The following is a 57671-nucleotide window of genomic DNA, read 5'->3' on the forward strand; positions in this document are numbered from 1 at the left end:
GAGCAAGATGCCGACATTGTTCTGTTCGTTTATCGTGAAGAATATTATCTCAAAAATGAAGAACCCAAAGAAAGCACTGCTGAGTATAACAAATGGCAAGAGGCAATGGAGCAAGCCAAGGGTAAAGCCGAGGTTATTATAGCAAAGCAACGCCATGGTCCGACAGGAATCGTTCCCCTTGCCTTTCAATCCGACTTTACATGCTTTAGTGATTTGGAAAAATAGGAGCAGAAAAATGCGTTAAAGAGAGCTTTAAATACCCTTTGAAAAGCATTTGAAGACCCTTTGAGAACCCCTTAAAAACTCTTTGAGAAAAAATAAATTGGTACAAAACCTAGTGTCAAAATATACAAAACCTGCTGGCAAGCTACACAAGCTACACACAAGCTACAATACAAAAACCACTGGCAAGCTACACACAATAAAAAAGCAATGGTAGCGGAGGAGGGATTTGAACCCCCGACACAAGGATTATGATTCCTCTGCTCTAACCTACTGAGCTACTCCGCCAAAATAAGCAATCATAATTGTCAATAATTACATCTTTTGCGGATATAAGGGGTAGAATAGTAAGATGTCAAGCGTCGTTTTTAAGCTTTTCTCTTGTCATTCTATTTTATCCTCGATATGTAAAAGTGTAATTTTCATATGATAAAGTAAGGTAAGGCATGAAAATGGTGCCACGTGTAGCGGTTTTAGGATGCGGTCATTGGGGTGAAAATCATATACGGACACTCCACTCTCTCGGGGCTTTAGCAGCAGTTTCTGATATTGATAATGATCGTGCTGCTAGTTTTGCAACACTGTATGGTGTAGAGGTTGTTACACCAGATGATCTTTTTACTCATCGAGATATTGATGCGCTGGTATTAGCGTTGCCGCCACAATTGCATACGCAAAATGTGCTCCGTGCTGTTAAAAATGGTAAAGATGTTTTGGTGGAAAAACCAATAGCCTTGAATGTTTCTGATGCTAAACGCCAAGTTCAGGAGGCTGAGGCCTATGAGCGAGTTTTTATGGTGGGCCATATTTTGCGTTTTCATCCAGCTTTTGAAAAAATGTGTGAATTGGTGAAAAACGGAGATGTGGGAGATGTGCGATATATTTATTCTCATAGATTAGGCTTTGGAAAATTTCACACACACAGTGATGCTTTATGGGATCTTGCCCCTCATGATCTTTCAATGATTTTGGCGTTGACAGGATGTGAACCTTCCGAAATTCGCGGTGAGGGGGCTGCTGTCGTTGATCAGATTTCTGATTTTTCTCATATTCATATGATTTTTCCAAATGGTGTGCGTAGTCATCTTTTTACTTCACGCTTGAGTTCTTATCGTGAGAGGCGTTTAACTGTTGTTGGAACAAAGGCTATACTCGTTTTTGATGATATGGAACCGTGGAGTCGTAAATTGGCAATGCACCATTTTGCCGTTTGGAAAGAAAATCAAGAGTGGGCTTTTAGCATGGATGAGCTGAATTATATTGATGTTTGTGAAGATTTGCCGCTTACTTGCGAATTACGGCATTTCCTTCATTGTATTGAAACGCGTCAATCACCTCGTACAAATGGTGATGATGCTATTGCGGTTTTACGGATTTTAACAGCTGCTGATGTCAATTATGATAGATAAAAGAGATAGGTAGCGTTTTTGCATTCTTGTGATGATCAATGGAGTTAATATGCAATTCATCGACCTTGGGGCGCAGCGTGCGCGTATTGAAGATAAAATTAATTCTGCAATTGCGCATGTAGTCGCTAGTGGTAAGTATATTTTGGGACCAAAAGTAACAGAATTTGAAGAGAAATTGGCAGAATATCTTGGCGTTAAACATGTGATTGCATGTGCTAATGGAACAGATGCTTTGAAGATGCCTCTTATGGCTAAAAATATTGGTCTAGGGGATGCTGTTTTTTGTCCTAGTTTTACATTTTCAGCAACGGCTGAAGTGGTTGCTTTGGTGGGGGCTGAACCTGTTTTTGTCGATGTTTTACCTGATACATTCAATATTGATGTTGAAAAACTTTCTCACGCTATCGAAATGGTAAAAAAAGAGGGACGTCTAAAGCCAAAGGCTATTATTGCCGTTGATTTATTTGGGCTTTCTGCTGACTATGTGCAAATTGCTCAAGTGGCTGCAAAGGAAAATCTTTTTGTAATTGAAGATGCTGCTCAATCTATGGGGGGGAGAAGCGATAATACTATGTGTGGTGCTTTTGGTGATGTGGCTGCTACAAGTTTTTATCCTGCAAAACCATTAGGATGTTATGGTGATGGAGGCGCTATGATGACCAATGATGATCATTTTGCAGAACTTTTACGCTCTATTTTGTTTCATGGTAAAGGTGAAACGCAATATGACAATGTACGTATTGGTATGAATTCGCGCCTAGATAGCATTCAGGCTGCAATTTTACTAGAAAAGTTTGCGATTTTTGAAGATGAAATGGAAAAGCGTGTAGAAATTGCTCAACGCTATTCCAATGGCTTAAGAGATATTGTTACAGTTCCAGAAATAGGAGAAAATATTCGTTCTGCTTATGCACAATATACGATTAAGGTAAAAGAACGGGATAAATTAAAAGATTTTTTACAAAAAAATTCTATCCCTACAATGATTTATTATAAAACTCCTTTACATCAACAGCCAGCTTATAAACACTTCCCTTATGTAAAAGATTCCCTTTCTGTTTCAGAGTCTTTAGGAGAGTGTGTTTTAAGTTTACCAATGCATCCTTACTTGACACAAACGGATCAGGATATGATTATCAAAAAAATAAGAGATTTTTATCACTCTTGAGAGCGTGTTTTTATCCTTAAAATTATGGTCAAAGCTCTATTGGTGATCCATCTTAGAAGGTATTTTTTGTTAGAGTGTGTGGCCAATATTTTGGTATTATTTCCTTTCTAGGACCTATGAAATGTTGTCCTTTAGAGCGGTGATATGATTAGAAAGTGAAGCTTCTAGACAAGAAGATATTTTTTAACAGAACGGTATGGGCTAAGAAACTTTGTCCTTTAGCTTAGCAAAAAAGTCACGTTTAGTAAAAAGGATTTGGGTTATGAAAGTTACAATGAACCTTTGTTGATTTTACTCTTCATTTAAGGTGTTTTAAAAGATAACTTATTTAACAGGGCTTTTGGAGAGAAAAGTTATTTTTTGGCGAATACGTGATGCTAGGTCATTTTTGCTTTTGGATTTTTGAATCAATGTGTTGATGGGTGATGTATTCCCCTCTTGTAGCGCTATTTGAGCTGCCAATGTTGCTGCAAGTTCTTTTGTTTCTTCTCGGAGTTCTTCTAGCAATTGGTGGTTAGCGGTCGTGTCCAGCTCATGAGTTTGGATTTTTTGTAAGCGTTGCTGATAGTGTGCGACTTTTTCACGCATCATTTGTCTTTCCTTTGGAAGTGTGTAGTGTGGCGATATTTTGTTTGATTGCTATCGCTTCTTTGGTGAGAGTATCTTTTGTGGGGAGGTATAGCCGATAAAATTGTTCTGTTACTTGGCTCAGTTGTATTTTTTGTTGGACATATTTTTTTTGCAAAAATTCGTACTTTTGTTGGTTGTTTGCTAATTCTACAGCATGTTGTGCACGAAGAAAATCGTGATTTGCTTCTATTTCCGCGAGTGATAATGGCATTTTCGCACAAACATCTTTATACGCAAAATGAACGGCTTTACGCCAAATAAAAGGAGATAAAAGCACCAGTAACCAAGAAGTGAAAGCAACTCCAAGTATAAAAAAAAGAAATGATTGAATAAGCATAATACCCCTTTTCAAATAAGAAACCGTTTAAAACGGATTCCATGTCGGTCTATGTGTTAATTTTAAATAGCCTATATTGATACCAAGGCGTGCGCCAACTCCTGTACGTATTGGGATTAACAAGGTATTATGGTATTTTAGGACATGAAAACCAACACCTGCAATTAAATAGGCCGAACCTGAAATACCACCATAGCGTCTCCATAAATTATTTATGCCATTAAGATTGTAAACTAAGATCATTAAACGGGAGCCTTGACCGCCAAAATCCCATCCTACTGAGGGACCTTGCCAAAAAACTTTATGTTGACCATAGCTTTTGGTAAAAACCATTCCTTCGCCATAGGTTAATCCAGCAAAAAAGGCACCAGAAGCTTCTTCTCCTAAAATATAGGCATTGGGATAACCGTATTTTGAAAAAATATTTTGAATTGCAACAGCCAGACCACTGGCTGTTTTTCCAAAAAAAATATGACCAGAATCAATAATTTCTTGGAGTGAATAATGAGGTTCGTTTTGCTCTATTGGTTTTAGTCGAGCTTGTGTAGTGTTTATGGTGATGAATAAAAGGAAGATTAAAGATATAATATTTTTGTACCAGTATTTGAGCAGAGAGAGAGCCATGGAGTTTTCTCCTTTTATTAGTGATAAACAAAAAGATAATATTAGAAATTTCATTCTATTCAAATAAAAAATAAGATATAAGGTTATTTAAATTCTTGAATTTATTTCTGAATTTTTTAGCATGATTGTTAATGTTTCCTATTATGCATCAGATGTTAAGAGTTTTTCTTTAAAATAAAGTTTGTTTTTTTGAATCTAGGAGTTTTCAATCATTATGACGTTAGATATTTCTTTGAAACCTATGGATCTTGCTGCTTTGCTTTGTAGTCGTATTTGCCATGATTTGATTTCACCTGTGGGGGCTATTCAAAATGCAATGGAGCTTTATGATGAAGGAGGAGCTGAAGAAGATGCTTTACAATTGGTGCGTTTATCTGTTGCGAGTGCTGCTGCACGTCTACAATTTGCGCGATTGGCTTTTGGTTTTGCTGGTGCAAGTGGAGGACAAATAGATACACGGACTGCAGAGCAGGTTGCTCAACAATATATGAAAGAAGAAAAAGCAACTTTAAAATGGCAAGCTTCTTCTTTATTGTTAGAAAAAGATGAAGTTAAACTTTTGCTTAATTTATTATTGATTGCAAACGCAACAGTTTCTCGTGGTGGTGAAATTGTTGTTATGATTTTGCAAGAAGAAAATAAACGTTCTTTTCGATTTGAGGTTTTCGGTAGAACTCTCCGTATACCTCCTCATTTTCTTGCGTTATTTCGTGGAGAAGTTCAAGAAGAGCTTATTGATGCACATGTCATCCAATTTTATTACACAATGTTACTTGCTCAGATGACAGAGATGAAAATAAATATTGATAAAAGTGATGGTTGTATTGTTTTAGAAAGTGTAAAAAAGCTTTGAATAAGAGAGAAGCGCTTAAGCTGTGTTGGGAAAAGTGGCTTCGATTGAACTTATGAGCGATAAGGTTATATGTGTAAATTGGGTGTGGTTACTTCTTAAGCTTTAAGCGCTTTCTATATGAGATTTTTAGTGTGCGAGTTCTCTACTTTTAACAGAGAAAAGATCTCGGGAAAAAATCTCGGCCCGCTACGCTCCGAGATTTTACAATGTGCATGTTCACTGCTTAAGCGGTTTTTCGTACGTTCTCTTCAACTGGATCACGTAATACATAACCACGTCCCCAAACTGTATCAATGTAATTTACACTGGAAGAGACTGCTTCCAATTTTTTCCGCAATTTACAAATAAAAACATCGATAATCTTTAGTTCTGGTTCATCCATTCCACCATAGAGATGATTGAGAAACATTTCCTTGGTAAGGGTGGTACCTTTGCGTAAAGAGAGAAGCTCTAACATTTGGTATTCTTTACCGGTTAAGTGAACAGGGCGCCCTGCAACTTCGACAGTTTTTGTGTCAAGGTTAACGGTGAGATCTCCGGTAACAATAACCGATTGTGCATGTCCTTTTGAACGACGAACAACTGCATGGATACGTGCAATGAGCTCATCCTTATGAAAAGGCTTCGTCATATAGTCGTCTGCTCCAAAGCCAAAACCACGAACCTTGTCTTCAATGGCATTCATACCAGAAAGGATTAGGACAGGAGTTTTTATTTTTGCCAACCTTAGAGTCCGCAAGACATCATACCCTGACATGTCAGGCAAATTCAGATCAAGCAAAATGATATCATAATCATAGAGTTTTCCTAAATCGATACCTTCTTCACCCAGATCAGTGATATAAACATTAAAGTTAGCCGACTTTAACATCAACTCAATGCTTTGAGTAACTGCTCTATCATCTTCAATTAATAATACGCGCATTTTAGATCCCTCACTTTGCTCCTTCACGAATCATAAGGAGCATTTCTATTTTATATCAGTTAGCAAAACCACTGTTATAAAAACAATTCATTAAATCAAACACTTATAACAAAGCGTTTATGAACATTTCAGTAGTACGCGTAACAATCACTACTAAATTCCCCACTATCCATGATAGTGGTTAACAAAATATTTTTATTTTTGAAAGAGGCTACAAAATTATTTTAGAAAAATCCTATATTTTTTAACATAATAAAAAAGGAGGGCTTTTTCTATAAACTTTAACTTAAAAAAATTTGTAAAAGAGCTTTATAAATTACTTTTTTACAATTTCAGTGTTTATTTACTGAGCTTTAAACCTCTTCAGTTTATAATGGGGGAAAAGTTAAAGAAATAGTTATTGCTCTTTAAAGCAGATTGTATTTTCAGATGCTTTAATGCAAGGCAAAAATTATTATAATTTCAAGTTAATAGACTGTTTTTGTCGGATAGATATATAACTAAGAGATATTTATTGGGTGTGAATGCGAGTTTTGAGTTGGCGCAATCAAGGAGTAGTGAGTATGAAGCCACGAGAAAATATGGTGCGATTGAGGATGTTTCAAGTGCGTGGAAAGCGCCGTGAAATTGCACAGCTTGAGATGATGATCGCAGAATTTGAACGAATGGTGTTAGAGTTGGAAGCACAGATTACTCATGAAGAACGTAAATCTGGAAACAATGATGTTCACCATTTTGCTTATTCTGCTTTTGCGCGTGCAGCGCGGCAAAGACGTGATAATCTGATCAATTCAATTCGTGATTTAGAACTTCAAAAAACAAATGCTGAAATTGCTCTCCATGAAGCTAATACAGAGCTGCAACGTGCACAGCTTTTGGAAGCACGAGAAAAGAAGATTGCTGCGGATGATAAGGATATTTTGATTCAATCTAATTCAATGGTTGGCTAATTTAATGGCTGGATGATAAAAGCAATTATTGAAAAATCCATTCTTTCAGGTTTATCTTTTGGATATAGTATAAAACAGCCAAACTTTTATCAAGTTTGGCTGTTTTATAGATTGCTTTATGTTATTAATCAATGGCAACTTAATGCCTGTAGTGTTGAATCTTGGTCGTTCGTAATCCCGCTAAACCGTGTTCATCGATTAAACTTTGCCATGAAAGAAATTCTTCTACAGTCAAAGTATAACGGTGGCACGCTTCGTCAAGACTTAACAATCCACCTCTGACAGCCGCAACAACTTCAGCTTTGCGACGAATCACCCAGCGCCGTGTTGTTTGCGGCGGTAGGTCGGCAATTGTAAGCGGACTTCCATCTGGCCCAATAACATATTTCATTTGTGTTTTTATCAAGTTGCTCATTCGTATCCTCTACCTTTAGTCAAGGACTTGATTCGTTTATAGAGCATGAAATTTAAAAAAGAGCTAAAAGCGCTGAAAGAAAAAATTAATAAAGTGATTGGGTATGTAAAAAGAAGCTCAAGTTGAAGTGTGTAGAAGAGATTCTTGCAATATTTTACCGGATTTTTCAAAAGAGAAAAAAGGTTTTCTCCTAAACGATTACCATTATGCCTTATTTCCATCATTCTTTTTTTGTTTGCAGCAGCTTTTAAGAAAGTAATGCCTATGGTTGTGGAAAGGATAAAAAAATAATATAAAGACAATTAATCGTGTAAAAGTGCTAAAGAGCGTGCATCAGAATGTCAACATATGGCTAGCCATTAAACAGAGCATTAAATAGAGAATGAATACATGTTTTTAAACAGTCTTGATTTACCAGGACAACCTGAGGATTCTCGCATTGTTGTTGCAATGTCGGGGGGGGTTGATTCATCGGTTGTTGCAGGTCTTTTGAAAAAGGAAGGGTATAATGTTATTGGCATTACGTTGCAGCTTTATGATCATGGGGAAGCAACGCATCGGGTGGGGGCGTGTTGCGCAGGACAAGATATTGAGGATGCACGCCGCGTTGCAGAAACATTAGGAATACCGCATTATGTTCTTGATTATGAAAAGCGCTTTCGCGAAGCTGTTATTGATCCTTTTGCAGAAAGTTATGCTCATGGAGAGACCCCAGTACCATGTATTGCATGTAATCAAACGGTTAAGTTTGCTGATTTATTAGCAACGGCACGCGAATTGGGGGCGGATGCTTTGGCTACGGGACATTATATTCGTTCGCGTTCCAACGGAGCGCATCGAGCACTCTTTCGTCCTCTCGATAATGATCGTGATCAGAGTTATTTTCTCTTTGCAACGACACAAGAACAGATTGATTATTTGCGTTTTCCACTTGGTGACCTTCCAAAAGCCCGCGTTCGTGAAATGGCAGCAGAAATGGGCTTTGTGGTTGCCAATAAGCATGATAGTCAGGATATTTGTTTTGTTCCACAAGGAAAATATTCAGATGTTATCGCAAAACTGCGTCCAGAAGCAGCTAATCCTGGCGTTATTGTCCATATTGATGGAAAGATTTTAGGTAAACATTCGGGAATTGTTAATTATACGGTTGGTCAACGTCGTGGTATTGGGGTGTCAACGGGTGAAGCGCTTTATGTGGTTTATCTCGATGTGGAAAATGCACGTGTTATTGTTGGACCGCGTGAAATGTTAGAAACGCATAAGCTTTTTTTACGTGATGTGAATTGGCTTGGTGATGAGTCGTTAGATAATTTCCCTTCTCAAGGTATTGAGGTGGCTGTAAAGGTACGTTCAACGCGTCCTCCTCACCTTGCGCGCTTACATTATAAAGAAGGTATTTTTTCCGTTGATTTATTGGAATGTGAAAATGGTGTGGCACCAGGGCAAGCTTGCGTTCTTTATGATGGAAATGGTCATGAGGCGCGTATTCTTGGGGGAGGATTTGTAACACATTCAGAACGTGCAGCTGATACTGAAATGATGTTGAAGCGCGTTTTATGCAATCTCGAAACAAAAGATCCTGTTTCCTCAGAACTAAAAACAACAGCTTTATAAAGCATAGTAAATTGATTTATAATGATATTTTTTAATCTTAAACTTGAATGAGAGACTTCCGGAAGATTTTCTCATTGAAAGTTTGTTTTATGATTGAATCCATCAAAATTATATCTTCTGCACGTCATAAGCGGGGTTAGGGTGTGGAAAGTGATGATAAAGAAAATGTAAAAATGTTTTTTATCAATGCTTTCAAAGGCTAGGGAACGGCAATATTATTGGAGACTGGTAGATAACATACAACATTGGGTATGTTCTATAACTTGAAGTGTTATCATCTTTAGTGGTCAAAGTTGGTAAAATGAGCAAGTGCAATACCTGAGGCTGTGGCAACATTAAGGCTGTCAAAACCGTCAGTCATGGGAATACGTAAGGTGTTTGATTGTTGTAGTATGTGGAGTGGTAAGCCATCGCCTTCTGTTCCAAAAATAAGTGCTATTCTTTTGCTTTTGTTGGCTTGTTTGAGAGTGTGTGAGGCAGAAGGGGAGAGTGCATAAAGATGAAAGTTTTCATCGTTTAGAGCAGCTATAATGTCATCTATATCAGCGTTTTGCGTATAGGGTACTTTTAAAGCAGCGCCGGCAGACACTCTTATTGATTTGCGATAAAGTGGGTCGCATGAGGTTTTGTCGACAATAATGCCATTACTGGCAAAGGCTGCTGCATTACGAAAAATTGATCCCATATTATCGTGATTCGAGATACCACATAAAATAAGAATCAAAGCTTTTTCTGGAAGATGTTGTAAAAAACTTTGTAAAGATGGCAGTATTTTGCGTTTACCAATACCCAGAACACCACGATGAACATGGAAGCCGGTGATATTATCCATAACTTTTTGTGGAACGCAATAAATGGGACATAGGGGCTGTGTTTTTTCTAAAAGCGGGAGAAGTCCAGAGAGACGGTTTGCTACGATGAGCAGTGAGATGGCAGAAAACTCTTTTGAGTGTAGTAATGCGGACAATGTTACTTTGCCTTCAGCAATAAATTGATGTTGCCGTCCAACAAGATCTTTTTCACGGATATTATGATAGGCTTTTAGGCGTGAATCATCTGTTTCATTGATTGTTATGATATTCAAATGCATGCGAGATTTTTAGTGCTTTTCTCTTATGATTTCCAGATGTTAGAATTTGTTTTATTTAAAAAGAAGAGATAAAAAAATATTTTTTAAAACTTATGGTAGAATTTATGTTGACAATATACAACCATAGGTATAATGTAAAAATACTGATACGGAATCATATATTTTTCTTGTATCGGGTGCAGTGTCTTGGGTCCCCGCTATTTCCCAAGTTCTGTATGCCCTTAATTTCTAAGGGAAAAGAATCTGGGTCCCCAATGCCCAGATTCTTTTTTTTGAGGGTAATCATTGTTCTTCTTTTTATATCTAAATTTTTAGTAAATCATATTTTAAAATCCTATTGACCTGTAAGATTACCGTAGAGCGCTAAGATATTTTTTCTAAGGTGCAAAGATGGCTTATAGATGGGTTATAATGCACATCATAAGACTGAAAAATAATGCATGATCATGATAGATTTGAGCAAAAACAAGTTTTTCGTTTATGAGAAGTGAGATGGCTTTAAGTTATTCAGAAAACGATTAATAATGAAGGTTATGTGTTTGATTGCTCTTGGGAAAACTCTTCTTTCTATTATTTTCTCTCTTCTTTATTTATTGGTGCTGTTCGTGTAACTGAGCAGTTTTTACGATAATAATGGTGAGCTGAGGCGTTTATTGTATGATGAAGCTTCTGTAATATTGAGGAAAGATCGTCGTTATGCCAAAAGTATAATGATATGGTTGAAAATATTAATTCCCTATTTCGTGAAGAAAAGGATGAGGTTCATGGATGTAAAAATCAATATACAAAGCTTAACTTTATACTCTATTTTTATTGCGTGTATTGTTTTTGCTTTGAAATATTGGGCATATCACATCACAGGTTCGGTTGCACTTTATTCTGATGCATTGGAATCAATCGTTAATATTCTTGCGTCATTAGCAGCATGGTGGGCTGTTAAAGTGAGTATGAAGCCAGCAGATCATGATCATCCCTTTGGGCATCATAAAGCGGAATATTTTTCCGCAATTCTTGAAGGGGTACTCATTATTATTGCGGCAATTGTTATTTTAAGAGAAGCATGGATAGCTCTTTCTACCGTTAAATTGTTGCAGAAGCCTGGAATATGGCTTGCTATTCATCTTATTGCAACTGTCATAAACTGTATGTGGGGAATGGTTCTTATTGGGCAGGGAAAACTCCATCGCTCACCGGCTCTTAAAGCTGATGGAGTACATTTTATAACTGATGTTTTTACGTCGCTTGCAATTTTAATTGGTTTGATTGCTGGTTTTGTCGGAGGATGGGGAGCTTTAGATCCAATTTTAGCGATAATCGTTGCCGTTAATATTCTCTTACAGGGCTGGAAGGTGATTAGAAGTGCTGTTCAGGGATTAATGGATGTTGGCGTTGAATTGAATGAAAGCATGCGGATTCGGGAGCTGATTTCTGCAAATGCATCGGGTGCGCTTGAGGTCCATGATTTGCGGACGCGTGTTGCTGGGAGGGTTACTTTTATAGAGTTTCATTTGGTTGTGCCTGCTATAATGCAGGTAGGAGAAGCACATAAAATTTGTGATAAAATCGAAGCTGTTCTTCAAAAAGAATTTGATAATGTGCGTATTTCTATTCATGTCGAGCCTGAAGATGAGGCAAAATTGCCTCCTGGTACAACGGTGATCCCTTTTATATAAAAAGATTTTTTCGAATTGTTTGTTATGTTATAAGGGCTGTTTTTTATGATGGAGCGATTCATACCTCTCGAAAATACGATGATGCTCTTTTGTTGATTTTATTTTTGCATCAATCAAGTATACAAGGTTAAACAGAGTATTTAAGGCAAGATTTATTCTATTTCGTTAAAACACTGTCATTTAAGGTGTGGTGAGATAAGGCATATAAAATTTGATCTATTAAGTGTTTTTAGAGTATGAAGTAAATATTCAAAATAGGACTTACCGCTGTATTCTTTTGTAAGTGAATCTCATGAAATGATTAGCAGCTTAAATCCATTTAAGAAAACGGATTGTTTACAGACTGTTGGGAGTAGATGTTTCGTCTCTTAGGGCGAAGAGGAGTGAAGCCTTCGTAATAAGTTTAATGAGATTTAATTATAAATTTTATATAAAAGTTATGAATAGGGTTTTAAATTTTGTGATCATAGATTAATCATCATTATTGTTGCTAATAAATGTATTGTTTTATCGATACAATGGATTCTGTTTAGAGTGTTCTTTATTGCATGAAGGATGGGGACTCATTAAAGAATGAAAAAAAATAATGCTCATGTCTCTACTCTTTGAAGGATATTATTGTCGTTGCTGTAGAAAATCGCAAAGCTGAACTAAAGAATGATGCTAAAGATAGAAACTGGTTTTAATTGATGCTTTCATATTTTCATTCCAATCTGGCATCAAAATTTTACAAGGACTCGTACAGTATTGGTGCATCCTAATCATAAATATGCTTCTACATTAAAGCTATTTTAATTGATAGACAATAACAAAAAGCAAAGACTTTATAAGGAAAACAATGCTATAAAGTCAAAAATTTATATGCAATAAATTAGAGAGAGGTAGATTGAATTTTTATAAAATACTTTATGAAACAACACCAAACATATCTGGCTTTACTTTTACTTATTTTTACAAACGTTCGTTTGTGTTTTTTGCGTTATATTCGTAAAGATCAGATTAGCGGTAATCTAAAGATAACTCTTGGTTGAGAATATGAAAGGAAAGCGTGATACTATAATAGAGTCTTTTCTGTCTTTAATCTTTCAACCAGTAAAAGTGATTACAAATCCGTGATTTCTCCAAAAATGATTTTGTCATACCTATAAACAAAGTTAGATCAAAACGACTTTTTTCTCTTAAAACTGTAAACAAATATATTATATCCGTATAGCTTGAACGAAGTTAGATGTTTACCTGAATAACGACAGTATATATTTTAAGAATAGAGAAGATATTTCATATCGCTATGATGTTATTCAAGAGCTCTTAAAACAATGATTCCTGGTGTTTTTTCAACATAATTCATAAAAGGAGAATCAACGACTTTTTCGTTTTCTTTTCGTGAAGAAGCATTTCTTAACATTGGCCCTTTATCTGTCATGATAAAGAAGCCCACATGTGTTACATCCAATCCAGCAAGTTTCGTATAAATACCAATGAAATCACCAGACTGTAAACGACCTATAACCTCCTCATTAATAAAGTTACTTGGAATATACGTTATCGTGCGTTTCACAACTGGCAACCCTGGTAGATAGCTTTCACCATCAGCTTTTTTGTTGAGATATTTTTCTATTTTTATCGCATGGGGACTTATTTCAGCGGTAATATCAGTGGCGAGTTTATATTCTCTATAAGCCCAATCTGTAAAAAAATGTTTCCGATTTAAAAAATGAACATTACCGTTAATATAACGTGTTTTTATGACGTTATTTATGAATTCTGTTTGGGATGTTGATTTGCGCAATGCTTCAACATAATCCAGATAAGTGAAGCAATCTAAGCCTCTAAAGTCAATAATCAGTTTTTCTGGTGTATTTTCTGAGCCATGTAACATATTTGCTTGGTAAGGTGTCCCTAAAAAAGCTTCAGAAAGAAAGTCAATTAGTGCCCCTTTTTCCTGATAATTTGTTTCTGAACGTTTTTTGAGAAGAGTATTTAATTTATTTAGAGTATAGGGATCTAGGTTTACGTTGGTTGTTTGTTGTGTTTTTATTTTATTTTCTAAAATACTCTCTTGTGAATCAGAATCCTGAACATCACATCCTGTTACCAACATTAATATGAGAATTAATAGGGATATTTTTCGCATTTTATACACCATTTTTGAATTAAAAATTCATGACGAACTATTTCTAAAAGTGCTATTTTTTTAAATGCTTATCATGTTCATCTTTAGATTTAATGCTAGCATATAATCATTAAGAGTATCAATGAATATAAAGATAAAATAAGGTTCCACAAATTGCAAACGATATGAATCTTTTCTAAGATTATAGAATTAAAGGATTTTTCTCTATAATATACTTATTTTTTAATCAAAATTATTGTCAAATAAATATTTTTAAAAATATGATGAGCTTTTTACGTTGTTAAGCTATTCTGGTGTTGCTGCTTTAACTTTATAGCATATTCTGAGGGTAAGAAAATTTTTTAAGAGCTTATCTTTTAAAAGGTTTCAATTACTATAGTATATCTAACGTATCCAATGGAATTGAGATTCCTGAAAACGGTGGTATGAGAGGGGAAAATGATGTCTGATAAAATTCATCGTAATGTCTCTAAAACTATTGGAAATACTCTGTGTTTCATGAAATTTTGTTCATGAGTTTGTCGCACAAATATTTTGTTCGTATAATGCAAAAAAATTTTTATTCTTTGACAATGAGATAGCAACTAAAGATACACCAATTAAAACGTAATTTTATAGTTTTATCTTGACTCTTACTTAAATTTTTACTTTGTTATTATTTTGTATGTGAAAAGTATACAGTATAGAATACTTTTAAAAGGAAAAGGGAGTTAAAAGAGAGCGGGGGAGTCATTGTATGCGTAAAATAGTGTGTATGTTATGCAAGACCAAATGCTCAATCCGAAATTTGCTCAGCGTGGGCTCATTTTAGTGTTCATCACTTTATTGTTAGATATTCTTTGTATTGCGATCATTTGTCCTGTTTTGCCTGAGTATTTTTCTCAATTAACTGGAAAAGAGGTCAGTACATCTTTTGTAGAAAGAGGAAAATTACTTGCAGCTTATTCAGTGATGCAGTTTTTGTTTGCTCCTGTTATTGGCAATCTCTCTGATCGTTATGGTCGTCGTCCTATTTTGCTTCTCTCTATTATCTGCTTTGCTCTTGATAATCTCATATGTGCTATAGCATGGAGCTATTCTATGTTATTTATCGGACGTCTTTTGTCAGGGATAAGTGGCGCTAGTTTTGCAACTTGTACAGCTTATCTTGCGGATATATCCGATGATAAAACCCGTACACGCAATTTTGGTCTGTTAGGCATTGCATCCGCATTGGGGTTTATTTTAGGATCGTTTATTGGTGGTTTTTTAGGTCAGTTTGGTCCGCGTATTCCGTTTTATTTTGCTGTTGGTTTTTCACTCATTAATTTTATTTTTTCTTGGGTTATGCTTCCAGAAACCCTTTCTTTATGGAATAGGCGCTTTTTTGATATTAAGCGGGCAAATCCCTTAGGTGCTTTTTGGCATCTGAAACAATACCCGATGGTTCTTTGGGTGTTATTGGTCTTTTTTCTTTATTGGTTTGCGGAATCTGTATGGTTAAGCATTTGGGCTTTCATTGCAAAAGAACGCTATGATTGGAGTTCTTTTTCTATTGGACTCTCCTATAGTGTTTTTGGGATAGGCCAATTTATTGTAGTCGCTCTCATTTTGCCTTATTTTTCTAAACGATGGAGTGATTGGCATATTGTTATAGTGGGGCTTTTGTTTGCCTCCGTTGCTATGCTGGGCTATACATTCGCGACGCAGGGGTGGATGGTTTATATGGTTTGTGCGTGTACAATGCTTGAATATCTTGTTCATGCACCTATACGTGCGATTGCTTCAGCGCAGGTACCGACAAATGTCCAAGGAGAACTGCAAGGAGCGATGACATCTGTTATTTCGTTGAGTTTAACATTTGGTTCTGTTTTTTATGTGTTTCTTTTTGAATGTTTTACAGATAAAAATGCACTGTTTTATTTTTCTGGTGCTCCTTTTGTTGGAGGCTTTTTTCTTCTTGTCGTTGCGACAGTTATTTTTGCCTTGCGGGTACGTTAATTTGTTGAGAGGGGCTGGTACGTACTATTTTGCTAAAGAATGCACAAGATAAACAAAATGTATCATTTTATAGGCAGAAAGTTTTTGTGATATTTGTTTCACAAAGTGTTGTATAAAATATCGATATATCCTTCTCATTTAGTAAAAATAATTTTTTTATTTTGTGATATTGTTTGTAGAGGGGGAGTCCGTATTTTTTCTATTGCTTGCAAATTAATATCCAGTGCTAATGCAGCAACATATTGAAAACAAAGATTAAAACGTATCTGAGTTAGATGTATCAGTATTGTATGAACAATTCCAAATTTTATATGGCAAATTGGAAGTAAAATATTGCTTATATTTGTTGGCATCACTTCTGGAATCGAAAGAAAACCTCATTTTGGAAGAATATAAAGTTGTAAAATTGAAAAGATGTTTTCTGTTTTGCTATTACTTTTTTATTCGGCTTTACAGTTTTCAAAACCATCTACGGCAATATCTTTTAAAAAGTAGAGATTTGTTGCATTGTCTCACACTTTAATTTTTTTTTTATTCTTTAGGAGGAGTTATGCTTCTCATGCACAATAGAATTCTTAAAATTGTATTGTGAATCAAATGCTTATTTGAAGTTTAGACACTTTACTCTTTTTAAAAATAGTTTTTATCGATACACTTACCTTGCTTGGGGGGAGAAGCCAATGATTTTGATGGATACGACCTTAAGAGAAGAGGAGGGAGAAAAATTTAAGTTATTCAGTGCGCTCTTTTTAGTTTTAGAATGATCAATAAGAATATTTATTCAATAAGTTGTAGGTATAAAAATAATATAATTGTGCGTAGGAAGATGATATAATTTAAAGGAGAGAAGTTAAAAGGTGAGGCTTTTTATTTTAAGATATTTTTTTATAATTCATAATGAGATCACTAAAATGCTGAAAGAGGTAGTGGCTATCTTGTGGTCCAGGAGAAGCTTCGGGGTGATATTGAACAGAAAAAACAGGTTTTCCAATGATTCGAATACCACAGTTTGAACCATCAAAGAGAGAAATATGTGTTTCTTGAACATGTTGTGGTAAAGAGGAAGAATCTACGGCAAAACCGTGATTCATCGATACAATCTCAACTTTTCCAGTGTTAAGGTCTTTAACTGGGTGGTTGGCACCATGATGTCCTTGGTGCATTTTCACGGTCTTTGCACCAACCGTAAGAGCGAGAAGTTGATGACCAAGACATATTCCAAAAATTGGTAAATTATGATCAATTAATGTTTTGATTGTTGGAATGGCATATTGAGCCGTAGCTGCGGGGTCTCCTGGTCCATTAGAAAGAAAAACGCCATCAGGGTTCATTGCCAGAATTTCTTTTACAGTTGTGTGAGCAGGCACAACAGTAATGCGTGCTTTTTGTGTTGCCATAAGGCGAAGAATATTACGTTTAATACCGTAGTCAATTGCAATGATATGAAGATTGTGCACATTGTTTGTACCGTATCCTTTATTCCAACTCCATGGTTTTTCATTCCATTGCATTGATGATTGAGATGTCACGTCTTTCGTAAGGTCAAGATTGACGAGACCTTGCCATTTTTGCGCACGTTTCTTTAAAGAAGGAATATCAAAGTTTCCATTAGCATCGTGTGCAATGACAGCATTTTGTGCACCTTTTTCACGAATAAGAATTGTGAGTGCACGTGTATCAATACCACAAAGTGCAATAATTTTACGCGTTTTAAGCCATTGATGAAGATTTTCATTGGATCGATAATTTGAGGGATGTGTAATGTCTGCTTTGAAAATAGCGCCAACAGCACCATGACAATTGAGAGGAGAGAGATCTTCAATATCTTCGCTATTTGCCCCTACATTTCCTATATGAGGAAAAGTAAAATTAACGATTTGTTGTGTGTATGACGGGTCTGTGAGGATTTCTTCATAGCCTGTGATGGCGGTGTTAAAACACACTTCAGCTTCAGCGATACCTGTAGCACCTGCTCCTTTGCCTTCAATAACGGTTCCATCTGCTAAGACTAAGAGGGCTGTCGGTTTTTTGATACTCCAAGGGTGGCTGGGTGAAGTCGCTTGTATCATAGTATGTATCCACAATTTATTCTCTGAAAGGTATAATGATCAACTTTACACAAAAATCATACCTTTAGCAGATGCTGTGTATATTATTCTGGTAACGTTTCGCTTGAAATAGGCAGTATAAGTACATTCCATGAAGAGGTAAAGTCTTGTTTTAGCTTTTCGAAGATCGAGTCCTTAATTATTTTTTTATTCTCCATTGCAAGATGGATAAAGATTGGTTAAAAGGCATCTTCTTCTTGAACAAAAATTGGATAAATTTATGTTGCGTAACCAGATTGATGGGGCTCTTAGGGCTGCTTTGAAAGCGCAAGATAGTGCGCGTCTTGCTACACTTCGTTTAATGAATGCTGCAGTTAGGGATCGTGATATTCTTTATTATGATGAAGGGAAGCTAGAAGTGGATGATCAGCAGATACAGTCTGTTTTCACTAAAATGCTTCAACAGCGTGAAGAATTGATGCGAGCCTATAAAGAGTCTGGTTGCTTGGAATTGGCAGAGAGAGGACAAGCAGAAATAGAAGTTATTCGTGAATTTCTTCCCTATCAACTTAAGGAGATGGAAGTAGAACAGGTTCTTTGTGAAGCTTTGGCACAAACAAAGGCAGAAAAATTACGCGATATCGGTAAGGTGATGGCATGGCTTAAGGAACGGTATGCGGGGCAAATGAATTTTTCTAAAGTGTGCAATAGTCTTCGTAAGAAATTGCAATAGATCTTGTTAATTCAAGGGGGGTGGAAAATGTTTTTTATTGTGCGTCGCCTTTGTAAATCAGTAGGATGTTGATAAATGTCATTTATCTTGTACATACATACTATTATCAAAAAAATAACTTTTTGATATCAACTAAACTTTTTGGGCTCTCATAGAGCAATGAAATATCTTTTATGTATTATATTTTTCTGTTCTTCAAAGCTGTTAGACCATTAAAAAACAAAAAGATTATAGAGTTTTTACTTTTTTAAAAAGATCTATTGTCAGCACTGTTAAAAATTTTAAAACAGAATGATTAAGTTAATTGATACAGATTTCCAATTTTGGGGAGTGTATTATTGTCTTTTTTGCTGTTTCAAAGCATTTGTTTGATAAAGAGTTACCGTATTTTAGAGTAGTGATTATTCAGCAAGAAATTTAAATATAGATGGTTTTATCAATATGGTGTGTATCTTTTTAATTCAAGTGCTGGTTTTAATGATAAGAAAATCAGAATTTTAGAACGTTTTTTCTAGGGAAGAGATTTTTTAAGCTGAGTTGATGAAATAAAAGGATATTTTGAAAAGAAATCTTTGTTTTTAATGTGTTCTTGAGATAATTTTGAAATTCTTTTCTCTGATTAAATCCCTTATAAGCTATATGAAATCTATAAGTTATGCAGAATAAAATGAGTAACCTCTATTTGTGGGGATACAGTGGTGAATCTGTTAAAAATAGTTCAGTTAGCAACAATGGCTTACCCGTTAACCGCAAACGGGAACGGCGTGCCCATAGCGCACCTTGTTGACCAATATGAATGTAATCGCGGGTTAATTTGTCATTGTTAAATAAATAATGTCCTAGAGGTACAGTTCCCAAATGCATCAAGGCTTGATTGTGTAGGAGGGTTTCTTGTGGAATTACAGTGCGTCCAAGGAGCCAAGGTTTATTATCTCCCATTAATATGACTTCGCGTAGCCAATAACGCGCATTTTCGGGGAGATGCTCTGCTTCTTCTGTTAATTTATCTCGCGTAATAAAACATTCGCGTTGTGGTTGAACTTGGAGGCAGGTACAATATTTCTTTAATCGAAGCGTCATTGAGCCCGATTCCATGAGCCAATCGCGAACATTTTCTGGTATTGGAGGATTTTGATCAGAGAACCACTTTAGAGGTGGTAAGATGGAATCTTCAAGATCAGACATCGCTTTACTCCACAGCTAAAGTCTTATTCCATATGTTATGTTGGGTTAAATAGATAGCTCTATTGTAATACAAGGAGTATAAAAGCAGCAAGATTTTAACAGGAAGATATCAAAGGGAAAATCGAAAGCAAAGGTCTTTAAAAGAAGATATGCAGGAAGTATATATTATAGGATTTTTTCATTTAAAAAAGCAAAATAAAGTATTATGTTTTGTTCAAAGCGCTTTCACAATGCATTACGGAAATTTCTTTATCGCATGAGAGCAATGGGAAAAATGTTTCGTGCTTTAAAATTCGTTTGTAACGCATATAAAGAAGAGCTAAAAATTCATCTATGCAAGATGATATAAAGAGGAAATTTTAAGAGGAACAAAACTTTATTTTATACTTTAGAAAGAGAAGAGATATTCAAATCTTTTGAATTGAGATGTAAAGGAGATCGTATTCTTTATAATAAATAAGTTTATAGTAATGCATATATTTTTGAAAACTTTAAAATACATTATATTGTTAAAATTGTTAAAAATTACTTCACATAACATAATTTGTAGTAATTCTATAATAAAGTTACATTAATATTATTTCATATTTATTTTATATACTATTTTCTTTCATAGATTAGAAAAAATTCTTTATCATTTTGTTCTTACCGTCTCTCTTTATTTATTAAGATGCAAAAAAGCTCTTCGAGTTTTCTTGGTAAAAGGGTATTGTTGATAGAGTGTAAGCTATTAAGCATTATACGGTAGAATTTTTAATCATCGTTAGTGATTTTTGTAACCTTATGGGTTGTTATTACAGTGAGATAAGCTGGATTTGCGCACGTGGTACAAAAATAATTCGTATTTCGTTAAAATAACGCAACATATCTCTCCTGATATGCGTAAGTTTATATAGGTATGAAATGGTGCGTTATAAAGTTCTTTACTGCATTTGGTTTTATAATACGATGATGGTGTATGCCTAAAATCGCAGCTTAAGCATCTCACCATCATATCAAAATTGGTAACAACAAGTTACAGGGGAATATTTTAAACTCTGCTCGTTGTTTCCTAGTTTTGTATTGAATCCCAAAAGGTGTAAAAAATAAATACTCTATGATCGAATTTTTTGTCCTATCCATATAAGAATACAGGCTCCTATAAAACCTGAAATAAGATAGCCAAGCCAACCAGCAAAACTTACACCTAAAAGACTAAAAAGAAAGCTTGCTAGCGCAGCGCCAATAATCCCTAAGATAATATTTAACAATATTCCTGTTTGGCTTTTCATAATATACTGTGCAGCCCAACCTGCAATCCCGCCGATAATAATAGCTGCAATCCAACCTATGTTTGCATTTTCCATGATACCCTCCTTTGCCTGAATTTAAATTGTAACTAGAGTAAACTTTGTAAAAATCAAGGTTTATTCCTTTTTTACCCAGTGGAAAGGATATTGCTTTTAGAGATTTTACTTATTACTTTCCTTTATATTAAAATAATAGTCACATTTGTATCATAATAATACTTAATAAGTATAAATATATAATACATTTTAATTTATAAACAAATTAATTAATTTAGAAATACGAATAAAATAAGAAAATATTAGTGAAAATGTTTTAAGAACTCATAAAGTGTATTTATAAGCTTTTTAAAGCTCTCTCTTAAATTGAAAAAAACAACTGTGATTAAAGCAATAAGTAAAATGGATATTTAAAAGTTTTGAGCTTGCCAATTGATATCAATGATGTTTGAAATTAAAACTGCTTTGTTGACACGTTATAGCGTGGCTGTATAGGTTTAACCTCTACAGATCTTGATATAAATATTGCATTTTTGTGGGGTTTTGTATTCCTTATAGAGTATTTCTGTTTTGCTGCTACTGTGAAGCGGTTCCCTTTTTACAAGGCGGGTTTAGGTTGGAACTATCATACTCTTGACCTACTCTTTATGTGTTTAACAGTCTTGGCTTTGAGATGGTTAGGCATTTTTACGTCTTTCTTCAAGAGTTCTATTCTACATGCTGCTTTGTTTGTAATGTGCAAGCAGATGACTTTGAGCAATTCATCATGTATAGATTTTAAATGAAAGAAACTTACGATGCAGAAAGCTCATTTAAATTGTCGAATAATAAGATATTTTGATTAAATCAATATCTTGACCATATTCAAAATTGAATAATCGATGTGATGTGTGTTTTATTCAAGTTATTTGAAAGGTTTAAGTTTTTTCTGTTTGTTCTTCAGCAGGGTTGCGTAGACGAGAACTTTGAAGAAGTCCCTGTTCTTCTAAAATGGGGTAGATCATTGAGGTCAAAAGAGAGTTGATTTGTTTAAGGTCGCGCACAGTGTCGAGATGAAGACTGGATGATTCTACATTTTTGAGATCCCCTTCACGCAGACGTTTAAAATGTTTTAAACTCATCTCTTTTTCTAAGTTTCGTAGCTGATCTTTTTTTTGTACCAATAGGTGTGCAGTGTGTGTATCACGTGAGACGAGAACGTTAAATGCTATATGCGCGTTGGCTAGTACAATGGCGTGGAAACGAAGGAGGTCACTCCAGCCCTCGCTGCTGAACTGTAAACCTTTTTGTTGTTTCTTTTTAACCAGCATCAACATATTATGAATAATGATATCGCCTGCTTGGTCTAATTTTATACAGGCGCCTAGAAGTTCTTGCGTTTGAAGAGCTTCTTCGTCAGATAATTTTTGTCCCGCTAATCGGGCAAGATAAAGTTTGATGGCGATATGTTTTTTGTCCAATATGGTGTTGAGTTGGTTGAGTTCACGAATAATATTGGGATCAGGCTTTTCATAAAGTCCCATAATTTTTTCTAGCATGATGTCTACAAGATCACAAATATGAATGACTTCACGCATGACATTCGAGAGGGCGAGAGTTGGGCGATCAAGAACACTGTCATCAAGAGCTGTTTGATCGGATAAATTGAGCGTTTTGTCGGCTTGCATTTTTTTTGCACTTATATTCACGATCTGAGTGGTTAATTTTAAAACCCATTTTGAAAGTGGTATTCCAGCAAGGAGAATGAAAACATTAAAAATGATATGGGCGTTGATCACTTGAGTAGGGGCGTTATTGCCAAGCCATGTGATGGGAGGGTGAAAGGAGAGAAATAAGATAAGTATAAGGATTGACCCTGCCCCACGCATGAGTAAATTTCCTAAGGGAACGAGGCGGGTATTAGGAGAGGCGTTGCGCGTTAAAAGTGGTGCTATAAGAGAAGAGCCAAAGTTGACACCAAGAACCATGACAACACAGAGTTGCGTATGGATAAGATCGTAGTTGGCAAAATTGACCAGCAAAATGATTCCTGCAATGGATGAATGTAAGAGGTAGGTTAAGCCAGCAGCCAACAAAAAAGTGGAAATAGGATCGGTTGAAAGATAACGAATGATGCTAGGTAAAATTTCGCTTTCACGTAAAGGTTCTGTCGCGGTACTTATCATCTCTAAAGATAAAATCAAAAGACCAATACCGATGACAATACGTCCTATTTGACGCCATTCACGTTTTTCTGTTGTCATGAAGATACAAGTGCCAATTAAAAGACACAAGGGTACAACAAGAGTGAGGTCATAGGTGAGAATTTTTACAACGATTGCTGATCCTAATTCTCCTCCACGTACAGCCATAAGTCCTGCTACTCCAGAGACAAAACCAGATTCAACGAAAGAGCCAACGAGGAGTGTTATTGCTGTAGAGCTTTGTAAAATCATTGCTGTAAAAAGTCCAAAACTTACGGCAAACAATGGTTTTGAAACGACGTGGCACATTTTATATTTAAGTCTGTCACCATAGGCGCGTTCAACTCCTGTGCGCACCATGCGTGTGGCCCAGAGAAGTAAAGAAATAGCGCCGGCAAGATGAAGGAGTACCAATGAACCATTCATGATACTTTATTCTTTCTTTGTTGTTGTGAATGTGGTTGCCTCAAATTAATAAATTGAAGTTTATTGTTTTTATTTCACTTTTGCTTTTAATACTTGATTAAAATCATAACCGCTTGGATTTTGAAAAACCTTTAGACCGAAACAGGGCAGAATGGAATAAAGGTGATCAAAGATATCGCCTTGAATTTGTTCATAGTCGATCCAAACGGTGGTGTTCGTAAAGCAATAGATTTCTAAGGGTAAACCATTTTCTGTAGGAGGTAATTGTCGTGCCATATAGGTCATATTAGGGTTGATGTTTAGATGCTGTTGTAGATAAGCAAAAACATAAGCACGAAAAGTTCCAATGTTGGTTAAACGGCGCGTATTGGCTAAGACATCATGATTTTTATCTAATTGAGCATTCCATTGATCAATTTCTGCTACTTTTTGTGTGAAATAATTTTCTAATAAATTAAATCGGGAAAGATATTTTTGTTCTTCTTTTGTGAGAAAATGGATACTTGATTGATCAATAAAAAGAGAGCGTTTGATGCGTCTGCCACCCGATTCTTGCATTCCACGCCAATTTTTAAAAGGGTCGGTCACAAGTTTACGGATAGGAACTGAGGTGATGGTGTTGTCGAAATTTTGAACTTTAACAGTATGCAAGGCAATTTCAATAACATCACCATCGGCACCGAGATTGGGGATTTCAATCCAATCCCCAACACGAACCATATCAGTGGATGAAATTTGAATACCGGCAACGAGAGAAAGAAGCGTATCTTGAAAAATTAACATGAGAACCGCGGCCATTGCACCAAGACCGGAGAAGAGAATAAGAGGGGAGCGGTCAATCAATGTCGCGACCATTAAAATTGTTGCAACAGCAAAAAGTGCAATTTTAGCAATTTGAATATAACCTTTTATTGGTTTTAGTCGTGCTGTTGGTCGTTGTTCGTAAAGGATGTTAATGACATTGAGACAGGAAGAAATTGTCAGGACGACAAAGAAGATAATGAAGGCGTTGGCAACATTACTGATGACAGTGCTAAATGCATCGGGCAATGTTGAGATAAAATTAACACCAATTGAAAGAATAAAAGCTGAAATGATATCCGCTATGTATTGAATAGCATTATTAATATCGATCGTTGTATTTTGGGGGAGAAAAGAAGAGAGTTTTTTTGCTCCGTGAATAAGTAATTTTCGTCCTAGAAAGTTCACTAAAAGGGCAGCTATAGTAAGAATAACAAGCCAAGAAATAGCCTCTAACCACGGATATTGAGCAATAAATTCGATCACTTTTTATTCTCCATTTCTAAAAATATATGCAGTTGAGGATTTAAAATTTTACAACTGCTTAAGAGGAAGTATTGGAATTATGCTCTAAAGTCGTTAAATATGCAAAAAAGAATTTTCAAACTCTGTGAGAGATAATGCGTTTTCCGCCCGATTTCCTTAATGAACTGCGTACGAGACTCCCAATTTCAACAGTGATTGGGCAACGGGTGGATTTTGATCCTCGAAAAAGTAAGCCTTCACGGGGAGACTTTTGGTGTTGTTGTCCATTTCATGGTGAAAAAACGCCAAGTTTTCATTGTGATGATCATAAAGGGCGCTATTATTGTTTTGGTTGTGGTGTAAGTGGAGATATTTTTACCTTTTTGTGTGAGCTTGATGGATTGCACTTTTCAGAAAGTGTAGAGCGTTTGGCTGATTTTGCGGGAATGAAACTCCCTATTTTGGATTCACAAAGTCATAAACGTCAACTGGAAAAAGCTGACCTTTATGATGTGATGAAAATTGCCACAGATTTTTTTCAATATAATTTACGCGATAAAGGAGGTATACAAGCACGTCGTTATCTGGATGCACGTGGTGTTACACCAGAGCTTGTAGAGCGTTTCCGCATTGGTTTTGCACCGGTAAGGCGTACGGCTTTGAAAGAAGCTTTAGGTACACGGGGCATTTCAATAAAGCAAATGGAAGAATGTGGGCTTCTCTCAGTGCATGAGGAGAGCGCGGATTCTTATGACCGATTTAGAAATCGCATTATGTTTCCTATAGAAGATTTGCGTGGACGTGTGGTGGCTTTCGGAGGGCGTGCATTAGAGAAAGAGACACGAGCAAAATATCTCAATAGCCCTGAAACAGTGCTGTTTCATAAAGGAAATATACTTTATAACGCGGCAGCAGCTCGCAAAAATAGTCGCTTTGTTGGCGATGAAAAAATTCATTCACTCCTTGTTGTTGAGGGGTATATGGATGTCATTGCATTGACTAAAGCTGGTTTTGAAGGAGTTGTAGCACCCTTAGGGACAGCATTAACGGAAGCGCAAATTGAGCTTTTATGGCAGATGGGGAAGGAACCTATTTTGTGTTTTGATGGTGATGATGCTGGTTTAAAAGCTGCTTTTCGTGTTGCTGATCGTGTGTTGCCTCTTTTAAAGGCTGGGGTTTGTGTACGCTTTGTTTTGTTGCCACAAGGGAAAGATCCTGATGAAATTGTTTGTGCTGGTGGAGCACAGCTTTTTTCTTCTTTTTTGCAAAAAGCTATTCCTTTGAGTGAGCTTTTATGGTGGCGTGCTACCTATGGAAAGCATTTTGAAATTCCAGAGGCACGAGCAGCGCTAGAAAAACAACTAAAACAACAAATTTTTACGATTAAGGATGAAGATGTCCGTCGTTATTATTTGCAAGATGTAAAAAAACGCCTTTTTGATTTTTTTCGTCCCTCTTTTTCAAAACAAAAGGGGGAAGGGCGATATGGTCAATCTTCACCAAATAGGACCTTTAAAGATCAAACCTTTTCTCTGTTAGCAAATTCTGAAATAGTACGAAATTCTTCGCAATCTATCCCTTTGCGTGAAGCAGTCATTTTACTCACTTTAGCTTACTATCCTGAGTTGTGGTATGAAAATTTTGAAATTCTTTCTGAGTTAGAATTAAAAAATACTCAATTGATAATTTTTCATCAAGCTATGTTGGAAATTCTTGGGGACCAACAGCTTCATGATAAAGAGACGATGGTTGCGTTCTTAGAAAAAAGAGGGCAAAAGGCTCTGTTAGAGCGTATGAAACATCTTGTGCAAAATATTGGTATGCGTATTATTCCTGGTGGAGCCCCTATAGAAGATGCGCGTGCTATATTAAAACAAGCTGTCTACTTGCATCTTCAAGAACACCACCTACATAAGAGGTTACAGGATATTGAAGAGCAACTTGTAGAAAATCCTAAGAGTGAGGTTTTTGATCTGCTTCGTGAGGTAAAAAATGAGCTGGAGCAGATGCAGGCAACAGAAGCGTTAATTGAAGGATTTGGAAGTTGGTTGGATGAAAAAATAGACGGGAATACACAAGATACGATAAAATGATTCGCTTTTTTAATGCGAATCAGTCACTTAAATTTTAGATGAGGAAGTTTATGTGGAGTGACATTTTTATAAAGATGACAATTAAATTTTAGGAAAAGCGGGTAAATTTTAGGAAAAGCGGGAAATTGGTTCTTACGATAGGGTGCAGAGATTATCTCAGAAGGGCTGAGAGGTGTCGGGGAAACTTCTGGAGTTTTCCCGCGTTTTTGTCTGGATGTCAAGTTTGTCTGGATGTCAGGGCGTATACAAAATGTATTCTTTCCAATGGTAATCTCTTAACAGGAAGTATATATGAGTAACTATTGGTAGATTTTAGTGAGAACAAAAAAACTGGTCACATGGAAACTATGGTTACATGGAAACTGTGAAGTGATCGAGTGGAGTTATGGTATGGCAACAAAGGTTAAACAGAAAGATAATGCAGAAGTAACAAACCAAGCGAGTTTGGATAGTCCTCTTCTTGATTTTTCTGATGATGCCATCAAGAAAATGATTAAACTTGCCAAAAAAAATGGTTACGTAACAATGGATGAACTCAATGCAGTTCTTCCTTCTGACGAGGTTACATCCGAACAAATTGAAGATATCTTGGCGATGTTCTCTGAGATGGGGGTTAATGTTGTGGATGATGAGGATGAAGTCGAGTCTGAAAATTATGAAGAAGAAGTTACGGTAGAGGGGGGGGATTTAGTAGAAGCCTCTAGCCACGCAATTGCAACGACAACGAATAAACGCGAAGTAACAGATCGTACGGATGATCCGGTGCGTATGTATTTGCGTGAGATGGGAGCTGTTGAGCTTCTTTCGCGGGAAGGCGAAATTGCCATTGCTAAGCGTATTGAAGCAGGGCGTGAGACAATGATTGCGGGACTTTGTGAGAGTCCTTTGACTTTTCAGGCTCTTATTATCTGGCGTGACGAGTTAAAAGAGCAGCGTATTCTTCTTCGTGAAATTATTGATCTTGAAACGACTTATGCTGGTCCAGAAGCAAAGCAGGCTCCTGTTATTGAGCGAAGTGAAGTTGATAAGACCGTAGAAGAAAAAATGTCTTCTGGTATACGTAATATGGGGGAGAGCGCAGGAGAGAGAAACATTGAAGACGATGATGAAGAGGACGAGGACGATGTTAACTTATCGCTTGCTGCAATGGAAAATGAACTTTGTCCTCAAGTTATGGAAACATTGGATTTTATTGCTCAAACCTATGTGAAATTACGAAAATTACAAGATCAGCATGTTGAAAGCAGTTTGGCAGAGCGTAAAGAGGGGGCTCTTACATCTTCTCAGAAGAAGAAATATATTCAATTAAAGGGTGAGTTGATTCAAGCAGTAAAATCCCTTTCTTTAAACCAAAATCGTATCGAAGCTTTGGTTGAACAGCTTTATGACATTAATAAGAGATTGATTCATAATGAAGGTAAGCTGAAACGGATTGCCAATAGCTATGGCATTGGCCATGAGGACTTTTTAAAAGAATACCAAGGGCGTGAATTGGACGCGGATTGGATGAATTATATTTCTGCTTTGCCTACACCTGGTTGGAAAGAGTTTTCGGTGCGTGAAGCAAAAGAAATCCAAAAACTGCGAAGTGAAATACAAAATCTTGCGCAAGAAACGGCTATTTCGATTGGTGAATTTCGTCGGATTGTTATGCAGGTGCAGAAAGGTGAACGCGAATCAACAATTGCGAAAAAAGAGATGGTAGAATCTAATTTGCGTCTTGTCATTTCAATTGCAAAAAAATACACCAATCGTGGTTTGCAGTTTCTTGATCTTATTCAAGAGGGCAATATCGGTTTGATGAAGGCTGTGGATAAGTTTGAATATCGGCGCGGCTACAAATTTTCAACTTATGCAACATGGTGGATTCGTCAAGCTATTACACGTTCAATTGCTGATCAGGCACGTACAATTCGTATTCCTGTTCATATGATTGAAACAATTAATAAAATCGTTCGTACCTCGCGTCAGATTCTCCATGAAATTGGACGAGAACCAACACCAGAAGAATTATCTAGCAAGCTTTCTATGCCGTTAGAAAAAGTACGAAAAGTTCTTAAAATTGCAAAAGAACCTATTTCTCTCGAAACGCCTGTTGGTGATGAAGATGATTCCCATTTGGGTGATTTTATTGAGGATAGGAATGCGTTATTACCAATTGATGCAGCTATCCAAGCTAATCTGCGAGATACGACAACACGCGTTCTTGCTTCATTAACACCACGAGAAGAACGTGTTTTGCGGATGCGTTTTGGAATAGGGATGAATACCGATCACACATTGGAAGAAGTGGGACAGCAGTTCTCAGTTACAAGAGAGCGTATTCGTCAGATTGAAGCAAAGGCACTTCGTAAATTAAAACATCCTAGCCGTTCACGAAAATTGCGCAGTTTTCTCGATTCTTAAATAAAGGAATTCGTGTGCATTTTAATAACTTCCTCCTTCTTCTTAATGAAGGGGGAGGTGCGTCACGTTGTACTTGGATGCTTTCTTGAGAAAAACATAGGAAGAATTTGAACAATCTAGAAAGTTTTCGATGTTTAATGTTTTTCTTAGCTTTGGGGCTTTATACTTCTCTGTCTCAGAAGAATAGATATAGGGCAAAGGGTGGTTATGGAGTAGAGAGTAGGGGAGCTTTCAAGAAATGAACGATAAAAACATTACCTTGCGTATAGCGCGGCTCGTTTTTAAGAAATGAGATCTATTAGGAATAAACTTATATTGCAACATACGGACTTTTTGATGAAAAATGTATATTCTTTGCGGAATTTTTCTATCATTTTAGGTGACGCATTTTACTCTTTGTCAGTTTATAAAGAGATGTTTCAATAGGTTACGTTCATTTATATACGCTATTTTTTGAATATTCTCTTTTATTCAGATAGCTTTTAAGAACATGGTTTAAAGTATACATTGAGTTGAATCTTTTTAAGAGACAGAAATAGATAAAATTATAGAAATTAAACGTTTCATTTTTTATAGATCGTCTTAATTAAAAAAGGTGTGTCTGAGTTTATGAGTGGAGAACTTCCCTTTTGGAAAGTAAAAAAATTAGAAGAGATTTCCATTTCTGAGTGGGAGAGCCTTTGTGATGGCTGTGGCCGTTGTTGTCTCCATAAAGTTGAGGACGATGATACGGGTGACCTTTATGCAACCAGTATTGCTTGTCGTCTTTTAGATGGGGAAACCTGCAGGTGTCGAGATTATGCTCATCGTAAATCAATTGTACCAGATTGTATATCGCTAGATATTACGACAGTTAAAACAGCGCGTTGGCTTCCAGAAAGTTGTGCTTATAGATTAATTTATGAGGGAAAAGATCTTCATTGGTGGCATCCATTGGTATCAGGAGATTGTCAGACGGTACATACAGCGCATATTTCTGCACGCGGACAAATAGAGATTTACGAAGACGAATTATTATCTGAGGAAGATTATCTTTATCACATTACTGGTCTTCTACGTGAAGGCCAGTAATATGATTTTTTATACAACTTGTTTGTGACTTAATCGATCGCAAAGACTACAGTGACGCTCACGTTATAATTTAATTCACCACCTGCAAAATTTGTATTTGCGTAGCTTACATCTGCTGCTCTACTCATGAGACGTGGTGTTGGGTGATAGTAATCATCCTTTTCATTGATTTCAATAATTTTTCCTAATTTTAAATCGGCTGCTTGCGCTATCGTTTGCGCTTTTTCAATGGCTTCAGTAATGGCTTTTTTACGTGCTGCTTGATAAAATGGCTTTGTATCTGCGTTGGTAAAAGTAATGCCGTTAACTGAATTAACACCTAGTGTCATCGCTTGATCAAAGATTTTACCAGCATTGGTAAGATCACGAATGCGCACGGTTAAAGAATTTGAAACATGATAGAGTTTTTCATTATTCTTTTTTTCGTGGTGTTTATCAGAGGTTGACTGATAAATGGATAAGCCTGATGTTTGCAAATCATTTGCTTGGATGCCATTGTTTTTAAAAGCGTTTATAATATCATTGATGGATTGATTATTGGAAGCTAATGCCTTTTGGGCAGTTTTGTCATAGGTAACAACGGCTAGATTAATAATGGCCATATCCGGTGCTGCTTGACTTTCTCCGATTGCTGTCACTGTAATCGTTGCATTTTTCATTTTATTTTCTTCAGCATAAGCACGTACAGTCAACGATGTGGCTAAGAGTGTAAATGCTAATATAACTGTTTTAACCAGAGAACTCTTCAGTGGTTGAATTTTCTTTTCTATCATATCTATACCTTTATATTTGTCAGTTAATTATTCTCTCATTTTTAAGAGTTTTTGTAAAGAAATTAGAGCACTGAAAAAAAAACCAATAGAAAAGAGAAAAAGATGGGTTATAATCTTTGTCAGCTCTTGTATCATAGGGCATTTTAGTTTAGAGAGAAACAACCTATTTAGGGCCTGTAGCTCAATTGGTTAGAGCCAGCGGCTCATAACCGCTTGGTTGGGGGTTCGAGTCCCTCCGGGCCCACCAATAGGGAAATGTACAATAGAAAAATGGATCGCTTATATAAAAGTTTTGAGATTCTACCTTTTTCGTTTTTTATTTATTTTCCTGTTTGTTTTAGAAGCTTTTGGTCGTTGTTTGTTGCAGTTTTTTCTCTCAGTCGCTTTAATATGATGGTATGTTTTCTTAGTCTCATCAAAGAAGTTCTCTCATTTGCAACCTTTTAGCATTTGGATTAACTGATATGGGGCGCTATTTACTTTCTTAATTCATATACTGTTTTGTACTTTTTCTATATGGTGTTCTTCATAAAATAGAAGGCTAAAAGCTTCATTGGATAAGTTTATTTATACTTGTTCTGCAAATAAACAGACCTCAATAAAACCAATTTTAAAGATTGTACCTGTTCAGAACAAATGGCTCAAAAAACATTTAGTGTAAATTTGCTTTTTTCTAAGTGATGTTAATGTCTTTTAGACGTTCGAATAGCATCATTGTGATGAAAGGTTAGTGTATAAGAGAATGTGATCTATGGGCATTCATATGTATCATGGGGCAACGATGATAACATTCGTTGATATTTTCTTTTTCCCAAGAAAGGAATTCTATTTAATATCTTGAGAAATATTGTTCATAGTGACGGTGGCGTGTTTTTTGAAAAGAATTTTATTAATTGTTCTTTGAAAAGTCAATTGAGTGATTGTTTCTATCGCTTTGCATCATCCAGATTCTATTGTAATAAGCATTTTATTATTCTGTAAGAAATGTTTTCTATGATATTGGAAAATTTGTTAAAATGCCATTTTCTGTTTTTGTGTATTTTTTGCTTAATGTTTAAATTATAGAGTTTTCATGTGATCCGAATTATTATTGAAGAGCAGATGTCTTTTTTGATTTTACTCTGATAAGGAATTGGCAATATTGCGGTAACCCTAGCACTTTTTTGTATTGCTAACATTTTTCTCGTATTGATCGTATAGAGAGTTTTATCTTTATTATGAGTTTTTTCTCTTATGAAAAATTATTGGCAGGGAGGGTGTTTTTTTGGAAAAGTATACTTCTTCTTCAAAGTCATACTTTTAAAATATAATTCGTCATTTGCATAAGGGAATTTCTCTCTTGTTGTAAATCTATATAAAATTTACGTACAAAGATTGTGCGTGGTGATTCGTTTTATTTTTTTGATAGTATCATTTTTGCTTATGATAGAGACTTATATTAGTATTTACAAGGTGCGTTTAGAGGGGAGGTTACCTGTAAATGTGTTACAGAGTTTTAGGTAGTGTGGCTCTGTTTATAAGAATTTATTCCTATAACATTGTTATATTCTCGCTTTGCAATATTGTTAAAAAAACATAGATGGTGCTATGTAGAATAAATTGTGATGTATTTTTTTCAAAAAAGCTTTTTCGTGTTCTCTTATATAGAGTTCAGGAGTGTCTTCAGGGATATTTTCACATTAGTTTTTATTGGTCCGAATCGCAAGATCTGCGTAACATTATTCGCGTTTTTGATAGATTATACCAATTTTCATAAGAAGGTCTGGATCGTGTGATGCTTTCTGTTTCACCATGGTACATGACTAATAGAACTTCATCTGATTTTGTAAAATAAGTTTGTACACAATTGCTTCCATACTGCCTATTGCAAATATTTTTTTCTAAGGTATGAGATATATTTTAAACGCTTTAGCGTTATATAGTGTGACTACATGGAGTATGACTATGAAGAATGATAAAAAATTTGAAACAACTTTATCTGATATTATTGTGAAATGGGAGTCTTTATCGACGTCTCAAAAGCAAGCGATATTGGATAAAGTAGAAAATGCTACAGATTCTGCTCATTCAACAGAACATTTAAGGCTTCAATCTTCTTTTTATCTCCAGACGAAATCAAAGTTATGAGTTTTAAGTCTTCATCGGAGATGTTGAAACCAGTTATTACATATATGGCACTAGCATTTCCCAGTGTATTCAAAATAGCCATGAGTTTATCTACAGAAGGCCTCTTGCCTCCATTTATCATTTGTTGGACGTAATTTTGTCCACAGCCTGCAGCTCTGCTTATTTCAATCATTGTTCGTCCGTCACTTTTTATCAATTCAACTAAGCGTTGGAACCAATCTTTTTCAGTCTTTGTCATTTTTAGACCTTTACATATTTACGCTATAGCGTTAATATTGCGTTGCGAATCCAGAATATATGATACAAGGAGCGTGAAAATATCCATGTGTAGCTCTTCGCTAAGGAAGCATATAGAGTTGTTTTTAACTAATAACAAAATGTCCCCATACACTTTCAGATTCGAATCAATAAAAATGGTTGCTTAGTTCCACGGTTGTGAAAAAGTAAATGTGTATACCAGAAAGGGCGATACACACTCGTATGTTTATGAGATTTCACTATGATAGTATACGTAGCAGCATTATAAATCAAGATATACCCCAACATCAGAATTTGTAAAAAAAATTCTGCGTTGAGGTAGTGTGTGAATATAACGAAGCTTTAGAGCCTTAAGAGATAGGATAATGGCTGTAGAAAAGATGTAAATTGCATAGATAAAGAATACTGATTTCTTCTTTATTGTAATAAATTAGATCACTATCAGATGGTATATCCTATATATGCGTAAAAAAATGGGAAATATCAAAAAAGTGATCTTGGATATTTTATTAAACAGGAAGGTAATCTGATCCACAAAGGTGGTTGTTTGGTAGAATTGTACATTCGATCAATGCCCTTATGGGGATGAATGTGTTTTTATGATGCTGCGGTTTATAATGAAGTCTGTGTTTATAATGATATTGTTATTGATAACAATGCATTAACATATGGTTGTTTAGTTATTCGTAAGAGTTCGCATGTTTATGAAAAATAAGAACTTTATCGTTATTTGAATATGAGTGGAGATGCATATGTTTATGCTAATGCGGTCTTTTTTGATCAAGTTTTGAATGCTCAATGTATTGAATTTTGTGGTGATACTCGTGATTTTAGAAAGGCTCGAGTTTATAATGATGCTTTAGTTTGTGGTGATGTAAAGATTTGTGGGAAGGCAAAATTTTACAGAAATGCTGAGCTTTGTGACACTGAAGATTTTTGTAATAATGAAAAACTTTCATATATAGCCGCATTCCACATGGCGTAAAAAAGGAAGATAGGAACGATTTGGGCAAGGCTTGTATGATTGGATTGCGTCGTTAGTTTTATTTGACGTTCCTTATTTTTTGTATTTTGTGTCAATAAATGTGTCGCAAATAATTGGTGTGAGTGTAGATTTAGCCGCTTTCAGAGATTTGTTTGCGTCATTTATCAATGCTTTAATGGAGAAAATAAGAACGCCGAGAGTGATTGTTCACACTTGGAACATGCAATTTATTGCATTCTTTTTTTGATTGAGGATGAAACAAATTGGTCAAGATCATCACTTGAGCGACAATTAAGGGAGATCCAAATGAGTGTAAACGAAATTTTATTGGGAGCAATGATTGTTGTTTTGTTGTGCAGCGGGGTTATATTTCGATTTTCTTTATATTATCGCAGTCAAGTGAAAATTTTAAAAGAGGAATCTAGAAGAATAAAGCATGAGTTTTTAAGAGATTCTATGAAGATGACTGAAGAACGAGATAGGGCTATTAGAGAGCAAAGTATGGTGATTAAAAGACGCGACCAAGCAATTGAAAAACTGAAAAAACAAATTAAGCAATATGAAAAAAATGAAAAGAAATATAAAAAAATGCTTAAATCTGAAGATGATAAAGAGTGATTGTATTCATATTTTGCATTAAAGGGTTTGGAAATGTGTTAGGAAGATTGGAATGACGAGAGAGATAAACTTTAATGAAGCCAATTATGGTGCTGATGGAGAGATTGTATTGGAAGAGAATATTCAAGTTTACTCTGATTTTATGACAACATTTAAGGTTATAAGACAGAGCGTCGTTGATCATAAAATAAGAGTTTATGATGATAAACCAGTTTATAGGTAGGCTAGTTATTAAAAAGCGCGTCTATACAATCCAGCAATTTTATATTATTGCTGGAAACAGTTTTGCACGTTCTTTTTAGATGTAAGGTATAAATGCTACGATAGTTTCAGCTAATAGGTATAAAAAATTGCATGATAATAGAAAGAAAGAGATATTTGCTTTTTATGAAGATGAAATGGGTAAGTCAGTTATGATTATCAGATACAGAAGAGGAATATGAACGTAAAAGATATTAATATCTTTTAGAGTAAATATATTTCTCATTGATGATTTATCTTCTCTTCATGTGCGTTTATTTTTTATGAAAAATACAAAACTTAAGAGATTTTCTTTTTGATAAAGGCTATAGAGATTTGAGTATGATTGAAAATAAACATATAATCTGTAAGAATATGAATGTTCTTTGTGAGTGTCAGAAATAATACAAAAACTTCCTCTCATTGAGGGCAAATCAATCACTTTTCATTTGTCACAAAAGCAACTACCATACCATTATACAAAATAAACGCTTGTTTTAATGGTAAAGAACGTTAGGACTGTAGTTCTCTAATAAGAGCCTTATGTGTAATTTCTTTTATTTGCTCAATATTGATTAGGATATCTTGTTTTGTTGGATAACCTTTACTAGAAAAAGCAATTTTTTGTGCATCTCCTGAGATTAAACGCCAGTACCATTGATTGTGAACTCCTTGAAACACCTCAAAATACATGCTTCCCACCTCATAAAATAGCTGATAATTTTCAGGATAAATATTTAACTAATCCGCTTGTAAACATTAATGTATGTCTCTCTAGGAAGTCGTCAATATATTCCCCTTAAATTTTCTGACCTTAAAAAATAATTTCTATGAGAGCTATTATTCTTTTAACAAGAAAAAATTTATTGTCAATAAGATGTGAATGAGAATTTCATACTATAAAATTATTGTTTTTAATTTAAAGACACTATACTTTCATTTACAACGCAAATATTTTTCTGTCGTTACAGAAATAAAGTTTATAAATTATATAAAACTTCACCAGCACGGATAAAGTAAAAAAATACTTCTTTCCATACTGGTGTTTAATCATTTCTTGCTTTTTCTTTTGAAATAGACGTTTATTGATTAGCTATAACCTCTTTTTGGGATACGCTTCGAATGAGTAAATCAATGAATAAGCTAAGGGTATAAGAATTGGCCATTTTAGCTTTCATATCGATAAGAGAGGTTGTAGTTTTAGGGTTAAAACCATTTGATAAACCTTGTCTTGACAAATATTGCTGCAATTTTTCATAAGAACTGTCGATTTTTTCTTGATTTAGTTTTTCGTTACGATCACTATCGGCAAGTGTTTCTTCCAGTCCCTCGATTTTTTTAATAAAATAATTCCAGTCAAAATCACCTTTTGTATATTCGGTGTCAAACATTTTTCCTTGTCCAGTTAAAAGCCAATTAATATTGACACCATATAACGTGCGGTATGTTTGTAAGACACTAAGATTGGGTTCTCTCTCTCCACGCTCATAAAAAGCAATGGAATTTTTTGTCATGCTAAAACTTTTAGCTAAGGTTTCACGTGATGGATCGCCTAAAGCAAGACGTACATAACGTAAACGTTTTCCAAATATGGTTTTTGATTCAGTTTCAGGACGTGCCACGAATTATCTCCCTCGGTAAATCATCATGGTATAAATCATTAAATAATAAAAGCACACTATGTATTAATATTCTATGATATAATGTCAATATTATAGCTTTAATTTCTTGTTATTTTTTTATTTGTGTAGATAGAAAGCAATCTTGCACTTATTGTATTGACAATTGATATTCACTTCAAAACAAAATTCCTTGTTGCTACATTTGTCTCTTGCTTTTTTTGAGAGAATTTTCATGTAACTTTACCATATATATTCTATACACCTCTGCATTAATAGATGCAACTTTAAAGAGATGCAAACTTTGGATTGGTACTGGGTGTGCTTAGATGAAGTAGAAAATAAACTTTGAGGAATGATCATGGCCCTATTACGCTATTTTGGGTTTGCTTTTTTTTTCACGATTATTGGTGTCTTTTTAGGAGGGGTTATTGGTTGGTTTGAAACGGAAAGTATTACTGGTTTTCTTAAATATTTTTTTATTTGCTTTGTTTTAGGAATTTTGGAAATTTCTTTATCTTTTGATAATTCTATTATCAATGCGCGTGTTCTTAGTAGAATGAGTCCATTGTGGCGTCGTCGTTTTCTTATATGGGGCATTTTGATAGCTGTATTTGGGATGAGAATTGTTTTTCCATTATTGGTGGTTGTCGTTGCTGTTGGGATTAATCCAATTGCGGCAGTCAAATTAGCGATATGGGAACCACATCGATATGCTGAAGTTTTAACCGATGCGCATATGGGGATTGCTGCTTTTGGAGGAACTTTCCTTATGATGGTTGGCTTAAAATATTTTTTTGATTCTGAAAAAGAAGTACATTGGCTTAATGTTATAGAGAGACCTGCTCAAAAGTTTGGGGCACTTGTTGGAATTGATATTGCAATTGTTTTGATTTTGATCTTATTTGTTTCAGCTCAGATTGATGCAGAAAATAAAATAACTTTTTTATTGGCAGCACTTTATGGACTTTTGACCTTTATCGGTGTTGAAGTTGTCGGTCATCTCTTGGATACTCCTCAAAAGACTTTAACAACAGTAGCTCACGGGGGAGTAGGGGCGTTTCTTTATTTAGAAGTTCTTGATGCTAGTTTTTCTTTCGATGGCGTGGTTGGTGCTTTTGCCTTTTCACACAACCTTTTTATTATTGCGATAGGTCTTGGTATCGGAGCATTTTACGTTCGTTCTATGACAATTATGTTGGTTGAATCAGGAACATTATTGCATTATCGTTATTTAGAGCATGGTGCTTTTTATGCAATTCTAGTTCTTGCAGTGATTATGTATCTGCAAACGATTATATCGGTTCCTGAAGTTTTAACAGGACTTGTGGGAGTCTGTATTATTGGAATGGCATTATATTCTTCGATTCGTTTTAAGCATCGTCAATTAGATAAACATGTTGTATCTAAGTAATGGAGATTTCTTTCTTTTTCACACTTTTGTTTATCGCATATCTTTGAATAGAAAGAGGTCTTTTATGCAAAATAAAATACTATTTTATTGCTTATTTGCGTTTTTTTAAAGTTGAGTTCATTGCATGATACTACCCATGAAGCCAATAATGTACAATCTCTAGGATACTTTTTGACCTAAATATAAGATAGAAAGCTGATGTTATACTTTTTACCAGCTTTCAATACTATGACAAACTTTTGCATTAATGGTTCATAAGAGGCCTTTTTGCATGTTTTTTTGAACGATTTCTATTCATACATTGGATTCTCTTTGTAACGTGTAAGAGAATGGTTTTGAAACAGGTTTGAAATGAGAGAATTTACGATATTCTGGACTCTTACTTAAATATGTGCAAAATGATTTATCCTTTATAAATCAGTTTATTATAATGGTAGATTAGAGAAGGATCTTTTAAGAGACCATTAAAAGTTCTATACCGGCTTCGTTCATTGTTTTAAGCATAGTGTTTAGTGATCCGTTTACATCAATACCAGCACAGGCATTTAATGAAACACTGACTTTAAAACCGCATTGCATAGCGTGAAGAGCAGAAAATCCGACACAAAAATCAGTTGCTAAGCCACACATAATGAGCTTAGTAAAACCATGTTCTTTAAGATAAACTTGTAAACCTGTTGGTGTTTTTTGATCATTTTCAAGAAAAGCAGAATAGCTATCCATTTTTTGATTATAGCCTTTTCTAAGGATAAGTTGTGCCTTTTCTACTCTAAGAGATGGATGGAATTCTGCTCCTTGTGTTCCTCGTATGCAATGATCAGGCCAAAGTATTTGAGGACCATAGTCAAGAATGACTGTATCATAGGGCTTTTTTTCAGGATAGCAGGAAGCAAAGCTGCAATGGTTTTTGGGATGCCAGTCTTGGGTTAAGATAACGTGGTCAAAATGATTTATGAGATTATTGACGGCGGGTAAAATAGCATCACCTTGAGGTACGGCAAGTGCTCCACCTAGTAAGAAGTCATTTTGAACATCAATGACGATTAAGGCTTTTTTTTCCATAAATATATTCCTATACGAGATGAGCTTTTATCGTATTTTTAAAAAGCTATATGTCGTCTTGAAGTTTTGAAATGATGTGCTGGATATTGATATTATTTTTATAATTATCAAGCCAAAAGAGGGGGATGGATAAGTTTTTACAATTGGCTTTATAGTTTTTTACGAATTGTAACCACGTACCAATGGGAAGGGCACTGTATTCATTTGTTGCTACGTGTTGATGCAAAGCTTTCATGATCATTGGGCTTGGGACGTCAGATCCCATAAGGCGGCGGTCGTTTTGTAAACGTAATTTAAGCCATATCAAGGCAAGGGGTGAAGTCCATTGCTTTCCGTAGCAAAAAATCGATGAAAAAAGAGAAGGATTTTTTACTGCGTAATATAAAGCCCATAAAGCGAGAAAAGAAGGCGCATAGAGAATTGCTTTTCTTTGTGGTACCATATTACATTGATAGGTTGGTTTAATACGATAAAAATATAATGTTATATCTGGTATGGAAAAGAGAGGCAATGTTTGATAACAGGTTTCAGGTACAGCTAAAAAGATTTGCTTTTTGCTCTTTAGGGGGATGTTTTTTTGCATTCAGGACCATACTGGGGCTTGTGAGATTAGAAAAAATGTACCAATATAAAGCGAAAGCTTTTGATACGACGTAAGTGCTATTTACTGTACAGTTTCAAAAAGCAAAAGCAGTTTTTTCAAAATCCTAATCTTTAATATCGCATAATATAAAGAGAAATTTATGGCACGTCAATTTATCTATCATATGGCTGGGCTTAACAAGTCTTACGGCAATAAAAAAGTTCTAGAAAATATTCATTTGTCTTTTTATCCAGATGCGAAGATCGGTATTTTAGGGCCGAATGGTGCAGGGAAGTCAACTATTTTACGTATTATGGCTGGGCTAGATAAGGAATATACGGGAGAAGCATGGATTTCTGAAGGAGCACGCTGTGGTTATCTACCACAAGAACCTTTGCTTGATGCGAGCAAAGATGTGCGTGGTAATGTGATGGAAGGTGTTGCAGATAAACAGGAAATTCTTGAGCGTTATAACGAATTGATGATGAATTATAGCGAGGAAACGGCTGATGAAAGCGCACAGCTTCAGGACATTATTGACAGTCAGAATCTTTGGGATTTAGAAAGTCAAGTGGAAATGGCTATGGCTGCTCTTGGCTGTCCGCCAGCCGATGGGGATGTAACAAAACTTTCGGGTGGTGAGAAGCGGCGTGTTGCACTTTGTAAATTGCTTTTGTCAAAACCTGATTTATTACTTTTGGATGAACCGACAAACCATTTAGATGCTGAAACGACGGCTTGGCTTGAGAGGCATCTACGTGAATATCCTGGGGCTGTGCTTTTGATAACCCATGATCGTTATTTTCTCGACAATGTAACGGGTTGGATTTTAGAATTAGATCGCGGTAGAGGTATTCCTTATGAGGGGAACTATTCTGCTTATTTGGGGGCTAAAGCCAAGCGTTTGGCTCAGGAAGGCCGTGAAGAGGCAGCGCGTCAACGTGCTTTATCACGTGAGCAAGAATGGATCGCTTCTAGTCCAAAAGGGCGACAAGCAAAGTCAAAAGCTCGGATTAAGGCTTATGATGAGTTGGTTCAAGCAGCACGTGAGCGCCGTCCTGGAGAGGCGCAAATCATTATTCCTATTGGAGAAAGGTTAGGACAAGTTGTTATTGAGGTTGATAATCTCTCTAAAGCTTATGGTGAACGTGTATTGATTGATTCTCTTTCTTTTAAACTTCCTGCTGGTGGCATTGTCGGCGTTATTGGGGCCAATGGTATGGGAAAGTCGACCTTGTTTAAAATGTTGACGGGACAGGAAAAGCCCGATTCAGGTCAGATACGTATCGGTGAAACAGTTCACATGAGTTATGTGGATCAGAGTCGCGATTCCTTGGTGGGGGATAAAACTGTTTGGGAGGAAATTTCTGGTGGAAATGACATTATTAAATTAGGCAAATATGAGATGAATAGCCGCGCTTATTGCGGGGCTTTTAATTTCAAGGGGGCAGATCAGCAGCAGAAGGTGGCAAATTTATCAGGAGGGCAGCGCAATCGCGTACATTTGGCGAAACTTCTAAAAGAGGGGGGGAATGTGCTTCTTCTTGATGAACCGACAAATGATCTTGATACTGAAACATTGGGTGCATTGGAAGATGCATTGGAAAATTTCGCTGGTTGTGCAGTTATCATATCGCATGATCGTATGTTTCTTGATCGATTGGCAACACATATTTTAGCCTTTGAAGGTGATGGTCATGTAGAATGGTTTGAAGGTAATTTTGCTGAATATGAGGCTGATAAAGTTCGTCGTCTTGGGGCGGAATCTCTTAATCCTAAGCATGCAAATTATAAACCTCTTACACGCTAGAATTTTTTATCTTATCGCAACTTTGTTAGAATAATAGTGTATTTTATTGCGTTTGTTATTTCATAAATAAAGTGTGTGTGTACTCTGTGGGAGTTTTTATTCATTGAAAAGAGTAAGAGACACTTTATGAAATTATGACCTAAATAGGGTTATTTTACTCATGATATATAACCGGTTATTTTTTGTAAAACTGCAATGAAAAGGAGGGGATGGAGCGTATAGTATTACTTCTACAAATGCCTTGGTCATTGAGCATTATCATCTTTACTTAATAAAAATGCAAGCTGGCATTATCATGTTATTTTTTCTCAATAGTATGCAGTTCTTGTTTTTAGGTGGGCATAAAAGGTATTTTTATCCATCTGTCCCCTCCGTTTATGAGCTGTAAGAGAATGATTTGGATTGATTTATCATGAATAGATTTGAAATGAGAAAAATCTACGGTATTCCGGTTTTTTATTCAAGTTAAAAATGAATTATTATTATAAATCAATGTATTCTCATTATAACGAGAAGCAGGGAGATAAGATCTGTTCGTTTTTTACATTAGCCTATTTTTTTCATAGTATGATAAAATAGAGAGAACAAAATAGATGAGAATATGCGTTGTATGCTTGACTTTTTTTCCTATAAACAAATGTTTATAGGAATGTTTAGGGGATAATTATGAAAAAAAGTGCAAGTTTAGATGCAATGATTGTGCTGCTGAAAGCGGTCGCAGAAGTAAGCCATTTACGTGTTCTTAGGCTCTTACATCATGAAGATTTAACAATTCCTGATTTTATTTTTATTCTTGATCAGTCGCAAGCGTGTATATCACGATATTTACGTTTATTGTACGAAGCACGATTGATTGAGCGTTATCAGAAGGGGGATAGCCTTTATTTTAAGCTTTGTCATGATTTTTGGGGTAAAGACATTGTGATAGGTATTCTTTCGGCTTTGCCAAAGGATGATGTGTTGTTAGCGCATGATTTAGAACGTTTGAAGGATGTTAAAAAGCAGCGTCAAAAAACGAGGAAGAAGCATTTCTTACAAAATGCGTTGCAACGGGATGTATTACGGTCATCCTATATGGCAGATCATGGTGTAGAAAACTCGTTACTTGAAATCATTGGCGATAAACCATTTCAGACGATGTTGAATATTGGAAGAGGTGGAGACTCTATCTTAAAATTGTTTTCTAATCTTTATACGCATGCGGTTCAAGTTGTGCTTGATAGCAATGTTTTTCACTTGTCTGTTGGAGATACAACTTTTGATTTAGTTATTCTTCATTGGGTTTTACATTTTCTTGAAAATCCTGAAATATTCCTTCATGAGATATCAAGTGTTTTGCGTCCTCATGGCCGTTTATTGATTGTGGATTTTGGTTATCATGAAATTGAGTCTTCATATTCTGATCAAGTGCATATGCGTTTTGGATTTTCGGCTTTACAAATAGAACAATGGCTTAAAAATGCGGGACTTGTTCTAGAACAAACGGTTTGTCTTACTCCTATACAAAATGAAAACAGTGAGGAGGGGATTGCTACGCTTTGGCTTGCTCGTGATCCGCGTTTATTGGTTGACGATATCAAAGATAAACAAGTAGATTTTGCATAAATCGCGTTTGTTAACGTGCTTTATACTCTGATTTTTCTCAAGGAATAGCGTAGAGATAAAACTTTATTCAATCATTGATAAGCTATTGTTTTTTACATTTGTATTATGTTTTTATATGGGAGTATTGGTGTTTTATAGCGGCGTGTAGGCTGTATAATGAAGCACCTTCTATAGAGTTAAGCCTATGAGGATCATTATTTAAGGTGTTATTGATATCATATTTATGTTATTAGCCAATATATTGATTTTAAAAGATCATTGATTTTTTTAGACTCAATAAGAGGTTTAAATACAGGAATGTTGTTTCATTTCAAATTTCCTGTTTCAGAATCCGAAAGAGTCTGTTTGTCTGCTACAAAAGAAGGTATTTATCTTAATGATACCGTTTGTAAAAGAAAATACATCTTCTAAATGTGAGAGCGGCTGCAATATGATATAATGCCGCACAATATAATCATAGTGAAGGCTCATACCTTCATAAATGTCAAAGATGGTGGTGCCCAATAGATCTTAAAATATCTCTTTAAAACAGGTTTTTAGATAAGGAGTACGTTGGAACTTTTAGTGAGGGGTGCAAAAAGATGCTCTAAAAAGACGAAAAAGTAAAAGGGTAAGACAATGCATTATATTCATAAAAATAAGATCGGCGATGATCTAGGGATAGTCTGTGGCTGAAAGTAGGAAAGAAAAGTGTGATATTACACTAAAGTTTCGTATCTCTTTATCATGAGAAGTTATGAAGGTTATTAAATAAGTCCATTGTTTTTGCCAAAAGTATTTTCTTTCTTTTTATGTTTGCCGCTCATCTTATGACGCAGTCCGTGGGTATAGCGTAAAATTGATAGGGCATCATCGTCTTTAGTTTAAGTAAAAGTTGTAAGCCGGCATCATCGTTTTATGTTTTTTATCCATATGCTTCTTCTTGTTTGTGATGTGCTATAGTATGGCTATTCATTAATTCAATAGACGAAGATTTAAAATAAGGGAACCTTACGTTCTTGAGATCTCTCATGTAAATTGTAAAATGATGAGTTATGATTGTAAATCAATGAATTGTTTACGTTAGAAGAACAGATTATAAAAATTTTTGAGCATAGAAACTACTGTGTGTATTATTTTACGGGATCATTTAAATGATAGAGATTAAGAGAAAATGTCTGCATTGATTTCGGTTTATTATGTTAAAATGCGTTAGAGACTGTTGGTTATTGTAAAATGGTTTATCGTTATTTGGAATGACGATGGGGCGTGATTCGAAACAAATACCTTCAGAGCTCTCATTTTTTCATAAGATTAAGCTGTTTAAGTTCCTCATTGATTGTTACATGAGGGATGTAACAATATTTTAATGATCATTTACAGAAATTTTTTATAAAGATAGATAAGATTTTATTTTCTCTAATTTATTGTTTTATTTAAATAATTCATAGCTTTCTTGCAAGAAGATGTTTTCCATTTTTTACGGTTATTTGTGTAAGATTTTAAAAATCTACGTTTTTCTTTTTGTGGTGATTGCTGTTGGAAAAGTGATTCTACTTTTACGTAGTTTGATTTTTATAGGGTGGATACGTAGAAATTACTGTTTTTTTATATGATCATCAGAGTTATGAAAGAAACTATTTAAAAGTTATAATGATCGTAGATTCTAATTGATGCTTCTTGAAATAAAATTGCTTCAAATTGGGTCATTTTGAACTTTTTTTGCCTAAATTTAAACATTTTTAAACAATTTATAATTCTTTTATGTTTTTTTGCGTAGAAGATGATAAGAATTTCTTGTTGTTTAAAGAATTTTATTCCATAGCAAGAATATTGCATCGGCTATCTTAGTGGTTGATGTAAGAGGACAATCGGGGAACCTCCTCCCCCCCCCCGCGTGGATCCCCTAGATTGTCTGGCCTGACTGAGGATTTCCTCAGTCAGGCTTTTTGTAATTATTTTAGGAAATGTAAGGTGTTATTAGGGGGGGAGTGTAAGATCTGTTATTGTTTCGCCTATAGTACCTAAATACATAGAGGGGCGAGTCTTATTGGGCGGATAGTGTTAGCGTATTCATTTTTAATAATTTGATTTTTCTTTATTGAGGCATTGTTGCATGTTATAAGGAGAATCATAAAAGGAAGCTATGTTTGTATTCTGTGATCTTTAGGTAAGAGATAATGGGATCTTTTTCACATCGTATTATTTTTATTTTATTTGTATTTTTTATTTCTGGCGCTGTCTTTTTTGCTTCTCAAAGTAGTGCTGTTTATCAGTTTTTTTCCGGTCGCTCTTCTTTTTCTTCTCAGCAGCTTGATGTAACAGAGGAGGAATTATTAGAGAGATTATCCGTATCTTTTCCAGATATTATCAAGCATCTTTCTAAAATGACCCCTCAACAGCAAGAGTTGTTTATTGCGCAGCTGCGTCGTGATGTAATTGCGCTTGCTTCTAAAAGTGGTCAGAGTCGTGAGCAGGCTCAAAAATCTGGTGAAACTGTTGCTATGGCTCTCTCGAAAGCGATTTCTCGTCCTTCCGTTGCTAATGCTTATTTTTAGCTATTTTTTTAATCGCGCTTTTGGGTTTTATTTTAAGGAGAAAGAGCTTTTCGTGAAATTTTGAAAAGTGCGAGGAGATAATCAATTTGTAAGGTATTAACAAAATTTATCTCTCAAAAGGTAAGCAATTGGAGTATAAGGGTAATGTTGCAATCATTACAGGAGTGATAGAAAGTCTATCAAGGGTATTGGTCCAAGTTAATTGCATTATCAATCGCTACAATGACAAAAGCAGTATTGATTATAATAAAACACGTTAACTGCATTTTATATGCCGGTTATTTTTTTATTTGATATGAGAAAATAAAATTTTTAAAAGGATTTAAGCTTTTTTGTTCTACGGATTTTAGGATATTTATCCACTTGTATGATTTCTGAAAATGAGGTGCAAGACTGATAAGATGATAGTCTGTGACAAAGAAAAAATATTTGAATGAAGATGAGAGGTCTATTTTTATTTAAAAAGGCTTTGGGGGTATTGAGTTTTCTAACATTTTTCAAAAAAATAGACACAAGTAATTGTTAAGCTTTGTTGTAGGGATAAAAACGGATATAACTTTTTTAGTATATTGTTTTATAATGATAATTTATCATTTTATATTGAATGAGAATCTTAAGAATTGTAAAATCCTCTCATTTTAAATTTATCCATGGTGAAAAAATTAAAATCAGTTTCTTGTATACCACAAGTAGAGGCTTGTGTGGATAAAAACTCTTTTAAAAAGGAATTAAAAAGCTTCTTTGAGACATCTTGAGAGCTAAAAGTCTGTTGCAATATTTTGAATTGGTAAAGAGTATGATGGTTTTAGTATATTTATGAATTTTTTATGCGCAATGATGGGGGGATTTGTTTTGTGATTTTTTGAGGTTTTATCGGACATAAAGAGTGCAGTGGGTGTTTATTAATCAGAGAGAAGCGTTGATAACGGTTTATATTTTTTGTGAACCTTTTTTGATATCGAGCATCTTCGGTAAAAAGATGCTCTTGTCTCTCTTTCTTTGAGGGATTGATCTCAATAAAAAAATTAATAATCTTATGTAAAAAATATTACATCTAGTTCAGATGCTATTTTTTTAATATAAAAATTGATTGATACAACAGAGATAGCCGCAAGTTATAGATTATATCATTTTATTTGATACGCTATAAGATTAATTATAGTCTTTTTATTTTTTTATTTTATGATATAGAGAAATCTGAGACTTGTGCATAAAGATATATTCTTTTATTTCATAATTTTATCTTGAAATTGTCTTACTATTTCCTTTTTAAAGACGTTCTTTTGCTTTCTTTTTTGTATAATACATTTGCAAATTACTTGCGGCTAGAATTTGAGAATGTTTGAGTGAAGAGAAAGAAAATGCAATTTTTGAAAATCTTGTTAAATACAGCATGTGCTGTATTTTTTGTATTTGATATAAGTTGGACTCATAGTGTCTTAAATGTTGCGGAATCAGGAGAAACCTCAGTGATTGTTGCTTCTAAGATTTCTGCTCGTCCTTATGAGTTTCTTATTCAGAAACTTGCGAATAAATATAATGTTCCCGTTAATTTAGCACATGCTGTTGTAAAAGTTGAAAGTAATTATAAGGCAGGTATAAAGGGGGCTGCTGGCGAAATAGGTTTGATGCAAATTAAACCCTCTACGGCACGAGGGTTGGGCTTTAGTGGTTCTGTACAGGATTTGTACGATCCTGCGACCAATCTTGAATATGGTATGCGTTATTTGGCAAGGGCCTATAAACTCAGTGGTGGAAGTACGTGTGGTACAATCCTTAAATATAACGCAGGTCATGCTGCAAAAAAAATGAATTCTATTTCAGCGAAATATTGCGCAAAAGTAAAGACTTATCTGGCTTCATTAAAATAAAAACATCTGTTGAGAGAGGTTTGTCATAAAATATTTTAAGATGCTATTTTCACGGAGCAGAAAATGTTTTATAAATCAGTATGTCAGTCGGCTGGGCAGCCGCGCTTGTCTGATACTGAAATACGGCAGGTGAGGAAAGTCCGGGCTCCATGGAAAGACGGTGCCGGGTAACACCCGGCAGGGGTGACCCTAGGGAAAGTGCCACAGAAAGTAAACCGCCTATTTTTATAGGTAAGGGTGAAAGGGTGGAGTAAGAGCCCACCGCGCATTCAGTAATGAATGTGGCAAGGTAAACCCCACCGGGAGCAAGACCAAATAGAAATGACGTGCAAAATTTAATTTGCAGCCGATTTCCGGGCGAGTCATTCGGGTAGGTTGCACGAGGCGGATGGTAACATCCGTCCCAGATGAATGGTTGCCATGTAAAGTGTAAGCTTTACTCTACAGAACCCGGCTTATAGGCCGACTGATATTTCATGATGATACGCGATATTTTATAAGATCAATTATATATGGTCTTTTATGGAGTCTATGTGTTTGAAATGGACACTTGAGCAAAGAGTGTTTTAAAAAATTATAACATTTCTTTAAGTATAATGCGTTAGGATCTGTTTTGGGATAACTTTAGTTTTTTCGTTCATTGTGATTAATGTGAAAGTTGAAGGCCAGGTTATTCTAAGATCAGTTGCCATGAGAGAGCTGTTGATTTAAGACAGCATAACTTCAAGACGGATTATTTTGATAAAGCAGGATCAAAGAGCTGAACGCCATATTCCAGTGTTGTTACAGCCAGTTTTGGCTGGGCTTATGCCATTGGTTGGAGCAAAAGTGATTGATGGCACCTTTGGTGCTGGTGGTTATACGCGCGCTTTGTTAAAGGCAGGGGCACAGGTGATTGCTCTTGATCGTGATCCTCATGCTATCAGTGCAGGACAATCGCTTGTTGAAGAATTTTTTCCACGCCTTCGTTTGGTCCATATGGCGTTTTCACAGCTCGATCGTGTCGTTGAAGAGAAGGTGGATGCAGTTATTTTGGATATTGGTGTTTCTTCAATGCAGCTTGATGAAGCAGAAAGAGGTTTTTCTTTTCAAAAAGATGGTCCATTGGATATGCGAATGGCTCAGACTGGTTTTACAGCCAGCGATGTTGTCAATCATTTAAAAGCAAGGGATTTGGCACGTATTTTTAAGATATTAGGGGAAGAGCGTTATGCGGGGCGAATTGCACGTATGATTGAAAAGCGTCGTGTTGTGCAGCCTTTTTTGCGTACAGGTGATTTGGCGTATGCTATCGAAACGTTGATAGGACGTAAGCCGGGAGATCGTATTCATCCGGCAACACGTGTATTTCAGGCTCTTCGTATCTATGTTAATGATGAAATTGGTGAATTGGCATGTGGTTTATTTGCTGCTGAACGCGTTTTAAAAGCTGGAGGTCGTTTGGGGGTTGTCAGTTTTCATTCTCTTGAAGATCGTATGGTCAAAAGATTTTTTTCGGCTCGTTCTGGAGAGTGTATGAGATCACGCTATCTGCCTGAAATGAAGGCTGCTCCAGCAACATTTTTTCCTTTGTTTCGAGGTGGGATCACGGCAACTAAAGAGGAGTTACAGAAAAATCCTCGTTCACGTTCTGCGAGGTTGCGTATTGGTGTACGGACTGAAGCAGAGGCTCTTGCAGCAGATATGAAATTATTTGGTTTAGCAGAGATTGCCAGTTTTGAAGGCAGCAAAAAATGACAGTTTTTCGTACATTTGATATGATTTTAGTGTTGATTATGATTTGTATGGCAGGACTTACTTATAAGGTAAAATATGATGTTCAAAAGCGAATGAACGAAGTTCTTCATCTTGAGCATGAAATTGCTGCAGCAAAAAATACGGTAAGTTTGCTTCATGCTGAGTGGGCTGTGATGATAAGGCCTTCACGCATGCAAAAACTTGCGAAACGTTATCAGAAAGAACTTGGGTTAGAGGTTATACAGCCGCGTCAAATCGTGGAGTTTAAAGACATTCCGGTACGGGTACATGATCAAATTGAAGAAGTGATTAAACAAAATATCTTGGAAGATAATCAAGATATTTTGACAAATAATCGGGCTTCTCAGATCAATAGTGTTGTCCAAAAAGGCGCGCAGTAATGAAATCGACTTTTTTATTCTCACAGAAGAAAAAGCGCTTAAAGAATTCGTTGAATAATTATAATGTTTCTGTTCGTCGTCCCTATTCTAGTCGTCCACGTTTGCTTTTTTCGTTGTTCTGCTTTTTAATTTTATATGGCATCATGGGGGCTTGCCTTATTTCTTATGGGTTGGAAGGTGGACAGATTGAAGAAGCAAAAGGGCCTGGAGTTCTTCAATTGATGGCACGGCCTGATATCGTTGATCGTAATGGTCGTTTATTGGCAACAGATATTAAAACTTATTCACTTTTTGCTGAGCCACGACGTATTATTGATGTGGATGAAACAATTGAATTGCTCTCAACAGTTTTGCCTGATCTTAATTGGCAGGAAACCTATAAGCGCTTAAAAAGAAAATCTAGTTTTTCTTGGATACAGCGGGGGTTAACACCAATGCAGAAGACGCAAATTATGGCTCTTGGTATACCAGGAATTGGTTTTCGGACTGAAATTCGTCGTTTTTATCCTGATGGACCTGTAACTTCCCATATTCTCGGTATGGTGAATGTTGATAATCAGGGCATTGCAGGTATGGAAAAATATATTGATGATGCGGGGTTGAGTGCTTTGCGTGCCGCTGGTCTTGCCATGGAAGAATCGTTAAAACAAGTTCAGCTTTCGATTGATGTGCGTGTTCAGGCAATTGTTCATGATGAACTTATTCAGGCTATGAAGCGTTATAAGGCAATTGCTGCAGGAGCTGTTATTTTAAATATACATACGGGGGAAGTTTTGGCTTTGGCATCACTACCAGATTTTGATCCTGGAAATCCTATCGAAGCTTTAAAAAGTGATCGTCTCAATCGGATGACGGCAGGAGCTTTTGAAATGGGATCAATTATTAAAAGTTTTACGACCGCCATGGCACTTGATTCCAATATTTTTCATTTAAACAGTATTATTGATGCTTCAAAGCCAATAAAAGCAAGTAGTGGGTATACTATTCATGATTTTCATGGAAAAAATCGACCCTTAACGTTATGGGAGGTTTTTATTTATTCTTCTAATATTGGTTCTGCTAAAGAGGCATTGGCGATAGGGATTGATAAACATCGTGGTTTTTTACAAAAACTTGGATTACTGGATCGTCTCACAACAGAGTTGCCTGAAGTTGCCCACCCTATTGTGCCACATCATTGGAAGGATATACATTCTATGACGATTTCTTTTGGGCATGGTATGGCAACAACACCCTTGCAAACAGCTGTCGGGGCTGCTGCTTTAATGAATGGTGGTTGGTTAATTGCTCCGACATTTTTAAAACGGACAAAAGAACAAACTCTGCACCATGCAAAACGGGTTTTGCAGGCTAAAACAAGTCAAAATATGCGTTACCTTTATCAATTAAATAGTGATATTGGTTCTGGACGTAATGCAAAAGTAGAAGGCTATCGTGTAGGTGGTAAGACAGGAACAGCTGAAAAAGTTGAAAATGGAAAATATTCTAAAACAAAAAATTTCAATAGTTTTCTTGCTGCTTTTCCTATTGAAGATCCTGCTTATGTTGTTTTAACAATTATCGATGAACCAAAGCCAGAGGAGGGACAGCGTTCAGCAACAGCGGGAATGAATGCTGGACCAATGCTTGCTAATATTGTTCGTCGCACAGCTAGTTTTCTTGGTGTAAAACCCGATTTTAAAAAAGAATATGAGCCTCTTTTAAGTAAAAAGAGCAATTCAAGTTTCGTTAAACAACGGTAAAATGAATATAAAGGTGCGTTATTATGTTGTTGGGAACAGTTTTTACAGAATGTGTTGAAGATGAAAGTCTTTCTTCAATAGAAATAACAGGAATAAGTGTGGATTCTCGGCAAGTTTTGCCAGGCTATGTTTTTGTCGCTGTTCAAGGAAAAAAAAGTGATGGAAGGCACTATATAGATGATGCGATAAAGCGTGGCGCACGAGCAATCGTTACAGATTATCATGCTGTTCTTGAGGATTTATCTGTTCCCATTTTACGTGTTTCTAATGTTCGTCATAGTTTAGCGTTGGCAGCTGCACGTTTTTACGGTTCTCAGCCTGAAACGGTTGTTGCTGTGACTGGTACAAGTGGTAAAACATCTGTTGTCTCTTTTCTTCGGCAAATTTGGACTTATGCTGGATTTTGTGCTGCGAGTATAGGAACGGTTGGTGTTGTTTCTCCTAAACGGAATGTTTATGGTTCTCTCACAACACCTGATCCGGTCGTCTTGCACCGTCTTCTTTATGAAATTTCTCATGAAGGTGTGACTCATGCAGCTCTTGAAGCTTCTTCGCATGGGCTTGACCAAGGACGACTTGATGGAGTCCGTTTAACGGCTGGTGCCTTTACCAATTTAGGGCGAGATCACATGGATTATCACACGGGGGTAGAGGATTATTTGCGGGCTAAAATGAGGTTGTTTGATACACTTTTGCCTGTATCTGCTCCTGCTTTGATTTTTGCTGATGATGTTTATTCACAAAAGGTTATTGATGTTGTTACACAAGCGCGCCGCCGTGTCTTGACAATTGGTCGTAAGGGGCAATTTATCACGATTAATCGTGTCGAACATCAACGCTCAAAACAGTGTATTGAGTGTCGTGTGGAAAACAATATTTATACATTTGATTTGCCTTTAGCTGGAGATTTTCAGGTCGCCAATGCGCTTATGGCAGCGGGGTTAGCAATTGCAACGGGCGTTTCACCTCGTAAGGTTTTTTCTGCGCTTGAAACTTTGCAGGGGGCACCTGGGCGGTTAGAGTTTGTGGGAAAGACAGAAAATAATGCGCTTGTTTACATTGATTATGCCCATAAACCAGAAGCTTTGGAGCAGGTTTTGCTTTCTGTTCGTCCCTTTACGCAAGGGCGCTTGATCGTTGTTTTTGGTTGTGGAGGAGATCGTGATCAAGGGAAAAGACCTTTGATGGGAAAAATTGCGGCGGATAAAGCGGACATTGTTATTGTAACGGATGATAATCCTCGCACAGAAATGCCAGAAAAAATACGCAAGGATATTTTACAGGCAGTGCCAACAGCAATAGAGATAGCAGATCGTGGAGAGGCTATTTCTTACGCGGTGGAGCTTTTGAAAGTTGGTGATACATTAATCATTGCTGGAAAAGGTCATGAGGATGGCCAAATTATAGGGCAGACAACTTATCCTTTTTCAGATCGTCTGAAAGCGATAGAAGCTTTAGAGGACCGAAAGAAATGACAGCTTTATGGGATAAGCAAGCACTTGTTGCTGCAGTTAATGGTGTTGTAATGGGAAGCCTGCCAGAAACTTTTTCTGGGGTTTCCATTGATAGCCGTACTCTTGCGGAAGGGGATGTTTTTTTCTGCATTAAAGGGCATCATCTTGATGGTCATGATTTTGCTGCGCAAGCTTATGAACGAGGTGCAGGCGTTCTTATCGTTGCGGAACACCGTTTGAGGGATATGAAAAAGATATCGGCTCCACTCATTGTCGTTCCTGATGTTTTGAAAGCCTTAGAACAACTTGCACAAGCTGCACGCAAACGTTCAAGAGCTAAGATTATCGCGATAACAGGATCGGTGGGAAAAACAACGACAAAAGAAGCTTTGAAACAAGCACTTGCAACGGCTGGGAATGTTCATGCGAATCTCGCTTCTTTAAACAATTGCTGGGGGGTTCCACTCACTTTAGCGCGGATGCCTGTGGAGAGTGATTATGGTATCTTTGAAATTGGCATGAATCACAGAGATGAAATTCGCCCTCTGGTCAAACTGGTTTGTCCGCATGTTGCTCTCATTACGCATATTTGTGCAGGACATATGGGTTTTTTCAAGGATCTTGAAGAAATAGCAAAGGCAAAAGCTGAAATTTTTGAAGGATTGGATGAGGAAGGCATTGCCATTTTAAATGCGGATAGTGATTTTTTTTCTTATCTCGTTCAAAAAGCAAAGAAATGCGGTGTAAAAAAGATCTTAAGCTTTGGTGAGACTAAAGATGCTGATTATCAAGCGCATGATATACGTCTTCTAACCGATAGTTCTTCTATGATTGTGCGTATGGGGGGGCGGGATAGGGAGGTCCAAATTGGTACTCCTGGGCGCCATATTGTGCAAAATAGTTTAGGGGTTATTGCTGCTTGTGATGCTATGGGGGTTGAGCTAGAGCCTGTTTTTCTTTCTTTTCGCCATTTTTCTTCTCAAAAGGGGCGAGGTGTTCGTTATCGACTGTCTTTATCAAATGGGGGTGAATTTTATCTCATTGATGAAAGCTATAATGCAAATCCTGCTTCTATGCGTGCTGCACTTGAGCTTCTTGCTACAGGACCTGTAGGGAAAGGGGGGCGGCGAATTGCTATTTTAGGAGATATGCTAGAGTTAGGGGAGTATAGTGAAAAGCTTCATCGTGATTTAATAAAACCAATACGTCTTTCTGGTGCTAATCCGGTTTTTCTATTTGGTGAGGCGATGAAATCTTTAGTCAGTGATTTGTCTGCTGGTGTTAAGGTTCATTATGCTGAAAATATTGAGAAAATTTTATCGCTTCTTTTAGCAGAAATTTCTTCTGGGGATCTGCTTATGGTTAAATCATCCAATAGCCTTTGTTCATCAAATATTGTGACTGCATTGCTTGATCGCTATAAAGCGGTTTCTTCATAGTTTTAAGAGGTTTTTTTGTTCCATGATGCTATTTTTTTCTTCGTTTAGTGATTGGCTTCCAGGTGTGAATGTATTTCGTTATATTACTTTTCGCACGATAGCGGCTATGCTTACTTCGGGGCTTATCGTCTTTTTGTTTGGACCTAGCATCATTGCTTCTCTTAAATTGCGGCAGGGTAAGGGGCAACCGATTCGTGCTGATGGTCCTCAAACACATTTTAAAAAGGCTGGAACACCTACAATGGGTGGATTGATGATTTTAATCGGCATTGTGGTATCGGCATTTTTATGGGGTAATTTATCGAATATTTACTTTTGGGTATCGCTATTGGTTATGCTTTCTTTTGGGGGAATTGGATTTTATGACGATTATCTTAAGGTCACAAAACAAACAGACAAAGGATTTTCTGGGAAAGCACGATTAAGCTTGGAGTTTTTTGTTGCGGCAATTGCGGCTTTTGCCATCTTGAAAATTGGCTCATCTGGATTAGCTTTGCCTTTTTTAAAAGATTATCTTATCAATTTGGGCTGGTTTTTTATTCCTTTTTCTGCTTTCGTCATTGTTGCGACGGGTAATGCGGTTAATTTAACGGATGGACTCGATGGCCTTGCTATTGTTCCTGTGATGGTTGCAGCTTTATCTTTTGCTCTGATTGCTTATCTTTCTGGTAATATGAATTTTGCTGATTATCTCCAAATCCATTATGTATCGGGAACAGGTGAATTGGCTGTTTTATTGGGAGCTGTTGTTGGGGCAGGGCTTGGTTTTTTATGGTTTAATGCACCACCTGCAGCTATTTTTATGGGAGATACTGGTTCATTGGCTCTTGGAGGACTCTTAGGGACTGTTGCGGTTGCTACGAAACACGAAATTGTTTTGGTTCTTATTGGTGGGCTTTTTGTTGTGGAAGCTTTTTCGGTCGTTATTCAGGTTGGTTATTTCAAATTAACAAGAAAACGCGTGTTTCTTATGGCACCGATACATCATCATTTTGAGAAAAAAGGCTGGACTGAAAGCCAAGTGGTGATACGCTTTTGGATTATTTCGATTGTTCTCGCTCTCATAGGTCTTTCAACACTTAAATTGCGGTGAGATTTTGATTTCTGTTGCGTGTTATAAAGGTCAAAAAGTTGCTCTCTTTGGATTAGGGACGTCGGGATTGGCGGCGGCACAAGCATTGATGTGCGGTGGCGCAGAAGTGGTGGCGTGGGATGATAGTCCTTCAAGCGTGCAAATGGCTTTTCGGCACAATATTCCAACACGAGATCTCCGTTATGAAGATTGGTCAGAATTTGTTGCATTGATTGTAGCTCCTGGAGTTCCTGTAAATTATCCTCAACCCCATTGGGTTGTTGAAAAAGCACGAAAAAAAAATATAGAAATTATCGGTGATATTGAATTATTTGTTCGTGCGCGCCATGATTTTTTACAGCTTTATGGTTTTTGTGACCAAGATGTTCCTTTCATTGCGATTACGGGGACGAATGGGAAGTCAACCACAACGTCTTTACTTGCGCATTTGTTGGAAAAAATGGGCTATGATGTGCAGATGGGGGGAAATATCGGAAAGGCAATATTGACCCTTAAACCGTTTGTAAAAAAACGTATTTATGTGATTGAGTGTTCATCATTTCAAATTGATCTTACTCCCTCTCTTCAGCCGACCATTGGACTTTTATTGAATTTAACACCTGATCATATTGATCGACATGGGAGTTTTGCCTGTTATGTGCAAACCAAAAGGCATCTGATTGCTCAGGCTTCTCAGGCTTTCATTTCAGTTGATGATGCAGCTTGTCGGGTTTTATATCAACAGTTACTTCATGAGGGGAAGCAAATTGAGGCAGTTTCCAAGGATCATTTTGTTGAAAATGGTTTTTATGCAGATGGGACCAAGCTCTTTTCTGTTCGTCAAGGACAGCGCCATATGCTTGCAGATCTTGCTCCTATGGCGGTGTTACGTGGGAGTCATAATGCGCAAAATGCCCTTATGGCATTAGCAACATTGCAGGCTTTAAAAATAACTGATCTTTCTGTGAACAAGCATTTGGCAAGTTATAAAGGGTTGGATCATCGTATGCAGCAGGTGCGTAAAATGGGGGCGGTTTTGTTTATCAATGACAGCAAGGCTACTAATGCAGATGCAACAGCTCCTGCGCTTTCCACCTTTAATGATATTTTTTGGATTGTTGGGGGACAGGCAAAAAAGGGAGGAATAGAGTCTCTTAGAGAATTTTTTCCTAAAATTCGTAAAGCCTATTTGATTGGGAGCGCGGCGGAAGAATTTGCTCGCACTATTGGATCTGCTTTTCCCTTTTCTATGAGCTTAACTTTGAAAAATGCGGTGCGTGAAGCAGCTGTTGACGCAATGGGTTTTCAGGCAAAAGAGGTGACGGTTCTTTTGTCACCTGCTTGTGCAAGTTATGACCAATTTAAAAATTATGAAATGCGAGGCGAAGCATTTGTCTCTTTTGTGATGCAGTTACAATAAAAAAGCATCAGTTATAAAAAAATATTTTTGCGTTAAGACTCCAGAATCTTTTTTTGTGTAATTTAGTTTTTAAAGTGTTTGTTAAACAGGCTGGGGAACCATATCACTTTGAGATAATTTATAAAATGGATAAGGTGGATATCATGGTGACGCGTGCAGATAGAGATCCAATTGCTAATTGGT

48 protein-coding genes, 2 tRNA genes and 1 other RNA gene (1 of these 51 running past the window's edge) are annotated in these 57671 nt (G+C 36.1%); 32 read left to right on the forward strand and 19 right to left on the reverse strand.

Translation table 11 applies throughout. The features are described 5' to 3' along the window. A partial coding sequence (locus ACFIMA_RS02965; protein ID WP_375693099.1) for a DnaB-like helicase C-terminal domain-containing protein occupies nt 1-225 on the forward strand: 225 nt, incomplete at its 5' end. A gap of 208 nt (nt 226-433) precedes the next feature. Here ACFIMA_RS02965 and ACFIMA_RS02970 read toward each other — a convergent pair. Further along, nucleotides 434-510 (reverse strand) — tRNA-Met (locus ACFIMA_RS02970). A gap of 164 nt (nt 511-674) precedes the next feature. Here ACFIMA_RS02970 and ACFIMA_RS02975 point away from each other — a divergent pair. Then, entirely contained in the window at nt 675-1631 is a 957-nt protein-coding gene (locus ACFIMA_RS02975; protein WP_375631206.1) for a Gfo/Idh/MocA family protein, read from the forward strand. 49 nt (nt 1632-1680) lie between these two features. Further along, nucleotides 1681-2799 carry a DegT/DnrJ/EryC1/StrS family aminotransferase gene (locus tag ACFIMA_RS02980; RefSeq protein ID WP_375628772.1) on the forward strand — a complete coding sequence of 373 codons (1119 nt, stop codon included), beginning with the start codon at nt 1681-1683 and terminating at the stop codon, nt 2797-2799. A 324-nt stretch (nt 2800-3123) separates the two neighbouring features. On the opposite strand, the gene ACFIMA_RS02985 is transcribed toward ACFIMA_RS02980, so the two are convergent. Genes ACFIMA_RS02985 through ACFIMA_RS02995 form a run of 3 tightly spaced genes read right to left on the reverse strand, consistent with a single transcriptional unit; the run spans nt 3124 to nt 4390 of the window. Then, entirely contained in the window at nt 3124-3390 is a 267-nt protein-coding gene (locus tag ACFIMA_RS02985) for a hypothetical protein (protein ID WP_375611955.1), read from the reverse strand. Beyond that, nucleotides 3380-3766, reverse strand: a complete 387-nt coding sequence (locus ACFIMA_RS02990) for a hypothetical protein (RefSeq protein WP_375693100.1) — start codon at nt 3764-3766, stop codon at nt 3380-3382. Before ACFIMA_RS02990 ends, ACFIMA_RS02985 begins: the two co-directional genes overlap by 11 nt. Before the next feature lie 27 nt (nt 3767-3793). Then, the gene (locus tag ACFIMA_RS02995; protein ID WP_375613340.1) at nt 3794-4390 is read right to left on the reverse strand and encodes a DUF1134 domain-containing protein; all 597 of its coding nucleotides are present in this window, start codon (nt 4388-4390) and stop codon (nt 3794-3796) included. Nucleotides 4391-4604: 214 nt separating this feature from the next. Here ACFIMA_RS02995 and chpT point away from each other — a divergent pair, with 214 nt between their 5' ends. Beyond that, complete coding sequence (chpT, locus tag ACFIMA_RS03000; protein ID WP_375677916.1) at nt 4605-5243, forward strand: histidine phosphotransferase ChpT; 639 nt, start codon at nt 4605-4607, stop codon at nt 5241-5243. Nucleotides 5244-5466: 223 nt separating this feature from the next. Here chpT and ctrA read toward each other — a convergent pair whose 3' ends face one another. Beyond that, nucleotides 5467-6168 (reverse strand): response regulator transcription factor CtrA, encoded by a 702-nt coding sequence (gene ctrA / locus ACFIMA_RS03005; RefSeq protein WP_273790819.1) that lies wholly within the window; start codon nt 6166-6168, stop codon nt 5467-5469. A gap of 563 nt (nt 6169-6731) precedes the next feature. Between ctrA and ACFIMA_RS03010 the strand changes: the two genes are divergently transcribed. Further along, on the forward strand, nt 6732-7118 hold the full coding sequence (locus ACFIMA_RS03010; RefSeq protein ID WP_375606932.1) for a flagellar export protein FliJ: 387 nt from the start codon (nt 6732-6734) through the stop codon (nt 7116-7118). Nucleotides 7119-7257: 139 nt separating this feature from the next. Here the strand turns inward: ACFIMA_RS03010 and ACFIMA_RS03015 are convergent, their stop codons facing one another. Continuing rightward, nucleotides 7258-7533: a DUF1153 domain-containing protein gene (locus ACFIMA_RS03015; RefSeq protein ID WP_273790817.1), complete on the reverse strand. Its 276-nt coding sequence runs from the start codon at nt 7531-7533 to the stop codon at nt 7258-7260. 390 nt (nt 7534-7923) lie between these two features. Here ACFIMA_RS03015 and mnmA point away from each other — a divergent pair, with 390 nt between their 5' ends. Further along, nucleotides 7924-9147 (forward strand): tRNA 2-thiouridine(34) synthase MnmA, encoded by a 1224-nt coding sequence (mnmA, locus tag ACFIMA_RS03020; protein WP_375621388.1) that lies wholly within the window; start codon nt 7924-7926, stop codon nt 9145-9147. A gap of 280 nt (nt 9148-9427) precedes the next feature. On the opposite strand, the gene ACFIMA_RS03025 is transcribed toward mnmA, so the two are convergent. Continuing rightward, nucleotides 9428-10237, reverse strand: coding sequence for a TrmH family RNA methyltransferase (locus tag ACFIMA_RS03025; protein ID WP_375652683.1), 810 nt, complete (start codon nt 10235-10237; stop codon nt 9428-9430). A gap of 764 nt (nt 10238-11001) precedes the next feature. Between ACFIMA_RS03025 and ACFIMA_RS03030 the strand changes: the two genes are divergently transcribed. Beyond that, a complete protein-coding gene (locus ACFIMA_RS03030) occupies nt 11002-11910 on the forward strand; it encodes a cation diffusion facilitator family transporter (RefSeq protein ID WP_375628783.1) in 909 nt (302 codons plus the stop codon). 1294 nt (nt 11911-13204) lie between these two features. On the opposite strand, the gene ACFIMA_RS03035 is transcribed toward ACFIMA_RS03030, so the two are convergent. Next, the gene (locus ACFIMA_RS03035; RefSeq protein ID WP_375652687.1) at nt 13205-14044 is read right to left on the reverse strand and encodes a DUF1460 domain-containing protein; all 840 of its coding nucleotides are present in this window, start codon (nt 14042-14044) and stop codon (nt 13205-13207) included. A 759-nt stretch (nt 14045-14803) separates the two neighbouring features. On the opposite strand from ACFIMA_RS03035, the gene ACFIMA_RS03040 reads away from it, so the two are divergent. Beyond that, nucleotides 14804-16024, forward strand: coding sequence for an MFS transporter (locus ACFIMA_RS03040; protein WP_375652689.1), 1221 nt, complete (start codon nt 14804-14806; stop codon nt 16022-16024). Between the two features lie 872 nt (nt 16025-16896). Here the strand turns inward: ACFIMA_RS03040 and carA are convergent. Further along, a complete protein-coding gene (gene carA / locus ACFIMA_RS03045; RefSeq protein WP_375632319.1) occupies nt 16897-18093 on the reverse strand; it encodes a glutamine-hydrolyzing carbamoyl-phosphate synthase small subunit in 1197 nt (398 codons plus the stop codon). Nucleotides 18094-18352: 259 nt separating this feature from the next. Between carA and ACFIMA_RS03050 the strand changes: the two genes are divergently transcribed. Beyond that, on the forward strand, nt 18353-18805 hold the full coding sequence (locus ACFIMA_RS03050) for a GatB/YqeY domain-containing protein (protein ID WP_375609255.1): 453 nt from the start codon (nt 18353-18355) through the stop codon (nt 18803-18805). Between the two features lie 678 nt (nt 18806-19483). Here ACFIMA_RS03050 and ubiC read toward each other — a convergent pair. The 4 genes from ubiC to ACFIMA_RS03070 form a co-directional block, all read right to left on the reverse strand. Further along, nucleotides 19484-19990, reverse strand: coding sequence for a chorismate lyase (gene ubiC, locus ACFIMA_RS03055; protein ID WP_375611966.1), 507 nt, complete (start codon nt 19988-19990; stop codon nt 19484-19486). Between the two features lie 1094 nt (nt 19991-21084). Continuing rightward, complete coding sequence (locus tag ACFIMA_RS03060; protein WP_375611967.1) at nt 21085-21336, reverse strand: GlsB/YeaQ/YmgE family stress response membrane protein; 252 nt, start codon at nt 21334-21336, stop codon at nt 21085-21087. 857 nt (nt 21337-22193) lie between these two features. Further along, complete coding sequence (locus ACFIMA_RS03065) at nt 22194-23885, reverse strand: Na/Pi cotransporter family protein (protein ID WP_375613347.1); 1692 nt, start codon at nt 23883-23885, stop codon at nt 22194-22196. Between the two features lie 69 nt (nt 23886-23954). Then, nucleotides 23955-25172, reverse strand: coding sequence for a mechanosensitive ion channel family protein (locus tag ACFIMA_RS03070; RefSeq protein ID WP_375673851.1), 1218 nt, complete (start codon nt 25170-25172; stop codon nt 23955-23957). Nucleotides 25173-25306: 134 nt separating this feature from the next. Here ACFIMA_RS03070 and dnaG point away from each other — a divergent pair, with 134 nt between their 5' ends. From dnaG to ACFIMA_RS03085, 3 genes are all read left to right on the forward strand, one after another. Next, nucleotides 25307-27244 carry a DNA primase gene (gene dnaG / locus ACFIMA_RS03075; RefSeq protein WP_375677918.1) on the forward strand — a complete coding sequence of 646 codons (1938 nt, stop codon included), beginning with the start codon at nt 25307-25309 and terminating at the stop codon, nt 27242-27244. 390 nt (nt 27245-27634) lie between these two features. Beyond that, complete coding sequence (gene rpoD, locus ACFIMA_RS03080) at nt 27635-29650, forward strand: RNA polymerase sigma factor RpoD (protein ID WP_375613401.1); 2016 nt, start codon at nt 27635-27637, stop codon at nt 29648-29650. A 609-nt stretch (nt 29651-30259) separates the two neighbouring features. Beyond that, entirely contained in the window at nt 30260-30721 is a 462-nt protein-coding gene (locus ACFIMA_RS03085) for a YcgN family cysteine cluster protein (RefSeq protein WP_375613350.1), read from the forward strand. A 29-nt stretch (nt 30722-30750) separates the two neighbouring features. On the opposite strand, the gene ACFIMA_RS03090 is transcribed toward ACFIMA_RS03085, so the two are convergent. Then, nucleotides 30751-31494 carry an SIMPL domain-containing protein gene (locus tag ACFIMA_RS03090; protein ID WP_375628797.1) on the reverse strand — a complete coding sequence of 248 codons (744 nt, stop codon included), beginning with the start codon at nt 31492-31494 and terminating at the stop codon, nt 30751-30753. Nucleotides 31495-31664: 170 nt separating this feature from the next. Here ACFIMA_RS03090 and ACFIMA_RS03095 point away from each other — a divergent pair. Both ACFIMA_RS03095 and ACFIMA_RS03100 read left to right on the forward strand, forming a co-directional pair. Next, nucleotides 31665-31741, forward strand: a tRNA-Ile gene (locus tag ACFIMA_RS03095). 1697 nt (nt 31742-33438) lie between these two features. Then, entirely contained in the window at nt 33439-33621 is a 183-nt protein-coding gene (locus ACFIMA_RS03100; protein ID WP_375611974.1) for a hypothetical protein, read from the forward strand. Here the strand turns inward: ACFIMA_RS03100 and ACFIMA_RS03105 are convergent. Beyond that, the gene (locus ACFIMA_RS03105; RefSeq protein WP_007347852.1) at nt 33545-33859 is read right to left on the reverse strand and encodes a helix-turn-helix domain-containing protein; all 315 of its coding nucleotides are present in this window, start codon (nt 33857-33859) and stop codon (nt 33545-33547) included. The genes ACFIMA_RS03100 and ACFIMA_RS03105 overlap by 77 nt on opposite strands. Nucleotides 33860-34468: 609 nt before the next feature. On the opposite strand from ACFIMA_RS03105, the gene ACFIMA_RS03110 reads away from it, so the two are divergent. The 4 genes from ACFIMA_RS03110 (at nt 34469) to ACFIMA_RS03125 (ending at nt 35705) form a co-directional block, all read left to right on the forward strand. Beyond that, nucleotides 34469-34594, forward strand: coding sequence for a hypothetical protein (locus ACFIMA_RS03110; protein ID WP_375693733.1), 126 nt, complete (start codon nt 34469-34471; stop codon nt 34592-34594). 15 nt (nt 34595-34609) lie between these two features. Continuing rightward, complete coding sequence (locus tag ACFIMA_RS03115; protein WP_375693101.1) at nt 34610-34864, forward strand: hypothetical protein; 255 nt, start codon at nt 34610-34612, stop codon at nt 34862-34864. Nucleotides 34865-35170: 306 nt separating this feature from the next. Then, nucleotides 35171-35482, forward strand: coding sequence for a hypothetical protein (locus ACFIMA_RS03120; RefSeq protein WP_375613354.1), 312 nt, complete (start codon nt 35171-35173; stop codon nt 35480-35482). 52 nt (nt 35483-35534) lie between these two features. Then, the gene (locus tag ACFIMA_RS03125; protein WP_375613355.1) at nt 35535-35705 is read left to right on the forward strand and encodes a hypothetical protein; all 171 of its coding nucleotides are present in this window, start codon (nt 35535-35537) and stop codon (nt 35703-35705) included. A gap of 530 nt (nt 35706-36235) precedes the next feature. Here the strand turns inward: ACFIMA_RS03125 and ACFIMA_RS03130 are convergent. After that, the gene (locus ACFIMA_RS03130) at nt 36236-36415 is read right to left on the reverse strand and encodes a DUF1508 domain-containing protein (RefSeq protein WP_142416545.1); all 180 of its coding nucleotides are present in this window, start codon (nt 36413-36415) and stop codon (nt 36236-36238) included. A gap of 389 nt (nt 36416-36804) precedes the next feature. After that, a complete protein-coding gene (locus ACFIMA_RS03135) occupies nt 36805-37344 on the reverse strand; it encodes a helix-turn-helix domain-containing protein (RefSeq protein ID WP_375611979.1) in 540 nt (179 codons plus the stop codon). A 358-nt stretch (nt 37345-37702) separates the two neighbouring features. Between ACFIMA_RS03135 and ACFIMA_RS03140 the strand changes: the two genes are divergently transcribed. Beyond that, nucleotides 37703-38755: a DUF475 domain-containing protein gene (locus tag ACFIMA_RS03140; protein ID WP_375613357.1), complete on the forward strand. Its 1053-nt coding sequence runs from the start codon at nt 37703-37705 to the stop codon at nt 38753-38755. Between the two features lie 453 nt (nt 38756-39208). Here ACFIMA_RS03140 and pncA read toward each other — a convergent pair whose 3' ends face one another. Both pncA and ACFIMA_RS03150 read right to left on the reverse strand, forming a co-directional pair. Continuing rightward, nucleotides 39209-39817: a bifunctional nicotinamidase/pyrazinamidase gene (gene pncA, locus ACFIMA_RS03145; protein ID WP_273790795.1), complete on the reverse strand. Its 609-nt coding sequence runs from the start codon at nt 39815-39817 to the stop codon at nt 39209-39211. A 46-nt stretch (nt 39818-39863) separates the two neighbouring features. Then, a complete protein-coding gene (locus ACFIMA_RS03150; RefSeq protein WP_375613358.1) occupies nt 39864-40400 on the reverse strand; it encodes a hypothetical protein in 537 nt (178 codons plus the stop codon). 160 nt (nt 40401-40560) lie between these two features. On the opposite strand from ACFIMA_RS03150, the gene ettA reads away from it, so the two are divergent. The 13 genes from ettA to ACFIMA_RS03215 all read left to right on the forward strand — a co-directional run. After that, on the forward strand, nt 40561-42210 hold the full coding sequence (gene ettA / locus ACFIMA_RS03155; RefSeq protein ID WP_375613359.1) for an energy-dependent translational throttle protein EttA: 1650 nt from the start codon (nt 40561-40563) through the stop codon (nt 42208-42210). 666 nt (nt 42211-42876) lie between these two features. Then, on the forward strand, nt 42877-43815 hold the full coding sequence (locus ACFIMA_RS03160) for an ArsR/SmtB family transcription factor (RefSeq protein ID WP_375613360.1): 939 nt from the start codon (nt 42877-42879) through the stop codon (nt 43813-43815). Nucleotides 43816-45974: 2159 nt separating this feature from the next. After that, nucleotides 45975-46352 carry a hypothetical protein gene (locus ACFIMA_RS03165; protein ID WP_375613361.1) on the forward strand — a complete coding sequence of 126 codons (378 nt, stop codon included), beginning with the start codon at nt 45975-45977 and terminating at the stop codon, nt 46350-46352. A gap of 1361 nt (nt 46353-47713) precedes the next feature. Then, a complete protein-coding gene (locus ACFIMA_RS03170; RefSeq protein ID WP_375613362.1) occupies nt 47714-48223 on the forward strand; it encodes a lytic transglycosylase domain-containing protein in 510 nt (169 codons plus the stop codon). Nucleotides 48224-48306: 83 nt separating this feature from the next. Continuing rightward, an RNA gene (gene rnpB, locus ACFIMA_RS03175) (RNase P RNA component class A) lies at nt 48307-48697 on the forward strand. A gap of 264 nt (nt 48698-48961) precedes the next feature. Continuing rightward, on the forward strand, nt 48962-49960 hold the full coding sequence (gene rsmH / locus ACFIMA_RS03180; RefSeq protein WP_375632326.1) for a 16S rRNA (cytosine(1402)-N(4))-methyltransferase RsmH: 999 nt from the start codon (nt 48962-48964) through the stop codon (nt 49958-49960). Continuing rightward, nucleotides 49957-50361, forward strand: coding sequence for a hypothetical protein (locus tag ACFIMA_RS03185; protein ID WP_375611988.1), 405 nt, complete (start codon nt 49957-49959; stop codon nt 50359-50361). Before rsmH ends, ACFIMA_RS03185 begins: the two co-directional genes overlap by 4 nt. After that, nucleotides 50361-52103 (forward strand): peptidoglycan D,D-transpeptidase FtsI family protein, encoded by a 1743-nt coding sequence (locus ACFIMA_RS03190; protein WP_375652709.1) that lies wholly within the window; start codon nt 50361-50363, stop codon nt 52101-52103. Before ACFIMA_RS03185 ends, ACFIMA_RS03190 begins: the two co-directional genes overlap by 1 nt. A 23-nt stretch (nt 52104-52126) precedes the next feature. Next, nucleotides 52127-53578, forward strand: coding sequence for a UDP-N-acetylmuramoyl-L-alanyl-D-glutamate--2,6-diaminopimelate ligase (locus ACFIMA_RS03195; RefSeq protein WP_375611990.1), 1452 nt, complete (start codon nt 52127-52129; stop codon nt 53576-53578). Then, on the forward strand, nt 53575-54996 hold the full coding sequence (murF, locus tag ACFIMA_RS03200) for a UDP-N-acetylmuramoyl-tripeptide--D-alanyl-D-alanine ligase (RefSeq protein ID WP_375652713.1): 1422 nt from the start codon (nt 53575-53577) through the stop codon (nt 54994-54996). Before ACFIMA_RS03195 ends, murF begins: the two co-directional genes overlap by 4 nt. Nucleotides 54997-55018: 22 nt before the next feature. Further along, nucleotides 55019-56089 (forward strand): phospho-N-acetylmuramoyl-pentapeptide-transferase, encoded by a 1071-nt coding sequence (gene mraY / locus ACFIMA_RS03205; protein ID WP_375611992.1) that lies wholly within the window; start codon nt 55019-55021, stop codon nt 56087-56089. 4 nt (nt 56090-56093) lie between these two features. After that, nucleotides 56094-57488: a UDP-N-acetylmuramoyl-L-alanine--D-glutamate ligase gene (murD, locus tag ACFIMA_RS03210; protein WP_375652718.1), complete on the forward strand. Its 1395-nt coding sequence runs from the start codon at nt 56094-56096 to the stop codon at nt 57486-57488. Nucleotides 57489-57631: 143 nt separating this feature from the next. After that, on the forward strand, nt 57632-57671 hold the start of the coding sequence (locus ACFIMA_RS03215; RefSeq protein ID WP_375621370.1) for an FtsW/RodA/SpoVE family cell cycle protein. Its footprint extends 1115 nt past the window's final position; the window shows 40 of its 1155 coding nt (coding positions 1-40); it begins with the start codon at nt 57632-57634; its stop codon lies off the right edge, out of view.

Source organism: Bartonella sp. AP88HLJMH, from assembly GCF_042195605.1.
Classification (GTDB): Bacteria; Pseudomonadota; Alphaproteobacteria; order Rhizobiales; family Rhizobiaceae; genus Bartonella.

What these genes read in the sequence shown, in the direction of transcription:
- ACFIMA_RS02975 (WP_375631206.1), top strand. Translation starts at nt 675, where the DNA reads ATGGTGCCACGTGTAGCGGTTTTAGGATGCGGTCATTGGGGTGAAAAT.
- ACFIMA_RS02980 (WP_375628772.1), top strand. Translation starts at nt 1,681, where the DNA reads ATGCAATTCATCGACCTTGGGGCGCAGCGTGCGCGTATTGAAGATAAA.
- ACFIMA_RS02985 (WP_375611955.1), bottom strand. Translation starts at nt 3,390, where the DNA reads ATGATGCGTGAAAAAGTCGCACACTATCAGCAACGCTTACAAAAAATC.
- ACFIMA_RS02990 (WP_375693100.1), bottom strand. Translation starts at nt 3,766, where the DNA reads ATGCTTATTCAATCATTTCTTTTTTTTATACTTGGAGTTGCTTTCACT.
- ACFIMA_RS02995 (WP_375613340.1), bottom strand. Translation starts at nt 4,390, where the DNA reads ATGGCTCTCTCTCTGCTCAAATACTGGTACAAAAATATTATATCTTTA.
- chpT (WP_375677916.1), top strand. Translation starts at nt 4,605, where the DNA reads ATGACGTTAGATATTTCTTTGAAACCTATGGATCTTGCTGCTTTGCTT.
- ctrA (WP_273790819.1), bottom strand. Translation starts at nt 6,168, where the DNA reads ATGCGCGTATTATTAATTGAAGATGATAGAGCAGTTACTCAAAGCATT.
- ACFIMA_RS03010 (WP_375606932.1), top strand. Translation starts at nt 6,732, where the DNA reads ATGAAGCCACGAGAAAATATGGTGCGATTGAGGATGTTTCAAGTGCGT.
- ACFIMA_RS03015 (WP_273790817.1), bottom strand. Translation starts at nt 7,533, where the DNA reads ATGAGCAACTTGATAAAAACACAAATGAAATATGTTATTGGGCCAGAT.
- mnmA (WP_375621388.1), top strand. Translation starts at nt 7,924, where the DNA reads ATGTTTTTAAACAGTCTTGATTTACCAGGACAACCTGAGGATTCTCGC.
- ACFIMA_RS03025 (WP_375652683.1), bottom strand. Translation starts at nt 10,237, where the DNA reads ATGCATTTGAATATCATAACAATCAATGAAACAGATGATTCACGCCTA.
- ACFIMA_RS03030 (WP_375628783.1), top strand. Translation starts at nt 11,002, where the DNA reads ATGGATGTAAAAATCAATATACAAAGCTTAACTTTATACTCTATTTTT.
- ACFIMA_RS03035 (WP_375652687.1), bottom strand. Translation starts at nt 14,044, where the DNA reads ATGCGAAAAATATCCCTATTAATTCTCATATTAATGTTGGTAACAGGA.
- ACFIMA_RS03040 (WP_375652689.1), top strand. Translation starts at nt 14,804, where the DNA reads ATGCAAGACCAAATGCTCAATCCGAAATTTGCTCAGCGTGGGCTCATT.
- carA (WP_375632319.1), bottom strand. Translation starts at nt 18,093, where the DNA reads ATGATACAAGCGACTTCACCCAGCCACCCTTGGAGTATCAAAAAACCG.
- ACFIMA_RS03050 (WP_375609255.1), top strand. Translation starts at nt 18,353, where the DNA reads ATGTTGCGTAACCAGATTGATGGGGCTCTTAGGGCTGCTTTGAAAGCG.
- ubiC (WP_375611966.1), bottom strand. Translation starts at nt 19,990, where the DNA reads ATGTCTGATCTTGAAGATTCCATCTTACCACCTCTAAAGTGGTTCTCT.
- ACFIMA_RS03060 (WP_375611967.1), bottom strand. Translation starts at nt 21,336, where the DNA reads ATGGAAAATGCAAACATAGGTTGGATTGCAGCTATTATTATCGGCGGG.
- ACFIMA_RS03065 (WP_375613347.1), bottom strand. Translation starts at nt 23,885, where the DNA reads ATGAATGGTTCATTGGTACTCCTTCATCTTGCCGGCGCTATTTCTTTA.
- dnaG (WP_375677918.1), top strand. Translation starts at nt 25,307, where the DNA reads ATGCGTTTTCCGCCCGATTTCCTTAATGAACTGCGTACGAGACTCCCA.
- rpoD (WP_375613401.1), top strand. Translation starts at nt 27,635, where the DNA reads ATGGCAACAAAGGTTAAACAGAAAGATAATGCAGAAGTAACAAACCAA.
- ACFIMA_RS03085 (WP_375613350.1), top strand. Translation starts at nt 30,260, where the DNA reads ATGAGTGGAGAACTTCCCTTTTGGAAAGTAAAAAAATTAGAAGAGATT.
- ACFIMA_RS03090 (WP_375628797.1), bottom strand. Translation starts at nt 31,494, where the DNA reads ATGATAGAAAAGAAAATTCAACCACTGAAGAGTTCTCTGGTTAAAACA.
- ACFIMA_RS03100 (WP_375611974.1), top strand. Translation starts at nt 33,439, where the DNA reads ATGAAGAATGATAAAAAATTTGAAACAACTTTATCTGATATTATTGTG.
- ACFIMA_RS03105 (WP_007347852.1), bottom strand. Translation starts at nt 33,859, where the DNA reads ATGACAAAGACTGAAAAAGATTGGTTCCAACGCTTAGTTGAATTGATA.
- ACFIMA_RS03110 (WP_375693733.1), top strand. Translation starts at nt 34,469, where the DNA reads ATGTGTTTTTATGATGCTGCGGTTTATAATGAAGTCTGTGTTTATAAT.
- ACFIMA_RS03120 (WP_375613354.1), top strand. Translation starts at nt 35,171, where the DNA reads ATGAGTGTAAACGAAATTTTATTGGGAGCAATGATTGTTGTTTTGTTG.
- ACFIMA_RS03125 (WP_375613355.1), top strand. Translation starts at nt 35,535, where the DNA reads ATGACGAGAGAGATAAACTTTAATGAAGCCAATTATGGTGCTGATGGA.
- ACFIMA_RS03130 (WP_142416545.1), bottom strand. Translation starts at nt 36,415, where the DNA reads ATGTATTTTGAGGTGTTTCAAGGAGTTCACAATCAATGGTACTGGCGT.
- ACFIMA_RS03140 (WP_375613357.1), top strand. Translation starts at nt 37,703, where the DNA reads ATGGCCCTATTACGCTATTTTGGGTTTGCTTTTTTTTTCACGATTATT.
- pncA (WP_273790795.1), bottom strand. Translation starts at nt 39,817, where the DNA reads ATGGAAAAAAAAGCCTTAATCGTCATTGATGTTCAAAATGACTTCTTA.
- ACFIMA_RS03150 (WP_375613358.1), bottom strand. Translation starts at nt 40,400, where the DNA reads ATGCAAAAAAACATCCCCCTAAAGAGCAAAAAGCAAATCTTTTTAGCT.
- ettA (WP_375613359.1), top strand. Translation starts at nt 40,561, where the DNA reads ATGGCACGTCAATTTATCTATCATATGGCTGGGCTTAACAAGTCTTAC.
- ACFIMA_RS03160 (WP_375613360.1), top strand. Translation starts at nt 42,877, where the DNA reads ATGAAAAAAAGTGCAAGTTTAGATGCAATGATTGTGCTGCTGAAAGCG.
- ACFIMA_RS03165 (WP_375613361.1), top strand. Translation starts at nt 45,975, where the DNA reads ATGGGATCTTTTTCACATCGTATTATTTTTATTTTATTTGTATTTTTT.
- ACFIMA_RS03170 (WP_375613362.1), top strand. Translation starts at nt 47,714, where the DNA reads ATGCAATTTTTGAAAATCTTGTTAAATACAGCATGTGCTGTATTTTTT.
- ACFIMA_RS03185 (WP_375611988.1), top strand. Translation starts at nt 49,957, where the DNA reads ATGACAGTTTTTCGTACATTTGATATGATTTTAGTGTTGATTATGATT.
- ACFIMA_RS03190 (WP_375652709.1), top strand. Translation starts at nt 50,361, where the DNA reads ATGAAATCGACTTTTTTATTCTCACAGAAGAAAAAGCGCTTAAAGAAT.
- ACFIMA_RS03195 (WP_375611990.1), top strand. Translation starts at nt 52,127, where the DNA reads ATGTTGTTGGGAACAGTTTTTACAGAATGTGTTGAAGATGAAAGTCTT.
- murF (WP_375652713.1), top strand. Translation starts at nt 53,575, where the DNA reads ATGACAGCTTTATGGGATAAGCAAGCACTTGTTGCTGCAGTTAATGGT.
- mraY (WP_375611992.1), top strand. Translation starts at nt 55,019, where the DNA reads ATGATGCTATTTTTTTCTTCGTTTAGTGATTGGCTTCCAGGTGTGAAT.